Annotated in this window: 56 protein-coding genes, 1 tRNA gene and 2 pseudogenes (1 of these 59 cut by a window edge); 27 read left to right on the top strand and 32 right to left on the bottom strand. The window is 52.2% G+C overall.

From position 1 onward, the window contains the following. Both selA and selB read left to right on the top strand, forming a co-directional pair. Positions 1 to 407: the 3' portion of an L-seryl-tRNA(Sec) selenium transferase gene (gene selA / locus RC73_RS04475; RefSeq protein ID WP_039033576.1), read on the top strand. The gene continues 1015 nt to the left of window position 1, outside the view; only the last 407 of its 1422 coding nucleotides appear in the window; the start codon falls outside the window, past its left edge; the stop codon is at positions 405 to 407. Next, positions 404 to 2215 (top strand): annotated as a pseudogene (selB, locus tag RC73_RS21465) (selenocysteine-specific translation elongation factor); the annotation flags it as partial. The gene selA and the pseudogene selB, both read left to right, overlap by 4 nt. Here the strand turns inward: selB and RC73_RS21085 are convergent. Both RC73_RS21085 and RC73_RS20455 read right to left on the bottom strand, forming a co-directional pair. Next, entirely contained in the window at positions 2135 to 2302 is a 168-nt protein-coding gene (locus RC73_RS21085; RefSeq protein ID WP_235369961.1) for a hypothetical protein, read from the bottom strand. The pseudogene selB and the gene RC73_RS21085 overlap by 81 nt on opposite strands. Before the next feature lie 6 nt (positions 2303 to 2308). Next, positions 2309 to 2403, bottom strand: a tRNA-Sec gene (locus RC73_RS20455). Between the two features lie 141 nt (positions 2404 to 2544). Between RC73_RS20455 and fdhD the strand changes: the two genes are divergently transcribed. The 5 genes from fdhD to RC73_RS04445 all read left to right on the top strand — a co-directional run bounded on the left by fdhD (position 2545) and on the right by RC73_RS04445 (position 7187). Continuing rightward, entirely contained in the window at positions 2545 to 3381 is an 837-nt protein-coding gene (fdhD, locus tag RC73_RS04465; protein ID WP_039033516.1) for a formate dehydrogenase accessory sulfurtransferase FdhD, read from the top strand. Between the two features lie 305 nt (positions 3382 to 3686). Then, entirely contained in the window at positions 3687 to 4901 is a 1215-nt protein-coding gene (yedE, locus tag RC73_RS04460) for a selenium metabolism membrane protein YedE/FdhT (RefSeq protein WP_039033515.1), read from the top strand. After that, positions 4901 to 5134, top strand: coding sequence for a sulfurtransferase-like selenium metabolism protein YedF (gene yedF / locus RC73_RS04455; RefSeq protein ID WP_025010175.1), 234 nt, complete (start codon positions 4901 to 4903; stop codon positions 5132 to 5134). Before yedE ends, yedF begins: the two co-directional genes overlap by 1 nt. A gap of 243 nt (positions 5135 to 5377) precedes the next feature. Beyond that, positions 5378 to 6358, top strand: a complete 981-nt coding sequence (locus RC73_RS04450) for an NAD(P)H-quinone oxidoreductase (RefSeq protein WP_039033514.1) — start codon at positions 5378 to 5380, stop codon at positions 6356 to 6358. A 424-nt stretch (positions 6359 to 6782) separates the two neighbouring features. After that, positions 6783 to 7187, top strand: a complete 405-nt coding sequence (locus RC73_RS04445) for a hypothetical protein (protein WP_039033513.1) — start codon at positions 6783 to 6785, stop codon at positions 7185 to 7187. A gap of 95 nt (positions 7188 to 7282) precedes the next feature. Here the strand turns inward: RC73_RS04445 and RC73_RS04440 are convergent, their stop codons facing one another. From RC73_RS04440 to cutA, 6 genes are all read right to left on the bottom strand, one after another. Then, positions 7283 to 7681, bottom strand: a complete 399-nt coding sequence (locus RC73_RS04440; protein ID WP_039033512.1) for a DUF2391 family protein — start codon at positions 7679 to 7681, stop codon at positions 7283 to 7285. Further along, positions 7678 to 8709 carry an aldose epimerase family protein gene (locus RC73_RS04435; RefSeq protein WP_039033511.1) on the bottom strand — a complete coding sequence of 344 codons (1032 nt, stop codon included), beginning with the start codon at positions 8707 to 8709 and terminating at the stop codon, positions 7678 to 7680. Before RC73_RS04435 ends, RC73_RS04440 begins: the two co-directional genes overlap by 4 nt. Positions 8710 to 8741: 32 nt before the next feature. Then, positions 8742 to 9893, bottom strand: a complete 1152-nt coding sequence (gene galK / locus RC73_RS04430; protein ID WP_039033510.1) for a galactokinase — start codon at positions 9891 to 9893, stop codon at positions 8742 to 8744. Between the two features lie 202 nt (positions 9894 to 10095). Next, on the bottom strand, positions 10096 to 11715 hold the full coding sequence (locus tag RC73_RS04425; protein WP_039033509.1) for a cation:proton antiporter family protein: 1620 nt from the start codon (positions 11713 to 11715) through the stop codon (positions 10096 to 10098). A gap of 127 nt (positions 11716 to 11842) precedes the next feature. Further along, positions 11843 to 13651: a protein-disulfide reductase DsbD gene (locus RC73_RS04420; RefSeq protein WP_039033508.1), complete on the bottom strand. Its 1809-nt coding sequence runs from the start codon at positions 13649 to 13651 to the stop codon at positions 11843 to 11845. After that, positions 13648 to 13980 carry a divalent-cation tolerance protein CutA gene (cutA, locus tag RC73_RS04415; RefSeq protein ID WP_039033507.1) on the bottom strand — a complete coding sequence of 111 codons (333 nt, stop codon included), beginning with the start codon at positions 13978 to 13980 and terminating at the stop codon, positions 13648 to 13650. The genes RC73_RS04420 and cutA overlap by 4 nt, the downstream gene beginning before the upstream one ends. Before the next feature lie 200 nt (positions 13981 to 14180). On the opposite strand from cutA, the gene RC73_RS04410 reads away from it, so the two are divergent. Further along, complete coding sequence (locus tag RC73_RS04410) at positions 14181 to 14858, top strand: FxsA family protein (protein ID WP_082014242.1); 678 nt, start codon at positions 14181 to 14183, stop codon at positions 14856 to 14858. Between the two features lie 215 nt (positions 14859 to 15073). Here the strand turns inward: RC73_RS04410 and RC73_RS04405 are convergent, their stop codons facing one another. Further along, positions 15074 to 16438, bottom strand: coding sequence for an MATE family efflux transporter (locus RC73_RS04405; RefSeq protein ID WP_039033506.1), 1365 nt, complete (start codon positions 16436 to 16438; stop codon positions 15074 to 15076). Between the two features lie 249 nt (positions 16439 to 16687). On the opposite strand from RC73_RS04405, the gene RC73_RS04400 reads away from it, so the two are divergent. Together RC73_RS04400 and groL are read left to right on the top strand one after the other, a co-directional pair. After that, positions 16688 to 16978: a co-chaperone GroES gene (locus tag RC73_RS04400; protein ID WP_025010152.1), complete on the top strand. Its 291-nt coding sequence runs from the start codon at positions 16688 to 16690 to the stop codon at positions 16976 to 16978. Positions 16979 to 17036: 58 nt separating this feature from the next. Next, complete coding sequence (gene groL, locus RC73_RS04395; RefSeq protein WP_039033505.1) at positions 17037 to 18677, top strand: chaperonin GroEL; 1641 nt, start codon at positions 17037 to 17039, stop codon at positions 18675 to 18677. Between the two features lie 477 nt (positions 18678 to 19154). On the opposite strand, the gene RC73_RS04390 is transcribed toward groL, so the two are convergent. The 4 genes from RC73_RS04390 to RC73_RS04370 form a co-directional block, all read right to left on the bottom strand. Next, positions 19155 to 19637 (bottom strand): hypothetical protein, encoded by a 483-nt coding sequence (locus RC73_RS04390; RefSeq protein ID WP_039033504.1) that lies wholly within the window; start codon positions 19635 to 19637, stop codon positions 19155 to 19157. Between the two features lie 596 nt (positions 19638 to 20233). Then, positions 20234 to 22321 (bottom strand): hypothetical protein, encoded by a 2088-nt coding sequence (locus RC73_RS04380; protein ID WP_039033502.1) that lies wholly within the window; start codon positions 22319 to 22321, stop codon positions 20234 to 20236. 676 nt (positions 22322 to 22997) lie between these two features. After that, positions 22998 to 23792, bottom strand: coding sequence for an NYN domain-containing protein (locus RC73_RS04375; protein ID WP_039033501.1), 795 nt, complete (start codon positions 23790 to 23792; stop codon positions 22998 to 23000). A gap of 31 nt (positions 23793 to 23823) precedes the next feature. Further along, the gene (locus RC73_RS04370) at positions 23824 to 24198 is read right to left on the bottom strand and encodes a molecular chaperone DnaJ (protein ID WP_039033500.1); all 375 of its coding nucleotides are present in this window, start codon (positions 24196 to 24198) and stop codon (positions 23824 to 23826) included. Between the two features lie 841 nt (positions 24199 to 25039). Here RC73_RS04370 and RC73_RS04365 point away from each other — a divergent pair. The 3 genes and pseudogenes from RC73_RS04365 to RC73_RS04360 all read left to right on the top strand — a co-directional run bounded on the left by RC73_RS04365 (position 25040) and on the right by RC73_RS04360 (position 26252). Beyond that, entirely contained in the window at positions 25040 to 25726 is a 687-nt protein-coding gene (locus RC73_RS04365) for a cold-shock protein (protein WP_039033499.1), read from the top strand. 65 nt (positions 25727 to 25791) lie between these two features. After that, positions 25792 to 25971: pseudogene (locus RC73_RS20025) on the top strand (helix-turn-helix domain-containing protein); the annotation flags it as partial. Between the two features lie 104 nt (positions 25972 to 26075). Next, entirely contained in the window at positions 26076 to 26252 is a 177-nt protein-coding gene (locus RC73_RS04360; RefSeq protein ID WP_160289557.1) for a hypothetical protein, read from the top strand. A gap of 58 nt (positions 26253 to 26310) precedes the next feature. Here the strand turns inward: RC73_RS04360 and RC73_RS04355 are convergent, their stop codons facing one another. Both RC73_RS04355 and fumC read right to left on the bottom strand, forming a co-directional pair. Then, positions 26311 to 26859, bottom strand: a complete 549-nt coding sequence (locus RC73_RS04355) for a DUF2799 domain-containing protein (RefSeq protein WP_039033497.1) — start codon at positions 26857 to 26859, stop codon at positions 26311 to 26313. 100 nt (positions 26860 to 26959) lie between these two features. Continuing rightward, entirely contained in the window at positions 26960 to 28351 is a 1392-nt protein-coding gene (gene fumC, locus RC73_RS04350) for a class II fumarate hydratase (RefSeq protein WP_039033496.1), read from the bottom strand. A gap of 139 nt (positions 28352 to 28490) precedes the next feature. Between fumC and RC73_RS04345 the strand changes: the two genes are divergently transcribed. Then, positions 28491 to 29471, top strand: a complete 981-nt coding sequence (locus RC73_RS04345) for a catalase family peroxidase (RefSeq protein ID WP_039033495.1) — start codon at positions 28491 to 28493, stop codon at positions 29469 to 29471. Positions 29472 to 29586: 115 nt separating this feature from the next. Here the strand turns inward: RC73_RS04345 and RC73_RS04340 are convergent, their stop codons facing one another. Next, positions 29587 to 29820 carry a transposase gene (locus RC73_RS04340; protein WP_039033494.1) on the bottom strand — a complete coding sequence of 78 codons (234 nt, stop codon included), beginning with the start codon at positions 29818 to 29820 and terminating at the stop codon, positions 29587 to 29589. A 509-nt stretch (positions 29821 to 30329) separates the two neighbouring features. On the opposite strand from RC73_RS04340, the gene RC73_RS04335 reads away from it, so the two are divergent. The 3 genes from RC73_RS04335 (at position 30330) to RC73_RS04325 (ending at position 32513) form a co-directional block, all read left to right on the top strand. Then, positions 30330 to 30992, top strand: coding sequence for an OmpA family protein (locus tag RC73_RS04335; protein WP_039033493.1), 663 nt, complete (start codon positions 30330 to 30332; stop codon positions 30990 to 30992). 189 nt (positions 30993 to 31181) lie between these two features. Further along, positions 31182 to 31973 carry a molybdate ABC transporter substrate-binding protein gene (locus RC73_RS04330; protein ID WP_039033492.1) on the top strand — a complete coding sequence of 264 codons (792 nt, stop codon included), beginning with the start codon at positions 31182 to 31184 and terminating at the stop codon, positions 31971 to 31973. Between the two features lie 156 nt (positions 31974 to 32129). Then, entirely contained in the window at positions 32130 to 32513 is a 384-nt protein-coding gene (locus tag RC73_RS04325; RefSeq protein ID WP_052247989.1) for a hypothetical protein, read from the top strand. Positions 32514 to 32648: 135 nt separating this feature from the next. Here RC73_RS04325 and mgtE read toward each other — a convergent pair whose 3' ends face one another. The 12 genes from mgtE to RC73_RS04265 all read right to left on the bottom strand — a co-directional run bounded on the left by mgtE (position 32649) and on the right by RC73_RS04265 (position 41932). Further along, positions 32649 to 34013 carry a magnesium transporter gene (mgtE, locus tag RC73_RS04320; RefSeq protein ID WP_039033491.1) on the bottom strand — a complete coding sequence of 455 codons (1365 nt, stop codon included), beginning with the start codon at positions 34011 to 34013 and terminating at the stop codon, positions 32649 to 32651. Between the two features lie 158 nt (positions 34014 to 34171). Continuing rightward, positions 34172 to 34447, bottom strand: a complete 276-nt coding sequence (locus RC73_RS04315; RefSeq protein ID WP_039033490.1) for an HPr family phosphocarrier protein — start codon at positions 34445 to 34447, stop codon at positions 34172 to 34174. Then, positions 34434 to 35288: an RNase adapter RapZ gene (rapZ, locus tag RC73_RS04310; protein WP_039033489.1), complete on the bottom strand. Its 855-nt coding sequence runs from the start codon at positions 35286 to 35288 to the stop codon at positions 34434 to 34436. Before rapZ ends, RC73_RS04315 begins: the two co-directional genes overlap by 14 nt. Continuing rightward, on the bottom strand, positions 35285 to 35728 hold the full coding sequence (gene ptsN / locus RC73_RS04305) for a PTS IIA-like nitrogen regulatory protein PtsN (RefSeq protein ID WP_039033488.1): 444 nt from the start codon (positions 35726 to 35728) through the stop codon (positions 35285 to 35287). Before ptsN ends, rapZ begins: the two co-directional genes overlap by 4 nt. Positions 35729 to 35730: 2 nt before the next feature. Then, positions 35731 to 36018, bottom strand: a complete 288-nt coding sequence (hpf, locus tag RC73_RS04300) for a ribosome hibernation promoting factor (RefSeq protein WP_039033487.1) — start codon at positions 36016 to 36018, stop codon at positions 35731 to 35733. A gap of 31 nt (positions 36019 to 36049) precedes the next feature. Continuing rightward, on the bottom strand, positions 36050 to 37513 hold the full coding sequence (locus RC73_RS04295; RefSeq protein ID WP_039033486.1) for an RNA polymerase factor sigma-54: 1464 nt from the start codon (positions 37511 to 37513) through the stop codon (positions 36050 to 36052). Positions 37514 to 37608: 95 nt separating this feature from the next. Beyond that, positions 37609 to 38337, bottom strand: a complete 729-nt coding sequence (gene lptB, locus RC73_RS04290) for an LPS export ABC transporter ATP-binding protein (RefSeq protein ID WP_025011764.1) — start codon at positions 38335 to 38337, stop codon at positions 37609 to 37611. Further along, complete coding sequence (gene lptA, locus RC73_RS04285; protein ID WP_039033485.1) at positions 38334 to 38867, bottom strand: lipopolysaccharide transport periplasmic protein LptA; 534 nt, start codon at positions 38865 to 38867, stop codon at positions 38334 to 38336. The genes lptB and lptA overlap by 4 nt, the downstream gene beginning before the upstream one ends. Continuing rightward, on the bottom strand, positions 38854 to 39414 hold the full coding sequence (gene lptC, locus RC73_RS04280; protein WP_039033484.1) for an LPS export ABC transporter periplasmic protein LptC: 561 nt from the start codon (positions 39412 to 39414) through the stop codon (positions 38854 to 38856). Before lptC ends, lptA begins: the two co-directional genes overlap by 14 nt. Next, a complete protein-coding gene (gene kdsC, locus RC73_RS04275; RefSeq protein WP_039033483.1) occupies positions 39411 to 39962 on the bottom strand; it encodes a 3-deoxy-manno-octulosonate-8-phosphatase KdsC in 552 nt (183 codons plus the stop codon). The genes lptC and kdsC overlap by 4 nt, the downstream gene beginning before the upstream one ends. Next, a complete protein-coding gene (locus RC73_RS04270) occupies positions 39962 to 40939 on the bottom strand; it encodes a KpsF/GutQ family sugar-phosphate isomerase (RefSeq protein WP_039033482.1) in 978 nt (325 codons plus the stop codon). The genes kdsC and RC73_RS04270 overlap by 1 nt, the downstream gene beginning before the upstream one ends. Before the next feature lie 30 nt (positions 40940 to 40969). Continuing rightward, positions 40970 to 41932, bottom strand: a complete 963-nt coding sequence (locus tag RC73_RS04265) for a calcium/sodium antiporter (RefSeq protein ID WP_039033573.1) — start codon at positions 41930 to 41932, stop codon at positions 40970 to 40972. Positions 41933 to 42216: 284 nt separating this feature from the next. On the opposite strand from RC73_RS04265, the gene mlaF reads away from it, so the two are divergent. Genes mlaF through murA form a run of 7 tightly spaced genes read left to right on the top strand, consistent with a single transcriptional unit; the run spans position 42217 to position 46818 of the window. Continuing rightward, positions 42217 to 43044, top strand: coding sequence for a phospholipid ABC transporter ATP-binding protein MlaF (mlaF, locus tag RC73_RS04260; RefSeq protein ID WP_039033481.1), 828 nt, complete (start codon positions 42217 to 42219; stop codon positions 43042 to 43044). Continuing rightward, a complete protein-coding gene (gene mlaE / locus RC73_RS04255) occupies positions 43031 to 43816 on the top strand; it encodes a lipid asymmetry maintenance ABC transporter permease subunit MlaE (protein WP_039033480.1) in 786 nt (261 codons plus the stop codon). The genes mlaF and mlaE overlap by 14 nt, the downstream gene beginning before the upstream one ends. A 43-nt stretch (positions 43817 to 43859) precedes the next feature. Continuing rightward, positions 43860 to 44333 carry an outer membrane lipid asymmetry maintenance protein MlaD gene (mlaD, locus tag RC73_RS04250; RefSeq protein WP_039033572.1) on the top strand — a complete coding sequence of 158 codons (474 nt, stop codon included), beginning with the start codon at positions 43860 to 43862 and terminating at the stop codon, positions 44331 to 44333. 10 nt (positions 44334 to 44343) lie between these two features. Beyond that, positions 44344 to 45000 (top strand): MlaC/ttg2D family ABC transporter substrate-binding protein, encoded by a 657-nt coding sequence (locus tag RC73_RS04245; protein WP_039033479.1) that lies wholly within the window; start codon positions 44344 to 44346, stop codon positions 44998 to 45000. After that, positions 44997 to 45284, top strand: coding sequence for an STAS domain-containing protein (locus RC73_RS04240; RefSeq protein ID WP_039033478.1), 288 nt, complete (start codon positions 44997 to 44999; stop codon positions 45282 to 45284). The genes RC73_RS04245 and RC73_RS04240 overlap by 4 nt, the downstream gene beginning before the upstream one ends. 7 nt (positions 45285 to 45291) lie before the next feature. Then, the gene (locus RC73_RS04235; RefSeq protein WP_039033477.1) at positions 45292 to 45549 is read left to right on the top strand and encodes a BolA family protein; all 258 of its coding nucleotides are present in this window, start codon (positions 45292 to 45294) and stop codon (positions 45547 to 45549) included. A 9-nt stretch (positions 45550 to 45558) separates the two neighbouring features. Next, entirely contained in the window at positions 45559 to 46818 is a 1260-nt protein-coding gene (gene murA / locus RC73_RS04230) for a UDP-N-acetylglucosamine 1-carboxyvinyltransferase (protein WP_039033476.1), read from the top strand. 66 nt (positions 46819 to 46884) lie between these two features. Here murA and RC73_RS04225 read toward each other — a convergent pair whose 3' ends face one another. Together RC73_RS04225 and RC73_RS04220 are read right to left on the bottom strand one after the other, a co-directional pair. Continuing rightward, entirely contained in the window at positions 46885 to 47844 is a 960-nt protein-coding gene (locus tag RC73_RS04225) for a sensor domain-containing diguanylate cyclase (RefSeq protein ID WP_039033475.1), read from the bottom strand. A gap of 15 nt (positions 47845 to 47859) precedes the next feature. Then, positions 47860 to 48855 (bottom strand): response regulator, encoded by a 996-nt coding sequence (locus RC73_RS04220; protein WP_039033474.1) that lies wholly within the window; start codon positions 48853 to 48855, stop codon positions 47860 to 47862. 362 nt (positions 48856 to 49217) lie between these two features. Here RC73_RS04220 and RC73_RS04215 point away from each other — a divergent pair, with 362 nt between their 5' ends. Continuing rightward, positions 49218 to 50021 (top strand): crotonase/enoyl-CoA hydratase family protein, encoded by an 804-nt coding sequence (locus tag RC73_RS04215; protein ID WP_039033571.1) that lies wholly within the window; start codon positions 49218 to 49220, stop codon positions 50019 to 50021. Between the two features lie 90 nt (positions 50022 to 50111). Further along, positions 50112 to 50615 (top strand): YqhA family protein, encoded by a 504-nt coding sequence (locus RC73_RS04210; RefSeq protein WP_039033473.1) that lies wholly within the window; start codon positions 50112 to 50114, stop codon positions 50613 to 50615. A 76-nt stretch (positions 50616 to 50691) separates the two neighbouring features. Here the strand turns inward: RC73_RS04210 and RC73_RS04205 are convergent, their stop codons facing one another. Together RC73_RS04205 and rapA are read right to left on the bottom strand one after the other, a co-directional pair. Then, entirely contained in the window at positions 50692 to 51672 is a 981-nt protein-coding gene (locus RC73_RS04205) for a DUF3530 family protein (RefSeq protein ID WP_052247988.1), read from the bottom strand. A gap of 226 nt (positions 51673 to 51898) precedes the next feature. Then, positions 51899 to 54805, bottom strand: coding sequence for an RNA polymerase-associated protein RapA (gene rapA, locus RC73_RS04200; protein ID WP_039033472.1), 2907 nt, complete (start codon positions 54803 to 54805; stop codon positions 51899 to 51901). A 344-nt stretch (positions 54806 to 55149) separates the two neighbouring features. Between rapA and RC73_RS04195 the strand changes: the two genes are divergently transcribed. Next, positions 55150 to 56544 (top strand): PhoH family protein, encoded by a 1395-nt coding sequence (locus RC73_RS04195; protein WP_039033471.1) that lies wholly within the window; start codon positions 55150 to 55152, stop codon positions 56542 to 56544. Positions 56545 to 56623: the final 79 nt, after the last annotated feature.

Below are 56623 nucleotides of genomic sequence, written 5' to 3'. Positions count from 1 at the left end.
CGGCGCTGGAAGCCACACTGATCCACTATCTCAACCCGGAAACCCTGGATACTGAACTGCCTATGATGGCCAAGTTCGGCCGCAGTCAGCAACAACTCAAGCTGCTTGGCAGTCGTTTACACCAGGCGTTGCAGCCCCTGTTTGCCCCCGGCTATCAGCTGGAGCTGGTGGAGTGCCGCACCCAGGTGGGCAGTGGCTCACAGCCGGATACCTTCCTGCCTTCGGTGGCGCTGGCGTTCAGCGCCAATCCGGGGGCTAGCCTGATTGAGCTTGAGCAACATTTCAAGCAGGCCGAGCGGCCGGTGATCGGCCGGATCAGTAATGAGCAGTTGCTGCTGGATCTGCGCGGGGTAGACGATGAAGCCGAGCTGCTGGCCGAGCTGAGCACCCTGGGAGTATCGCTGTGATCCTGGTAACTGCCGGCCATGTAGACCATGGCAAGACCAGCCTGATTCGGGCCCTGACCGGGCAAAATACCGACAGATTGCCGGAAGAGAAACGCCGCGGCATGACCATAGATCTGGGTTATGCCTTTATGCCGTTTGCCGACGAACAACGGCTGGCCTTTATCGATGTGCCGGGTCATGAAAAGTTTATCAATAACATGCTGGTGGGCGTCAGTCATGCCAGGCACGCGCTCTTGGTGCTGGCCTGTGATGACGGCGTGATGCCGCAGACCCGTGAACACCTGCAAATTTTAGCCATGTTGCCGCTTAAGAGCCTGACACTGGTGCTTACCAAGAGTGACCTGGTGGAGCGGGCCCGCATCGATGAAGTGGTTGCAGAGAGTGAGGCGCTGCTTTGCGAGTTTGCCCTCAAGGCCTCCGGCGTCTTTAGCGTTTCGGCCAGTAATGGCCAGGGGATCGACTCGCTCAGAGAGCATATTCTGGCGCTGGCATCGAGCGAGCTGCAGCTTGAGAAGGCTTGTATTGCAGCAGACGCGCAGCAGGCCTTTCGCATGACCCTGGATCGGGCATTCAGCGTTAAGGGCGCCGGTTGGGTGGTCACTGGCACAGTGATCAGTGGCAGTGCCAAGGTCGGTGATAACCTCTACAGCTCGGGTCAGAAAGACAAGCTGAGGATCCGCGGCATTCACTGCCAGGGACAGGAGTCGCAGACGGCGTTGCCGGGCACCCGCGTTGCCCTCAATCTCAGTGGTGTCGATAACCACAGAGCGCCGCAGCGCGGCGATTGGCTCAGCAGCTTGCCACAGCCGGATGCCTGTGGTCGCCCTGTGGTGCAGATCCGTGCCTTTGAACCTGTGACTCACTGGCAGAGCGTACATTGCCACCACGGCGCCGAGCATACCCTGGGACGCATATCCCAGTTGACAGAGGCTGATGAGCGCGGCTACAGCCTGGCTGAGCTGGTGTTGGATAAGCCGTTGTTATTATGTCAGGACGACCCCATAGTACTGCGTCACGCCAGTGGCAAGCACACCCTGGGTGCCGCCAGAGTGCTGGCGCTGACTGTACCCAATCGCAAGAAACGCACCGAAGAGCGGCTCGCTCTTATTGGCTGTCTCGCCGATGCCGAAACTCCGGCTGCCGCATTGGCCCACCTCGGTCGGCAACAGGCCTTGGCCGTGGCTGATTTGGCCTGGCGTTGGCAACTGACTGAAGCTGGTTTGACCCGACTCATTCAGGAAGCCGGACTCAGCCGCCACGGCGGCTTCCTGTTGGCACCTGAACTGCTTGAGGCCGAGCAGCAGCACTATTTGTCCTTATTGGAGCAATACCATCAGCAGCACCCGGATCAATTGGGGTTGGGGCGTAATCGCCTGCTGCGTATGAGTCACAGTAAGTTCCCCTTGCCACTTGCCAGTTTGATCCTGGAGCGCCTCTGTCGCGATCGCCGCATGGTACTGCGCGGCGCCTTACTGCAGTTGCCACAACACAGAATGACTTTGGATCCCCAAGCCGAAGCTTGTTGGCAGCGTTTATCTCCCTGGCTCGAGCAGCAAGATACCCCTGTGTGGGTAACTGAGATGGCCGAATATCTTGAGCTGGATCCGGGCGAACTGCGGCCGCTGTGCTTCCAGTTGGTGCAACAGGGATTTATCACCGCAGTGGTGAAAGACAGATACCTGCTCAGCAGTAAGTTGTGCCACTACGCGGATCTTATTCGTGGTCATTTAGACCAAAAGGGGCAACTGGAAACCGCCGAGTTCAAGGCGATGATAGGTCTTGGCCGCAAGGTGAGTATCCAACTGTTGGAGTTTTTCGATCGCAGCGGTTTTACCCGCAGGAAATATCGCAGTAACAGTCGGGAGATCCGGGACGCTGAACTTTTCTGGTCCCATGAAGATTGGCGGAAGAACATAGGAGTCGAACCTACCCGGGACTGCTGGCAGCCCCACCCGGATTTGAAGTCCGGACGCCTCACCGGAGACGACGTTCTTCCATCGAAAGACACAAGGATAATAGAAAATGAATTCAGTTGAAGCAACCCTGTTTTTATTTACTTTATGAGTTTGTGATATAGCTCTTATTTTATTTTAAAGTCTGTAAATTTTTATTATTTAGATAGGTTCAGAGGGTACTTATGGATTATTATTCGCATGACGTTGTCACCGAGAAACAAGTCACCCTTATGGAACAAGGGCAGGCTTCTGAATTAACTGACTACTTAGCGAACGAAGTGAGAATCGCCCTGGTCTATAACGGCATTGCCCACACGGTAATGTTAGCCAGTCCGCAGGATCTCGAAGCCTTTGCTATCGGCTTTACCCTGTCGGAGCGCATAGTCAGAAATATAAATGAAATCAAGGGTATTGAGCTTGAGCACACCGAAGAAGGTGTGCTGGTTCAGATTGAGATAACCCAAAGATGTTTTATGGAATTAAAGCAACAAAGACGCAATATGGCCGGTAGGACCGGTTGTGGACTTTGCGGTGTTGCCCAACTTGAAGAAGCGGTTAAACCTGTTATTCGAGTTGATGATGGTGCCGAGTTTAATATCAATAATTTAAAGGTTGCTTTGAGTTTTGTTAAGGATAATCAACAGCACTTTAAATTAACTGGTGCCACCCATGCTGCCATGGGTTTAAATAAAGATGGGCATATTATTGATGCCTATGAAGATATTGGAAGACATATAGCACTGGATAAGTTAATCGGTGCCTTTTCACAGAAAAATGCCGAGCGGCCAATCGCGGTTTTATTGACCAGCAGAGCCAGTTTCGAGATGGTGCAAAAGGCTGCCAGTGCCAATATTCAGATTCTTTTTGCCATGTCCGCCGTGACCTCACTGGCGTTGGAGTTGGCCGAGAAGAGCAACATCACGCTGGTGGGCTTTTGCCGCAACGGTCGTGCGACGCTCTACACCCATGGTCACAGACTGACGGGGTTGAGCCGCGATCGCCTGGCCAAGGCCATTTAAGTAAGTAGAGACAAAGTCCTCACGGGACTTGTTCGCCCTTTCTTTAGCACAGCGTCTACTGTCTGCTCGTCATCGTTGTTAAACACTCTTGTGACCGGTCGGAACTCAGTTTCGGCCGGTCTTTAGTGCTTTGACTATGACAGACAGCCGGTCGTTTGCTGCACTCCAGCGGTTTTATCGCCGTAAAGGCATGAAATAAGGTGCGACAGGTCAGTTGCTGTGGGCTGTTTGTTCGCACCTTACAAAATGGTTGACGGACACGCCCGTGTCCGTTTTGGCAAGGTCTCGTTCATTAGGGTAATGACATGACATGGCAACAATTTAAACAACAATATCTGGTCCGTTTCTGGGCCCCCATGCCGGCGGTTATCGCCGCCGGTATTCTTTCCACTTACTATTTTGGTCTTACCGGTACCTTCTGGGCCGTGACCGGCGAATTCACCCGCTGGGGTGGGCACTTGTTGCAAATGCTTGGTGCTGAGCCGGAAACCTGGGGTTATTTCAAGGTGATAGGTTTGGCCGGCACGCCGCTGGATCGTATCGACGGCATGATGATTATCGGCATGTTCGGTGGTTGTATCGCCGCGGCGCTATGGGCCAATAACGTCAAGCTCAGAATGCCACAGAGTCGGGTGCGTATCATGCAGGCCCTGGTTGGCGGCATCATAGCCGGCTTCGGTGCCCGCTTGGCCATGGGTTGTAACCTGGCGGCCTTCTTTACCGGGATCCCACAGTTCTCGTTGCATGCCTGGTTCTTTGCGTTGGCCACTGCTGCCGGTTCCTACTTTGGCGCCAGGTTTACCTTGTTGCCCATGTTCCGCATTCCGGTGGCGCTGAAGAAGGTCACCAAGGCCAGTTCGGTCAAGCAGGATGAAAACCAGGCCAGACGGCGCTTTCGGATCGGTATGCTGGTGTTTATCGGCATAGTCGGTTGGGGACTCCTGACCCTGTTCAATGCGCCCAAGCTAGGTATCGCCATGCTTTGCGGTGTCGGTTTCGGTCTACTGATTGAAAGGGCACAGATCTGCTTTACCTCGGCATTTCGCGACATGTGGATCACCGGCCGTACCCATATGGCTAAGGCGATCATTATAGGTATGGCGGTCAGTGCCATAGGGATTTACAGCTATGTGCAACTTGGGGTTTCACCCAAGATCATGTGGGCCGGTCCCAACGCGGTTATCGGCGGCTTGCTGTTTGGTTTCGGCATAGTGCTGGCCGGCGGCTGCGAAACCGGTTGGATGTACCGCGCCGTGGAAGGGCAGGTACACTTCTGGTGGGTTGGTCTGGGCAACGTTATCGGCTCCACCATTCTGGCCTACTACTGGGACGACTTGGCCGAACCACTGGCCACCAGTTGGGACAAGGTCAACCTGCTTTCCAGCTTAGGGGACAAGGGCGGCTTGTTGGCCACCTATCTGATGCTGGGCCTGGCATTTGTCGCCATGCTCGCCTGGGAAAAACAATTCTTCGCCCGTAAAGCCAAACGGGATGCTCAACTGACTGCGGAGGCCGCGTAATGAGCCAATATACTCCTGATTATCAATTAGATATGGTTGGTGAACCCTGTCCATATCCCGCTGTTGCCACCCTGGAGGCTATGCCCCAGCTCAAGCCCGGTGAAATTCTGGAAGTGATCAGCGACTGCCCACAGTCGATCAACAATATTCCGCTGGATGCCAAAAACCACGGCTACAAGGTGTTGGAGATAGAACAGAACGGCCCGACGATCCGCTATCTGATTCAGCGCTGAATTAGTATCAATTTCCGCTGTTTCAATTGTTATAAAACGCTGCTTTTGCAGCGTTTTTTTATGCGGGTTTAATGGTGGGCTATTGCGGGAGCCAGGCATCTGGATATGAGCGGCATTCGACTTTCAAGCCAGCTGAAAGTCGTGCGCCGATGGCCGCCATGACTCGATGCCAGATTTGCACTGAACCGAGTTAAAGGCAAATATAAGCTGTGGTTCGGCTCTTCCCTACATCAAGGAGCAGTAATGAAACAGGTTATTTTTGATACTCCCGGACAACCGGAAGTGCTCTATTTGGCTGATGCCGAGATCCCTACTCCCGGCCCGGGGCAGGTGTTGATCAAGGTGGCGGCGGCCGGAGTCAATGGCCCGGATTTGGCACAGCGCAAGGGCAACTATCCGCCTCCGGCAGACGCTTCCCCCGTGTTGGGGTTGGAAGTGGCCGGCGAGATAGTGGCATTGGGGCAGGGCGTAGACCAATGGCAAAATGGGCAAGCGGTCTGTGCCCTGGTGCCTGGCGGTGGTTACAGTGAGTATGTGCTTACCTGGGCGGGGCATTGCTTGCCTGTGCCCAAGGGCTGGAGCCTGGAAGAGGCTGCAGCGATTCCCGAGACTTTCTTTACCGTGTGGGGCAATCTGTTTATGCGAGCCGGGTTGCAGCCAGGTGAGACAGTGCTAATCCACGGCGGCTCGGGCGGTATCGGCAGTAGCGCCATTGCCCTGGCCAAGGCTTTTGGTGCCAGGGTACTGGTGACTTCCGGTAGCCCGGAGAAATGTGCCTGGTGTCGGCAACTGGGGGCTGAGCTTGCGATTGATTACCGCCGACAGGACTTTGTCGAACCTGTAATGGACTGGACCGAGGGCAAGGGGGTCGAAGTGGTGCTGGATATGGCTGGCGGCGACTTTGCCAACAAGAATCTCAAGGTACTCGCCTCTGATGGCCGCATGGTGTCTATTGCCATGCAAAGGGGGGCCAGGGCTGAAGTGGATATCTTTCGCCTGATGGCCAAGCGCATTGTTTGGACCGGCTCGACTCTGAGGCCTCAAAGCGTCGCGGCCAAGGCGGCGATTGCTGCCGAGCTCAAGGCCAAGGTCTGGCCGTTATTGAATGAAGGCGCCCTTAAGCCACATATCTTTGCCAGCTTCCCGCTGCAAGACTGCATTGCGGCACACCACTTGCTGGAATCCGGCAATCACTCGGGCAAGGTGGTACTGACACTGAAGTAAGTAGCTACTGACGCGCCACTCCCTTTGGCTGCTGAATATTCCTTCGGCAGCTTTTTCTTCGTCGTCGCTGGTTGGCTGTAACATGCAGCCTTAAGGCGTTTGCGTGCAAAATTCAACTTGCCCTGATGAAAATTTAGGCTAAAGTCCTTTGTGAGAGCACTCTAGGGTGCTGTCATGAAAAATTAATCGTTATTTAGTTGGAAAAATCACGGTTTGCAGCATTGATTCTCGGAAAGATTCTGTAAGAATACGCACTTGAAAACGCCACCTTCCAAAGGTGGAAACCTATTGTGGCAAAGTGAGCAGTAGTGCGCTTCTTTGGCCGAAAAACTTTAGGGAAGGCGCGAGCAAGTCCAGGCACAAAGTGCAGCGACTTATTGGCAACTTCTCTGGTGTATGTGTTGATTTAAGGGTATTGGCATATATGTATAACACTGCAAAGAAACAAGTTTGGTATGGCGAGCTCAGAACCGCACGTGGCAATGCTATCGTCGTCCATGACAATCAGTTACCCGAGGCATCTCCTGGACGTATCTACCTGTTCAACTCTCAGCGCAATGCGATTATTGAATATGTGGAAGATATAGTTAAACCCAACTTGCATGATCTGGGTGAGGATGAAGCCAAGGCTGCCGAGCGTGAGTTCGGTAGTGCATTCAAAGCGGTCCGCAGCGAGTTTATGCAAAAGCAGCAGGCCAGAGTCAATCTGAACAACGTCAAAGACAGCGCTCCCGCGCGTAAGCCCAAGCCGGAACCTGAGGTCGAGGTTGAAACCGACAACATGGGTGATGATTTCGATGACGATTGGGATGACAGCTTCGACGACTGATATCCCTATACCCGGCCGTCCGTCTTCAGTTTACTGAAGCGGTGGCCCGGGTATACCGGACAGTCGAATACTGACATTATCTATTGGATAGCCGATTATTCTTTATCGAAGCTATCGACTATGATGGCGCCCATAGAGGCCGGCATGGCGATCAACAGGGTGCGTTTCAGCGCCAGTAAGGGATCGCTCAGTAATGGCCATTTATCCAGGGCCAGCAAGACGACACTCACCACCAGCAGGGTCAGGGCATAAGCCAGCAGGATCCGCAGCCAAAACACCCACACCCTGGCCTTGATGTTGGCCTGAAACACACTCTGATAGGCAAACAGGGCGATAAAGCTCAGGCTCAATACCACCACCAGTACCAGATTTACTACCGGTAGATTGGCCGCCAGCATCCAGGCTTCCTCGGAAAAGGAGATGGGCACGGACAAGGCAAAGGCGCCTATGCTGATCTGGCCGAGATCCTCGGCGTTGAAATAGAGTTTGGTCATGCCTGGGTATCGAACTCGTAGCGGCTCAAATGATGATAAATTTGTCCGGGGGCTATCCAGGGATCGCCGTGCAGTTGTGGCTGATTGGCAGCGTCCGGCAGCATTTGTGGCTCGAGACAGACGCCCTGCCAGGCCTTCAACGCTTGGCCCTTACGACCCTTGGTCCCTTCTAGCCCGGCGCCTGTGTATAGCTGCACTCCGGGTTGGTTGGTGTACAGCGTTAGGCCGCGGCCGGATAGCGGTGCGCTCAGACGACCCACACGCCAGAGCTCATCTTTCTGTTGCCGGCTGATAAAGCAGTGATCCAGCCCTTGGCCGGCGGCCAGTTCCGGCTGTCCCAGCAGTGCTTTGAGAGTCTTGCCCTGGCTGAGATCCAACATGCTGCCTTGGGTATCGACTATGCCGCTGGGAATGCCTTCGGAATCGGTTGCCAGGACTCTGCTGCTATCGAGTTGCAAATGGTGCTCAGCGATATCCGCCCGGCCATCGAGATTGAAATAGCTGTGCTGAGTCAGGCTCACCGGGCAGTCCTGGCTGCTTGAGGCCATAAACTCCACAAACAGGTTGTTGCCCGCCAGACGATAGTCCAATTGCACCCGGCATTCACCGGGAAAACCCATGTCACCGTCCGGGCTTATCAGGCTGAGGCGTACCCCATCCGGCAGCGTGCCCAGTTGCCACTGGCGCCGATGAAAGCCTTCGTGGCCGCCGTGCAGGCAGTGGCCGTTGAAGTTTTTGTCCAGAGAAAAAGTCTTGCCCAGGCCGTGAATTTGCCCTTGCTTGATACGATTGGCGTAACGCCCGACAGCCGCGCCCAAACAGGCGTCCTGATCCAGATAATCGGCTGCAGAGTCACAGCCAAGCACGATATTGGCGCGCTCACCATGGCGATCCGGCGCCCACAGTGAGCGAATAATGCCACCGAGACTGAGCACTTCCAGCGCCAGAATGCCATTGTCGATTCTGACCCTTTCTATTTGGCCGCCGCGGGGATCTTCCCAACTGTCGAGTGCGCTGAAACGTATCATCTGCTAGTTCCTTTTGGCTTTAGGTCTACAACTCAGTCCAGGCGGCAGGCTCCGTCGCTGGGGCTGCACAGGTAAACACTGACCTCCAGCTCGGTTTTGGCCGGGTATTGCTGCTCGACGGCGGCAATCACCTTGTCGGTCAACTCATGTTCCACCAGGGCGATGACGCAGCCGCCAAAGCCCTTGCCTGTCATCCGTACTCCGCCGCGTTCGCCGACGACGTCGGTTATCAATTCCACCAGGGTATCTATCGCTGGATGGCTGATTTCAAAGTCATCGCGCATCGAGCGGTGTGATTCGGCCATCAGTTTACTGAGCCTGGCGATATCGCCCTGCTCCAGGGCGCGGCAGGCGCTCTGGGTGCGTTGATTTTCACTGATCACATGGCGGGCACGGCGAAAGGCAACCGGATCCAGTTCATCCTCGGCGCTTTGCAGCGCCCTGAGCGACAAGTGGCGCAGGGTATCCAAACCGAAATGTCCTGCCACCTGCTCGCAATGCAAGCGGCGCTCACCAAACTTTTTGTTGTGAGCGATGGAGGGTAGACCGGAATTGATGATCAGCAGACTGAGATCGTCGGGGAAGGGCACGCTTTCGCAGTCCAGATCCAGGCAGTCTATAAGCAGCGCTGACCCGGCTTCGGCCATGGCACAGGTGATCTGATCCATGATGCCGCAGCTATGGCCGACATAGTGGTTTTCACCCCGCTGCGCCAGTTGCGCTATGGCCAGCGGTGACAGATGCAGTTGACTGGTGTCATTGATGGCGGTGCCAAAGGCGATTTCCAGCGAGGCCGACGAGGCTAATCCGGCGTTGGCCGGTACATTGCCGATCACCGCCAGATCCAGGCCGCGGGCAGGTAGGCCGCTCTGGGCCATGGCCGAGGTAAAGCCCTTGAGGTAGCTGACCCAGCCCTCATCCTCGTTCATGCTGCCTTCATTGCCATAGTGCCATTCAAAAATGCCGGGAAAGGCACCTGATACGGCGCGGAACTTGTCGTCGTCACGGCGCTTGACCGCGATGACTGTGTGAAAGTTGATTGCCGCCGGTAGCACCAGACCTTCGTTATAGTCTGTGTGTTCCCCGATAAGGTTGACCCGACCGGGGGCCTGATATAAAGCATCGGGCTTGGTGCCGAAGGTTTTGACAAAGAGTTTGGTAACGCTGGGGGCAGGATTCGACATGCTCTTATGGATTCCGCAAAAAAACGCTCGAACAGCAACATAAATGACTGCTTTTCTGTTGTTATATCATTTCTGTCTCTGAGGTGTAAGTGAGATTTTTATCCAGGTTGCATTCCAGGATAGATTGAGGGGGTATTCGGGAAGATGAAAGGAAAAGCCTCACCCGCTGCCGGACAGAGTGAGGCTAAATGATACTAAGATATCAGGATGCGGCTTTCTTGGCGTCGGCTTCCTTGACGGTTTCGGCCGCCAGCAGTTCACAGACCACATGCTCGACAAAACCGGCACCTGCGGCCTCATAGAGGTTGTAAACACTGTGGACGCCGGATTCGCGCAGCGCCACACCCTCATCACCATATTGCACAATCGCGCTGATTTTTCCTTGGTAATTCAGTTTCTTAAGTTGCTCAACTGCAAACATATTGCCCGCATGATACGGCATCGCCAGCAGCACAAGTTCAAGCCCGGGAGCCCGGTCGAGTTTTTCCCAGAAGTCGGTATCCGAAGCATCGCCTTGTACTACGTTACGCCCTTGCTCGCGGTGGAAATCCACCAACTCCTGTTTGTGTTCAATCCCCAGGATCTCACCATCGAATCTGGCCTTGAGTTCATCATAGGCACCAGAGCCTATGCGCCCCATCCCCAGAATAAGGAAGCGCGGATTGCCCACGGGGATCTGTCTGTCTTCCGGATGCAGTGGGTGCTTCTCGAGCTTGACCAGTTTCTGTTGGTACTTCTGGTAGATGTTGCCCACCATGGCGTTGAGTGGTGCCGCCAATACAAAACTGAAGCTCAGTGCCACGGCAATGATTACCAGCCACTGAGAGGGTAGCCAGCCTTTGCTGGTAGCCACGGCAGCCACAATCAGACCGAACTCACTGAAGTTACCCAGGTTGAATGAGCCCAGCATAGAGGTGCGCGAGCGCAGTTTGAAGCGGGTGAGGATATAGACAAACAACAGGATTTTCAGCGGGATCAGTGTCACCAGCAGCACAGCCAGCATAATATCTGTCACGCTCGGCAGACCGTTGAGACCTATGGTGAGGAAGAAGGCCACCAGAAACAGTTCTTTAAAGTAGAACAGCGACTTGGCCAGCTCGGACGCCTTCTTGTGTCCTGCCAGCAGGATACCTATGATCAGCGCGCCAAGATCCGGTTTCAGCCCCACAGATTCAAACAGCCAGGCGCCGACCACCAAAGCCATCACCAGGCCGAAGAGTACCAGGAGTTCACCGTGGCCGACCTTATCAAAGGCTCTGTATATCAAGGGTTTGGCTAAAGGTAATAACAGGAGTGCCAGCGCCCATATCGAGGGAAACTCCCCCTTGGAAATGGTCAGGAACAATACCGCAAAGATATCCTGCATGATCAGAATACCTATGGCGACCCGGCCGTAGAGGGATTGCATATCGCCCTTGTCTTCCAATACCTTGACCGCAAATACAGTACTGGAAAAGCTCAGGGCAAAGGCCAGCAGAGTCAGCTGTTCCACCGTGAGATTGGTCAATTGCACCAGGCCAACCAGCCCCAGCAGTTTGAGAATGGGGACAAAGATCACCATGGATAACATCAGGTGCAGGCTGGAGCCGGCCCAGACTTCGGCCTTGAACAGGCTGCGGATATCCAGCTTGAGGCCTATGGCAAACAGCAGCAGGGTAACCCCTAAGTTAGCCAATTCGTTAAGCATTGGCAGGCTGTCATTGTCTACCCCTAAGGTATAGAGTACAAAGCCGGCGGCCAGATAGCCGATAAGCGGTGGTAAATTGATGCGGTTGACCAGCATGCCGCAGGCCAAGGTAATAACAAGAATTGCTGGTTCCATTTTTATTCTTTTAGGAAAAATGATGGCTATTAGAAGGTTATTCTATAAGAAGAGCATTAAATTTAAATAAAAAAGCGAACTTATCTGCTGATAAGTTCGCTTTTCCAGAAATGTCAGTACTAACGCACTAGTTTTTGAGCAAAATGTCCAAGTGGGCGGCAAACTCTTTCGGGCCCATGAAACCTGTCACTCTCAGCTCATTTGTTAGCTGGCCTTGCTCATCGATAAACAGCAGTGTCGGCAGCCCCAGCACATCATAGGCTTCCAGCAGGGCGACATCGGTTTCATCCATGGCGGTCACATCGGCCTGCAGCAGCACCATCTGTTCCATCCGCTGTTTAACCTCGGCATTCTTGAAGGTGATCTGCTCAAACTCCTTACAGGCCACACACCAATCGGCATAGAGATCCAACATTACCGGCTTGCCGGCGGCCTTGGCATCTGCCAGTTCGGTCTTGAAATCCTCAAGTGACTTGATGCGCTTGAAGGTATGATGCTCGGTTTGTGGCTGCCCCATGAAGTGGTAGCCCATGGCGCTCATTACCGCCTGGAAGCCATAGGAGAAACTCGACAGCAACAGCAGGGTCAGGATCACGCTGCGCATTGTCTGTTTCCAGTTGAACTGGCTCAGCTTGTTCTGGTGCATCAGGTAGCCAACAAAGACGATGGCCCACACAGACCACATGAGATCCGACACCAATCCAGGCCAGATACGGCCCAGCATTATGATGGACACGGCCACCAGCAGGAAGCCGAACACATGCTTGATTATGTTCATCCAGGTGCCGGCGCGCGGCAGCAACTTACCGCCCGAGGTGCCTATCAGCAGCAGCGGCAGACCCATGCCCATGCTGAGAATATAGAGGGTCAAAAAGCCCTGTAGCAGATCGCCGGTTTGTGCCACGTACACGAGTACCGCCGATAGCGGCGCCGTGGTACAGGGCGAGGCCACCAGGCCCGAAAGCACACCCATGACGAACACGCCCAGCAGATTGCCACCCTTTTGCTTATTGGAGAGGCTGTTCATCTTCTGTTGCCAACTGGCGGGCAGGCGCAGCTCATAGAGGCCAAACATAGACAGACTGAGTACCACAAACAGTATGGCTATGGTGATAAGCACAGCCGGGTGTTGCAGCGCCGCCTGATACTTGAGACCGGCCGAAGCCACCACCAGCCCCAGCAGCGAATAGGTAATTGCCATCCCCTGCACATAAGCCATCGACAGGGTAAAGGCCTTGCCGGTGGAGACTTTCTGCCCCTGGCCGACAATGATCCCCGACAGAATGGGATACATGGGGAACACACAAGGGGTCAGCGCCAGACCTATCCCCAACACGAAGAAGGTCAGATAGTTGAGGAGGGTGCTGTCGCCGGAGAGCAGCTTGTCCAGCAGGTTATCCTGTTGGGTTACCGCCTGGCCCTTGGGAGCCGGCGCTTTTGCATCGGCACTCTTGTCGGTATCGGGCAGTATGCCATCATTGGCCGCTACAGGTTTAAGCAGGGCGTCTCTGGTGGTCGGCGGGAAGCAGAGTTTGCCCTCGGCGCAGCCCATAAAGGTGACGGATAACTTGGCGGCTTCCCCTGCCTCTTTAATGGCAACTGGAATTTCGATAAAGGAGTAGTACACCTGCTGCTCACCGAAATACTCATCCGTGTGGCCCTTGCCCTGGGGCAGGGCTATCTCGCCCAGTTCACCGCCATCTATGCTGAACTTGAGTTTGTCGCGGTACATGTAATAGCCGTCGGCTATCACCCAACTGAGCTTGACCTTATTGCCTTGCTGACTAAAGTCGAAGGCAAAGGCCTGATCCACAGGCATCAGCTCAGGTTCACTCTTGAGAAAATCGAATTGCTTGTTACCAAAGATCCCATCGGCCTGAACCAGCGGGCTGAGAAGCAACAGGCTGCCTAGCAGCAGGGTAAGTATTTTCTTCATAGCTTAGTGTTGTCTTTTATCCAATCCAGATAGGCGGGCAGCCCATGACTGATGGGCACAGCAATAATTTCAGGTACTTCATAGGGATGCAGTTCGAGTAGTCTCTGCTCCAGCCTGGGGTAGGCGCTGGCCAGACATTTGAGCTGCAGACTGACTTCAGTCTCCTGGCAGAGTTCGTCCTGCCAGACATAAAATGAATCCACAGTCTGACTCACCTGAGCACAGGCCACCAGCGACTCGCGCACCAAGGTTGCCGCCAGGCTCTTGGCACTGTCTGTATCCGGGCAACTGCAAAAAACCAGCAGCGCTTGTTGAGATTTTATGTCCATAATGAGCGGGTTAAATTAAACCTGACTTAAGCCAAGGGGATTAAAATCGAGCGTCTACTTTACGTGTTTTGCCGCAGGCTTGCATTAAGGCTTTGCTGAAACAGTGAGCTTAAGCGCCAAACCCGTTGCAGGCTGCGGACTTGAAATCAGACCGGGTTATCCCCATTTAGTTTTCAACTACTGCAAAAAATGAGGCCTACATGCCATTTCTGATAATGTTGATCATCTTTGTGCTGATCCCTGTCGTCGAACTCTCGGTACTTATCCGGGTCGGCGAAGTCCTGGGCAGCTGGAACACAGTGGCATTGGTGATCCTCACCGCGGTGGTCGGTGTTTCTCTGGTTCGCAGCCAGGGCGTGAGTACCTTGATGTCGGTACAGAAAAAGTTGGCCGTTGGTGAAGCGCCGGGGCAAGAGATAGTCGAGGGCATGATGCTGGCTATGGCCGGTATTCTGCTGCTTATACCGGGGTTTGTTACCGACCTTATCGGCCTTATTCTGCTGACCCCTATCACTAGGGCACCGCTGGCACGTTATTTCTATCAGCGGATGCAGCTCAAGGTGGTTACCGGCGCCCAGTTCAGAGCCGGTGCCAACCCCTTTGAACCACCTCATCAAAGAGGTCAGGGTGGGGATGTATTTGAAGGTGAATTTGAGCGCAAGGCCGACCCTTCCGATAAGCGTCCCGAGAGCCATCAGCTGGAAGAAGAGAGCCATCAGCTGGAAGAAGAGAGCCATCAGCCGGGTGGAGAGAGCCCTCGGCGAAGTGAAAACAGCCATCAGCGAAGTGAAAAAGGCCATCAGCCGCAGGATACGGAAGATAAAACAGACCAAGATGATAGTCGGCCCGGTAGCGCAGGTGATCGGCACAAACACTGATAAAAAAGACCTTCCGCTCGGAAGGTCTTTTTTATTCACTCTTCATAACTTGCAGCGCTGACTGGAAAACATTTATCACTCATTTATCGCTATGCCAGTGGCTATCGCGGCACTTGAATGAGTGCGCCGTAGCAGTGGCCGCGGCGTCAGTTTAAGGATGCTGTCGCGGCAACTACTGCCGTGCATACTCTCAGCTTTCTGGAGTTGCCAAGTGCTTATCCCTCATTGGGGCAGGGGGATTTGATTTTTTGCGGTTCGCTGATATTGCTGGCCAGATAATAGCTGGCAATACCCATGAGTATGTTGGTTACCGGCAGCGCCAGCATTAGGCCTTTTACCCCACCGAGGAAGGCGCCCAGCGCCGCCAGTGGTAGCATCAGCAGGAACAGGCGGCACAGATTCAGTACCAGCGAGGCCATGGGCCTGTGGTAGGCGTTGAGCGAGGTGGCCACTATGATCACCACGCCAAGAGGGCCGTAAGCGGCGGGCAACACCAGAATATAGAAGCTGAGCCATTCCAGCACTTGCGGATCGGTAGTGAACAGGGCGGCAATCTGCGGCGCCAGCAGCGCCAACGGAATATACAGCAGGGTCTGGAACAGGAGCACAAACTTCAGCGCCAGCAGCAATGCCTCGCGGGCGCGCTCCTTCTGACCAGCGCCCAGATTCTGGGCGATAAAGGGCACCAGGCTGGAAGACAGCCCCATCACCACAATCAGCAGCACAGACTCCAGCCGGGTACCGGCACCGAAGGCGGCCACCGCGGCGTGATCTATCCTGGCCAGCATCGCCATCATCACGGCATTGGCCAGGGGGTTGATCATATTCATCAGCGCCGCCGGTTGGGCGATATGGGCCAGCTGTTTCCAGTTATCGACAAAGCGACTTAAACACCAGCCCGCGGCCACCAACATATGGCGTTTGGCCACCAACAGATAACTGGACAGCGACAGTGCCATTAACCAGGAGATCAGGGTCGCCACGGCGGCGCCTTGAATTTCCAGCCTGGGAAAGGGGCCGATACCAAAGATAAGCAGCGGATCGAGGATCAGGTTAATCAGCGCCGCCAGCGACAAAATCGCCGCCGGGGAACGGGTATCGCCGGTGGCCCTCAGGCCCTGATTACCCACCATCAACAGCACCAATAGCGGCGCCCCCAGATACCAGAGGTTCATATAGTCATGCACCAGCGGCAGTATGTCGTCTTTGGCGCCGAGCAGGGAAAACAGCGGCTCGATAAACAAACTGCCCAGCAAGGAAAGCCCGGCAGTCAAAATAAAGGTCAGCAGCAGGGCATCATGCAGAAACACCTTGGCTTTGGGGGCGTGCCCGGCGCCTATCAGGCGGCCAAGATTAGTGGACACACCGGCGCCTATGCCGATGGCAATACTGGATACCACCAGGGTCACAGGGAAGGTGAAGCTGATCGCCGCCAGCGCCTCTGTGCCCAGCTTACTGATGAAGTAGGTGTCTACCAGATTGAAGCCCAGCACGGTGAGGATCCCTAACATGTTGGGAATACTCATATTAAGCAGTACACGACCTATCGGCTGACTGAGCAGCCCGTGTCTGTCTCTCATGGCCCGTATCTGCCTCTTGTGAAATGGATGAAGGAAATCGTGCGGAAGCGCGATTCTAACAGGATTGCCCCGGCTTTAAAAAACGAGGGTCAAAAATTTTCAAAAAATTTTGAGCTGTCCCCTTGGAAGTGCCAAATACGGCCCCCATATAAGCCAACATCAAGCGGCTAAAGCCAATTGGCTTGGTCGCCTTTTACATCAACCATGAACCGCCTCATATTGGGCAAAAATCATTAGGAGAATCCATCGATGAATATTCGTCCATTACATGACCGCGTGATCGTCAAACGCCTGGAAGTTGAAAGCACTTCGGCCGGTGGCATCGTACTGACCGGCAGCGCAGCCGAAAAGTCTACCCGTGGTGAAGTACTGGCTGTTGGCAATGGCCGCATCCTCGAAAACGGTGACATTAAGCCATTGGACGTGAAGGTAGGTGACGTAGTGATCTTCAACGAAGGTTACGGTGTCAAGAAAGAGAAGATTGACGGTGAAGAAGTCCTGATCCTGTCAGAAGCTGACCTGATGGCCGTAGTGGAATAAACCACTCACAACCATTAAAGACCTTCCAAAGTAATCGAAAAATTTAAGGATAATCAACATGGCAGCTAAAGAAGTAAAATTTGGCAATGACGCTCGCGTAAAAATGCTGGCGGGCGTGAATGTTCTGGCTAACGCAGTTAAAGTCACTCTGGGCCCTAAAGGCCGTAACGTCGTTCTGGACAAGAGCTTCGGCGCACCACTGATCACCAAAGACGGTGTTTCAGTTGCCAAAGAGATCGAACTGGAAGACAAGTTTGAAAACATGGGCGCGCAAATGGTTAAGGAAGTTGCTTCCAAGGCCAACGACGCTGCCGGTGACGGTACCACTACCGCCACAGTACTGGCTCAGGCTATCGTGACCGAAGGTCTGAAGGCCGTTGCCGCCGGTATGAACCCAATGGATCTGAAGCGCGGTATCGACAAGGCTGTAATCGCCGCCGTTGCCGAGCTGAAAGCCCTGTCTCAGGACTGCTCCGACTCCAAGTCTATCGCTCAGGTAGGTACCATCTCTGCCAACTCTGATGAGTCTATCGGTGAAATCATCGCCACCGCGATGGAAAAAGTGGGCAAAGAAGGCGTGATCACAGTTGAAGAAGGTCAGGCGCTGGAAAACGAACTGGACGTAGTTGAAGGTATGCAGTTCGACCGCGGTTACCTGTCTCCTTACTTCATCAACAAGGCTGAAACCGGCTCTGTTGAACTGGACAACCCATTCATCCTGCTGGTTGACAAGAAGATCTCCAACATCCGTGAGCTGCTGCCTATCCTCGAAGGCCTGGCCAAGACGGGCAAGCCACTGTTGATCGTTGCCGAAGACGTTGAAGGCGAAGCCCTGGCGACTCTGGTAGTGAACAACATGCGCGGTATCGTTAAAGTGGCTGCCGTTAAGGCGCCTGGTTTCGGTGACCGTCGCAAGGCCATGCTGCAGGATATCGCTATCCTGACCGGTGGTACTGTTATCGCCGAAGAGATTGGCCTGGAGTTGGAAAAAGCCACTCTGGAAGACCTGGGTACCGCCAAGCGCGTGGTTATCACCAAAGACAACACCACCATCATCGATGGCAGCGGTGAAGAGTCGCAAATTCAAGCCCGTGTTGCCCAGATCAAGCAGCAGGTTGAAGAATCGACTTCCGATTACGACAAAGAAAAACTGCAAGAGCGTATGGCCAAGCTGGCCGGCGGTGTTGCGGTAATCAAAGTCGGTGCCGCTACCGAAGTGGAAATGAAAGAGAAGAAAGCCCGCGTTGAAGATGCGCTGCACGCTACCCGCGCCGCCGTTGAAGAAGGTGTGGTTCCTGGGGGCGGTGTTGCCCTGGTTCGCGTTGCCTCCAAGATTGGTGAGCTGGACGTGAGCAACGAAGATCAGAAGCACGGTGTGGTTATCGCCCTGCGCGCCATGGAAGCCCCACTGCGCCAGATCGCTACCAACGCAGGTGAAGAAGCCTCTGTTGTCGCCAACAACGTCAAGAACGGCAGCGGTAACTATGGTTATAACGCCGGTAACGACACTTACGGCGACATGCTGGAAATGGGTATCCTGGATCCAACCAAGGTTACCCGCTCTGCGCTGCAGTTTGCGGCCTCTGTAGCCGGTCTGATGATCACCACCGAAGCCATGGTAGCCGAGCTGCCAAAGGAAGAGGCTGCGCCTGATATGGGCGGTATGGGTGGTATGGGCGGAATGGGCGGCATGATGTGATCCTAGCGGGTTAAAATCGTCTATAGCGGCGTTATCTTGACACTCGTTTAGTTCACTAAACGTCGCGGCAAGATGCCTGGCTCTAAAACGATTTTTCCTGCGCTAGACGTAATGTCGGTCTTAAGCTCAGAAGCTTAGAACTTAAAAATAAAAGCCCCGATACTTAACCGTATCGGGGCTTTTGTTTATTCCGAGAAAGGAAAAGGCCCGCGCATCGAACACGGGCCTTTTCCATTTCAGCGGTTTCTGCCGAGGGCGGGGGAGTGGTTTGGGTTTGGAATGGCTTCCGGCTGATTGTGCCACTCATTGCCTGCCGCAGGCCTTATGCATATGCACCTCAGTGACACGCTGTGAATACGTCCTTGTAAGCTCGGCGCCAACATCCATGTTAGCGACGGTCACTGATGCGCATATGCCGGGTGATTTGGTGCAGTCTGCGGGTGAAGTGTTGTGGCTGTCCTCACTCTTTCATGAAAATCAAATTCTCTTTATGCTGCACTGCTCCAACAATATTTCCGGCTTATATCCTACAGTGTTAAAGTCCGCTTTAACAGAAACCGCTCCGGGTGCTGGGGAAGTTGATATCACAACCCATCTTTTATTTTCTCCAATTAAGATAAGTCCGCATTCAGCAATTATGTCATCTTCTTCATTTATTAGAATATCAAGCGATGAAATATCTATCGGCTCAATAGCCACATATGTAATTAACTCTTTATTACTTTCAACTGGCTTCAAGTCCATTCTTAAATACCCATATTCTTTCCATCCTGTAGAACTCGCAACATCTGATGAAAAACTGAGAGTTTTATCAAAACCTTCAAAATAAAGGTTAAATATCCAAGCACAAGATAAGTTCTGTGATGTTGGGACACCATACCCAATCACTCTATTGTTCAAAAGAATGTGTTTTATAATGTTCAGTGAAACATCACCAGTACTAAACTTTAAGTATTTCATTGTTTATTCTGCTCTTTTGATGGGTAATGCAATGTCTCATGAGGTTTGTCGCCATTAGCAGGAATGTCAATACTTGAGCCACTTCTTCTATTTTCTGGCCTTCCAAAGATTTCATTTTCACCGATCTGACTGCCTGGAGGTGCCGAATCTCCTGGCCCAGCAGGACGAGTCCCACCAGAGGGCTGCAGGCTTGTCGCCCTCTTACTAATAGATAGGTCCCTGTAGACTCCACACAGCAAAAGTGTTGTGGGTGTCCTGACTTTTGCTTGCTTACTCTCCTTCGAGTCTGATTATTTGCTAACCGTGAAACGTGTGTGAAGTAACTTGTAAAAATATCTTAATGGATGATACGAACACAATAACAATAGAAGCACTGTGGGTATCATGACCCTTCTCATTAATGGCAAAAACACCTTCTATTTCAAACAGTAACGATTCAACCCAACCACAGCGAGGGTCATAATTCTTGCTCTAACAAGCATCTTGGCCATACAAAAAGGCTCGCCGTACTAAGCGTGATAATAAGTGTTGTGGGTGTCCTGACTTTTTTGCTAAATGCTTAAACAAAGCATCGTAGGAAGATAACTACGGCACCATTAAGGTTTTTTGTCCATTTTTTTTATCGGAAATAATTTGGTAACAACCCGGCTAATGATTGGATCATACACATACTTTGGCCATATCCATGTCAATGAGATAGTTAAAAGTATGGTGATTGTGTTTATAAATGTAGGCTTTATTTCTAATGAGAAAAAGTCATTTTCAAAGAAACTTTTCTCTGTAATTGAATGTGGGTTAAGGATAATTAGTATGACTGCAATTGTAATTAAAAGCTTAAGGAGGTTGCTTGCTTTATTTTGTTTCGATATTTGAGTTTTGTTATAGTTTTCGATTTCTACCTGTTTGGATTCTTTTATTTCTAATAGTGACTTTTCGACATGACGTATCTTATCTTCTTGCTCTGAAGATTTTTTTTCCAAACATTCATTAATGTTAATCATTTTATTTAATTCAAGCTTTAGATTTTCTATCTCTGATTTTTTAGAATGGATTTCATTTTCTTTTTTTTCTATTTCCTGCTCTTTTTTAAGATATTCCCTTCTATTTTTACTTTCAATTTTATCTATCATATTGCTTGATTTTATTCTTTCTTGCTGTATAGCTTCATCTTCAATTTCGCTAATTGCCCTGTCAAATACTTCATGAATGTTTTGTTCATTTATATTGTCTGGATTTCCAGATGTTACATCCATTAGGCTAAATATTGCTCTATCATTATTTATGATGCTTTCATATATTTGAGCCTGGTTTTCTGGAATGTTTTTCAAAAAAACTTTAACTTTTTCGAATAGATCTCTATGGTCTTCCACCACTTTCCTGCAATTACTTATAAGAGTCTCTCTTGAAAGATCATCTGTTTTACCTCCAGTCATAATCCATAAAAGTTTAGCCATGCTTCGATCGTCAATTATTGGAGAAAAATATGGCAGTGTCACTATTGATTCTTGAACTAGATAGTCATTTGTGGCTCGCAACATTTTTTTATTTTTAGTTAGAAAAACAGACTTGTAATCATATATAGATTTGTAATCTTTTAATCCATTATTACAGAGAATAAAAGAGATAGTTTTAGCATCTCTGGTTCTTGCTGTATCATTTCTGTATTCACCCAATCGGAAGTATATTTTCCCCTCTACAGATTGAGATTTTTGTGACGTCATACTTTCGTGTGCAGATTTGTAAATTCGGTTAAGATTAAAGCCGTAGTTTAAGATTGATTGCTCGGTATTTGTAATTAAAGATGATACGAATGCAATTTTAGTAGGGTTTTTAAATAAGAATTTATCTACATTTGTTTTTCTGGGGCCTTTGTTTCTATAATTGGTATATGAAGCTGAAACAGTTTCCTTTACCTCGTCAATATAGTAATCAGTTGTGCTAACAATACACCCAATTCTATTTAGCTCTTCTATTAGTTTTCTTGAACAATCAACAGAGTACTCATCATTGAACCCTAAGATATCCAATATGATATTTGCATCTATATAAACAATTTTTCCTGAGATTTTATCCTGCTCAAATTTGGGATTTTGTAAATTTAATACTACTTCGGAAAATACAGCTCCTGAATATGCATCCATTAACACTTCAGACAATGAACTGCTTACCTTAGTAATCCGGTAAACAAATCTAGCAAAAGCATAGTCAAGAATAGATTTTATATCCTCACCATCTTGTGCTACTTCTTGAATGCTACCAATGTCATTTATCCTTGCAAGTCTGTGTGAAAACTCCGAGGGGAAGTCAATATTTTTCACATCCTTTTTAATTAGTTTACTTGCAAATAATTCAAAAGCTGAAAATAGTTTTGCTATGTTTTCTTTGAGATCAGTATTTTTTGAGATTTTAATGTTCTTGTAATTGTAATACATTAAACCCTGGGAGTCTTTTATTAAATGTCCGGATTCGAGTAACTTAGAGCCAAACTCTTCCGCTACATAAGGATGAATATCTAGGCCGTAAAATTCTTTAACATATTTTGAGAATGTTGTTGGTTCAAATTGTTGTCCATCTCTTTTCTCTATAATTGGAGAAAAAAGCGGTATTATTCCTTTGAATATGTCACCAGTTTTACAAAATTCTTCGTGAACGAATGCGTAGTGGAATAGACTGTTAGATTTCATTATTACCCCAATTTTATATTATGTTTTTCTTACGCTGCTCTATGTTGATTATCTTTAATTAATAGCTTTAGCGATCTAATACGCTTTTGAATTTTCCATATAAACTGAACATAATAGCCATTCCTGCTCTGAGAGGCTTAGATTGTTGGTGAAAGTTGCATTGAGAACCATGGTTGTTTACGGGCGTCCGGTAGATGCCTATTTTGCGCAGTCAATCAGAGGCGAGAAACAGAGTGAGGACACCCACAACTCTCATTTCGCTTAATGTTTGAAAATAGGTGCTAACTTGTTGGCTATCTTGTGAGCGACTATATATCCGCCAATAACCATCCCGACAGTGTAGAAGCCTTCCTCACTGATACTAATTGGACCAATGTTGTTATAACTACTGTGATCTTTATCCAAAACCATTAGCTTTGAACTTCTTGTAAAAAGCCAAGTAAAAAATGCAAAGTAAATATACCAATACTTTTTAATTAAGTTTGTGATAAAATACATCAGCCGCAAGGTTAATAAAAAGATGATTTTAAATATATAACTGATTAGTTTAGGAATGTTGTTTAATTCAAACTCCCCCGATTGCCTTACCTACATCTTTTACTTTCATTAGTGCTTTACCTGACGTTATTGGGTGAATATGGTACAAAGAGTGAGGCCTCCATCACCTTCGCTTTATCTATCTACCATTTCTCTTTGCGCGTTTTATGTCTCTAACCAAAACCATTGTTTTATTTGGTTTTCGTATTTCGAATAGATCAATTGCTGCAAATAGGTCTACAAGCTTTTTAAAACCGTAGTTTCTTTGGTCGAAAGAACTGTGGTTTGAAATATGTGAGCCGATTGCGCCAAGTCGTGACCAACCATCATCTTCTTCGGTTGCCTCAATTGCTTGTCGTAATAGGTGAATTAGCTTCGTGTCACTTTTGAGGCTGCATTTGGGGGATGAGTTCGCTTTTGTTGTATTCGCAGTTTTAATCTCTTTCTCTGTGGCTTGTTCAGCGACTTTCTCTATAGACACTTCTACTTCGGTTTCGACTTCGGGTTCTGCATCTAGGTAGAGGAAGCGGGAGCAGCTGTTAACGAATGCGTTGGGGGCTTTACGCTCACCAAAGCCGAATACGGTTTTACCATCTGAGAGCACTCTGGTGACCAAAGGGGTGAAGTCGCAGTCAGAGGAGATGAGACAAATGATATCTATGTCCTTGGTATAGAGTATGTCCATTGCATCTATCACCAGTGCAATGTCGGTAGCGTTCTTGCCTTTGGTTAGGTCGAACTGCTGAATCGGTTGAATGGCGTATTCGTGCAGAATATCTTCCCATTGCTTCAGCCCCGGGCTTTTCCAGTTACCATAGGCTTTGCGTATGCTTACCACACCATGTTTGGCCAGTTCTGCCAAAATGACATCGAACTTTCGGGCAGGAGCATTATCGGCATCAATAAATACGGCGATTTTTTCTCTTTCTTTCATGTTGTTAGTACTTGGTTTTATTAAGTGTTGGTTAACTCTGGCTCTTGATTGCTGAGAAATAAAAACCGCATACCGAACCTATAATCGCCCCTGCAAATGCAAGTATTTCAGAGAAGTATTTGTTCTCAAATAGAGCCGATACGCCGATGATACCTAATAGGATTATTACTAGAGAAATCGCCAATAGGGGGGCTATTCGCTTGTTCATTCTTTCCGTTAACGGTTCTGCTTTTCCTATGCCACCGCATGAACCACAAAGCAGTCCATGTTGATTTCGTCTGCGCCAGAATGGTAGTTCATTCTTCTTGGCACAGACTTCACACGAGGTGTTATCTTTTCCACTACTGCAGGTTCCTGTACCAGAGCAGTGCTTGCAGTCGTATAGGTTGACTTTGACGTCTTGCATCTAGATTCATTCCTTTGAAAATACAGCGCTAAGATTGATTTTTTGGTTAGGGTTCAGCTATTCCGAGGTCGGGAGCGAGCCCATTGCGCCGAGATACTACTGAGGTGGGTGGAATAAGCTTGGCAACTGGCGTCCACTGAAATGCGCCGTTATTACCCGTAATTTGACGCTACCGCCCCTGATTTTGGCTATCAGACAGCAGTTTCTGTCATGTTGAATATTCTTTTAAAACAACGTTTAAGCTAACAACTTGTTGCCGGTGAAACCTTAGTCTGGGTCACAAATTGCGCTGCGGTTAAAGTGGCTTGGGTCAGGGAGGAATATGAGGTGAGGTGTTGAAAGCTTATCCTTGCCTTTTGCCTGCTCCGGGTGAGAGCGGCAGCCATCCCTGATTATTGTTCGCACTTTAGCTAGCGCTTAAGTATTGCTTTTCGTTGGTTTTTTGTTAAAAGCTTAGCCAATCCTACAATATTGCCGCGGTGAAAAACAAGCTTTACCGCATGGGGTTTTGTTGTGCGGTTTGGCTGAAGTAACTTGTTTGAGTGACTTGTTTTAGTTGCCTGCTTGAGTTGCCCGTTTAATTTGCTCGCTTGAGTTAGCGGCTTCAGTGAATGGTTTTGCTGGCCTGTTAACGGGCAAAAAGTGGCTGGCGGGGAAGCGGCGATGATTTTTAGGGAAAAGTGAACGGTTTTAACCGGATTTTGAGGATGTTGCAGCAGTTGCTGCCGGGTTGAGATGTTAGTATCGGTGGCTTGAATCTGTTCTGTTGCTGCGGCGGTTTTTTATGGCTGTTGCTGTATAGGGCTTTGGAAATAGTAGAGAAAGTTATCGGGATTGTGTAGTGAAAGGAAAAGTCGTTTCGTATGTCTCATCTAAAAAATTTGGCTTTATCAATGGGGATGATGGTGAAAGCTATTTTCTGCATGTTTCGGCCCTGGTGAACAGGAGTGATGAGGCTAAGCTGGTCAAGAATGTGCTGGTCGAGTTTGACCCTACGCCAACTCCCAAGGGATTGTCTGCCAAGCAGATCCGTATTCCTGAGGTCTATATAAGAGAGCGACTGCTGAATTTCTTCACCTCCAAGGGTAGCAATCCCAAGCATGGTGACGCCGCGTTGCGCTTGCCTATTTCGACCCGTTTTTTCAAAGACCCGGCCAAGGGGCGCCAGTATATAGAAGAACTGGCTAAGCAGTGTGGCTGCAATGCCGTGCTCGGGCTTGAGTTTGAAAAGAAGACCTTCTCCGAAGGCAACTATCGCTTTACCGGCCATGCTTTCAAGGGGGAGTTGGCCCTGGTCACTGAAAAGCAGCCCTGTGACACCAAAGAGATGGCCCTAGCTGCCGAGCGGCAGTTGCAGCAAAGAATACAGGCGGCTGAGCAGGCCTTTGGGCCGATACAAGAGGCTGAGCTTAAGGCAAGGCAGAGCCAGCTTTCCGGTTGCCTCGGCAGCGCCGTTGCTGTGCTTGCTGTGGTGGCAATCCTGCCAGCGGCGATTATCGCCGGTATCGCCGGTCTGTTCCCGCAGTAACAGGCATGGTGATTTCAGCTTGAATGGATGAAAAAGTGTACTTAACTACACTTTGCGTCGTTCTTATGGCCCCATTAACTCCATATGCATCGGGTGCTTGGATTAAGGCCTGCAGAAAGGAAGCGGCATTCACTCAGTAAGTGGTGGCAATGTTTTGTGGTGTCACCAACAAAACCTTGATCCGGGTAGAGATGGCTGAAGATGTCCATATCTCTACTGTCTTCAAGATACTCAATGGTTTGGGGTTCGTTTGCTGGCGCAGCCCAAGCCTGATGTTGATTTGACCGGGTGTTACTGGATATGGGTGGTACTGGATATGGGGGGTATAAGTGGAACCGCAAACCTTGTCTTGGATATGCATCTTGGTGACCGAATCATAGGTGAGTTGTTATTCGATGCCGCCACCGAGAGTTTTGCCGTCAGTTATCGCCGGTATATTTCCTTGCTGAGGCAGGCTGTTGTTTCAGCGCTTATCTGTCTCTTGGCCGAGCGACAGATAAGCGGCCAAACCAAGCTCCTTGCGTAGCCCTTAGCTTTACCTGCCTGGGCGGTCTGTCGGCGGCTTAACTTAAGGTCGGCAAGTGTCAGAATTGCCATCTGAACTGCACATCCGGGACTTGCAGATACCTGAGCTCGTTCACCAGCTTGTCTTTTTCATTCAGCAGCTGTTTTTTCTTCTCCAGGGTGCTGGCCTTGTCTGTCATGGACACCAGCTTCTGATCCAGATCGCGGATTTGATAATCTATCTGACGCAGGCGGCTGCGGATCTCATCGGCACGTTTGTTGAGCTGGTATTGGTGGTAGCCGGCATTGTACTGTTCGACAAAGGCGTTGCTGGAACAGACACCGGCATAGCCTTCACCTGCCAGGCCGACTCGGTAGCCATTTTCCGGCTGACAGTAGTTTTGCAGCCCCTGTAGATAGCCATTGCGCCACTCGCCATGATCAACCCGAATGCCGAACTCGGCACAATCTTCGGCATAATTATTGATCCTGCTGGCATGAGCGCCATTGTTGCCATCCTGAAGTCCGAGGGAAAACCAATCTGAGTTTTGGCATTGGTTGAGGTCGAGTGAACTGCATTGGGTCAGCATGAGCGCGCTCAGTGCCAATAAGATATTTTGGTATTTCATTCTGTAAATGACTGCTTATTAGTTGAATAAGCCTAATCCGTGGCGAGGAGTCGGTATAATACAGCGATTAGCTCCAAACCTGATACGTATTAATACAAATTTACAATTTAGCCTGGAAAGGGCCCAACATGTTCGCCGGATTGACCCAAGTATCAAACTCGGCCTCTGTTACCAGTCCTGACTCCAACGCAGCTTGCCTCAGACTAATGCCTCTTTGGTGGGCGTCCTTGGCGATTTGGGCCGCCTTGGCATAGCCTATGTGAGGATTGAGGCTGGTGACCAGCATCAAGGAGCGCTGCAGCTGCTTGGCTATCATCTCGCGGTTGGGTTCCAGCCCCGAAGCGCAGCGCTCATCAAAGCTCAGACAGGCATCACCCAGCAATTCGGCGCTTTGCAGCAGATTGGCGGCAATGAGCGGCCGAAAGACATTGAGCTGAAACTGGCCGTTGCTGGCACCTATGCTGACGGCGAGATCGTTGCCCATCACCTGAGCCGCTACCATGGTCAGCGCCTCGCACTGAGTCGGGTTAACCTTGCCGGGCATTATGCTGGAGCCGGGTTCGTTGGCAGGCAACTGCAGTTCCCCTATGCCGCAACGGGGGCCGCTGGCGAGCATGCGAACATCATTGCCTATCTTCATCAGGCTGACCGCCAGGCGCTTGAAGGCGCCGCTGAGCTCGACCATGGCATCGCTGGCACTCAGTGCCTCGAACTTGTTGGCCGCGCTGACAAACTGCTCACCACTGAATGACGATATCAGTTCGGCAGCGCGCTCGGCATAACCTGCGGGAGAATTGAGCCCAGTCCCCACGGCTGTGCCGCCAAGAGCCAATTCACGGCAGTTTGCCAACGCCTGCTCTATGGCGCCTATGCCTTTATCCAACTGAGTCACCCAGGCACTGATCTCCTGTCCCAGTGTCAGTGGGGTGGCATCCATAAAGTGGGTGCGACCGGTCTTGGTAATATCGGCGAACTGTTGTGACTTGCGTTTAAGGGTATCGCGCAGTGCACCTATGGCCGGCAGTGTGTGTCTGCAGGTCTTGAGCACTACAGCGATATGCATGGCGCTGGGGAAGGTATCATTGCTGCTCTGGCTGCGATTGACATCATCGTTCGGGCTCAGGCTGATGGCCTTATTTGCCAGAGCCATGCCTCGATTGGCTATCACCTCATTGAGGTTCATATTGGTTTGGGTGCCGCTGCCGGTCTGCCAAATGACCAGTGGAAAGTGCTGCTCCAGTTGGCCCGCCAAGATTTCATCGCAAACTCTGGCGATGAGCGCCGCCTTGTCCTTGGGCAGTTGCCCAAGCTCGGCATTGGTCTGGGCTGCGGCTTTTTTCAACAGGGCGAAGGCGTGGATGATGGCCTTTGGCATACTCGCTTGCGGGCCTATGGGGAAGTTTTCCAGACTGCGCTGGGTCTGGGCGCCCCAGTATTTGTCTGCCTCTACCTTGACCTCGCCCAGGGTGTCGTGCTCAATCCGATATTGCATTGCCGCCTCCTGTCGTCTGTTGCCGTCCTCAGCATAGCATGGCCTTTGGGTCTCTCCTGAAATAATCCGCCGGGTTTCCCGGTCTGGATTGGGCGGCCTGTTTCAGGCCTGGATTATGATTTTTACAAAAGGAGTAAGCATGAGAGTATCGGTTTGGTCTGCGTTATTGCTCTTGGGGACTCAGTTGGGTGCTTTGGGCTCCAGTTCGGTAATGGCGGCTCAGGCAAATGATTTTATTCAAGTATTTGAAGCGCTTTCCGGTAAACATCCGGGAGAACGTAAGGGGCATGCCAAGGGAATCTGTACCATTGGCAGTTTCCGGCCTAGTGCAGGGGAGCCCTGGCTCAAGGAGTTACCTCTGTTTGCCACAGAGCAGGCTCTGCCCGCTCAGGTGCGTTTTTCCATGGCGGGCGGCGATCCTTTTGTGGCCGATACCAGTCGCAGCCCAAGGGGGATAGGCGTGCGCATCGAACTGCCAGACGGGCAGGTGCATCAGTTGGCCGGGTTGACCACGCCTGTGTTTCCGGGGAAAGATCCCGACAGTTTTCTTGGCTTGCTGCGCGCGTCACTGGCGCAGCGTGAGGGGGAAACCGGCGCGGTTGCACGCTATCTGCAGCAACATCCGGATGCCGCCCGTCAGGGGCAGTGGCTAAAGCAGCACAATCCACCGGCGGCCTATACCTCGGTCAACTACTTTGGCATTCACAGCTTTATCTTTGGTAATGAAGACCAGCAAAAGCGCTTTGGTCGCTGGGAGCTTTGGCCTGTGGACGGAGAGCAGTCTCTGACGGATGCCGAGCTGGCACAATTGCCAGATGATTTTCTGGTGGACAGGTTGATGCAGAGGCTGAAAACAGGGCCGGCTCACTTTGAGCTTAAGCTGACCCTGGCCGAGGAGGGAGATCCCTTGCTGGACCCTTCACAGCAGTGGCCGGAGGACCGACCCAGGGTCACTCTCGGGCGCCTGACCATAGACTCGGTTGCGGCTTCGGCCTGTGACAAGCTGAATTTTGATCCCAATGTGCTCAGTAAAGGGATTGCCGCCAGTGATGACCCTGTGCTGCGGCTGAGATCCGCGGCTTATGCCATCTCTTTTGGCAAGCGTCTAAGCGGCCAGTAACGGCAATAAAATGACAGGAACGAACCTTAAAAATGTAGCGCTTTATAGTTGTTATATGTACATTTTTTATCGTTGGGGGCGATAACAGTGTGTCAGGTTCGCTCCTGTCGAAACTTTAACGGATTAGGGTAAACTCCTGGCTCAACTGACGAATGCGCCGCTGCAGTTGCAGCAGTTCTCCCATCAGCCGGGATTGCCTGGGCCTGCTTGTTGTTTCATTCTGTGCCAGCCATTGATAAACCTGTTTGGTGGAGATTCCATGCTGACGGGCAACGTCAAACATAAGCCTGCCGTTTTGGGTCACTTCCTTAATGGCTTGCTGTCGCAGCTTCTGCTCGTTAATTTCCATACTGCCTCCCTGATGGTTCAAGAATGGTTTTTCAGAGCTGTGATTCCAGCTCTGCTATTCCACATCCCATTGGCTGTAGCCCAAGTGCTTGAGGCAATGCCAGAGTGATTGCCAACTGCTGCGCATTTTCATCAGTGTTTTCATAATGACTCCTGAACAGTGGAATACTGCTTTATAGGTATGTAAGAAACATGCCAGTTTTTAATCTTCTTTTAATATGTTGATATAAAAGAAAATTGATTCATTTCATTATCGGATGTATCTGCCTGGCGCCACCCAATAGAGTGCAGTCTGCTCTATTTTGGGACTTCATTTGATGTCAGCGCCGTGACACTTGGCTGACAATCCTGGTTAGGAAATGTCGGATTTGACTGAATCTATGCTGAACGCCGTGCGGATTTGCCGCCTCTATGGCCTCCGGGGGGATTGTCTGCTTGAGGCGCTGCTATATACTTTGGCGCCAGGTAGGTTCCGCTTAGCTTGGAACAAGCAGACGAAGGAAAAATAACATGAAAAAGCGCGCTTTTCTGACAGCCCCTCTGTTGCTGGCAATGCTGGCAACTGGCTGTACCACTGTGAATCCTTATACCAATGAGCAACAGACTGCCAAGGCGACCAACGGAGCATTGATAGGTGCCGTAGCCGGCGCGGCCATAGGTGTGGCCTCCTCCAGCAAGAGCGACAGGGGCAAGGGTGCCCTGATCGGGGCAGCATCCGGCGCTGCCGTAGGCGGTGGTATCGGCTATTACATGGATGTGCAGGAAACCAAACTGCGTCAGCAACTGGCGTCTACCGGTGTCAGTGTGACCCGGGTGGGCGATACCATAGTGCTCAACATGCCCAATGAAGTGACTTTCCAGGTCGATAAGACAGATCTCAGTAGCGGCGCCATGCGGGTATTGGACAGCGTAGTGCTGGTGGCCAAGGAATATGACAAGACTCAACTGAATGTAGTGGGTTATACCGACAGCAGTGGCTCTGAGTCCTACAACCTGAGATTGTCACAGGTTCGCGCCAGTGAGGTTGGTAATTACTTGATCCGTAAAGGTGTATCCGGACAGCGAGTATTGACCCAAGGCCGAGGTGAGGCCAGCCCAATCGCCTCAAATGCCAGCCCTCAGGGGCGGGCACAGAACCGTCGGGTAGAGATTATTCTTAGTCCACTTGGCTAAGATTTTAAGCTTAAGGGTCGCTGCGGCGGCCCTTTTTATTGGGTCAAATTGTCCCTTTCTCCGGTTTTTTCTGTCAGATGGCGTGATCTTGAGGGGAGTTTATGACAAGTTCTGTCGTGGTGCGTTGATTTGTGACGCGCTTTGGTTGAGTTTAGCGGCATCTGTATCTTATACACCGGAGAAAAATAAATGAAAAAGAGCGTCTGCTTACTCGCACTGTTACTGCCCGCCTTCTCGCAGGCGGCGGATTTGGAATTCAGGGCCGCAGGAAGTTTGAAGACAGCCATGACGGATGTTATCGCCAGTTATCAGGCCGATGGCGGCGTTAAGGTTAATGCTCAGTTTGCTCCTTCAGGCCTGCTCAGAGGCCGAATTGAAGAGGGCGAGAAGGTCGACCTGTTTGCGTCGGCCAATATGAAGCATCCACAGAAACTGATGCAGGAAGGCAAGGGTGCGCCTGTGGTGATGTTTGCCCGTAACCGCCTGTGCGCCTTGGCGCAAGATAATGTCCCTCTGACGACAGAAAATATGCTGGATACTTTGCTGGATAGCAAGATCAAGCTGGGCACCTCCACTCCCAAGGCTGACCCTGCCGGAGACTATGCTTTCAAGGTGTTTGACCGCGCCGAAGCTATCAAGCCGGGTAGCCAGGCCAAATTGGCGGCCAAGGCACTGCAATTGACCGGTGGCGCCGATAGTGCCAAACCCCCTAAAGGCAAGAACCCCTATGGCTGGGTGATGGTCAATAAACAGGCGGATGTATTTTTAACCTACTGCACCAACGCTGTTTTGGCCAAGAAAGAAGTGCCTGCTCTAAAGATAGTGGCGTTGCCCGAGTCGCTGGCAGTGGGTGCCAACTATGGCATGCTGGTGCTGGATAAGGCCGACCCTGCCGCTTGGCCGCTGGCCATGTATATTCTGTCTCCCAAGGGGCAATCCATTCTGGCCTCTTATGGTTTTGAAGCGCCGCTTAAACCTTAGTCGCTATAACTGAGATATTTGGAGAGTGTGCTTCAGTTCCCCGGAACTGAAGCACACTCTCTTTATGGGTATATAGCTACTTTTTGAGCAAATCAGCTTGCACAGGCAATTATTATCCTTCTAAAGTAAGGCATTATATCCTTACCAGGGGGGAGCATGCTCGAAACCAAAGGCTTACCGATAGCGACAGATTACCTCGGTGATGAGGTGAGATTTATTCGCCTTTGCTATGAAAGTCAGGGCCTGGATATCGAGGTAAGTGTCGAAGGTAGCAGGGCGCAGGTTCATTTTGACTCTGTGGTTGGCTTTCGAATGTTGGATGAGGGTGACCTGATGGAGTTCTGGACCGAATGCAGCCTTTCCAATGGCTGGTTATTTCAGATTTCCAACGGCGGCTGGTACCGCCAAGAGGCCAAGCGCAGCGGCTTTATGGCCAGCGCCAACCTCAAGTTGCAGGAATTTCTGTTGGTGAGCCGTGGCGAGTGTGTCTCCGTTTTCTGTGAGCAGGGTGAACCCAAGGTGTGTTGGCTTAAAGACTGACTCGCTATCTTTTACAGCCTAAGGGCGAGCTTGGTCGCCCTGTTGTTACTTTATTCATCAAGGTCAGAGCTTGATGCTCTTGGCCCCGTTATTCTGCCCTCAAAAGTAGAGCTTCAGCTCACTAAAATCAGCGCCTCAGCTCATTAAAACGAGAGTCGCCAACCCCAGGAAGGCGAACAGGCCTATCACATCTGTCACTGTGGTTAGCACCATGCCACCGGCCAGTGCAGGATCCACATTGAGCTTTTTCAGTATTAAAGGGATGCTGGCCCCGGCGAGACCGGCTACCGTCATATTGATTAACATGGCACCGCCAATAAGGGCGCCGAGCGCCAGATCGCCTTTCCAGATCCACACGGCAGTGAATACCAACGCCGACCACAGCAGGCCATTGAGAAAGCCGATAGCCAGTTCTTTGCCTATGAGCCAACGGGAGTTGCTTTGACCTATGTGGCCGAGGGCGATACCGCGGATCACCAGCGCCAGAGTCTGGTTACCGGCAACGCCGCCCATGCTGGGCACTATGGTCATCAGAATTGCTATGGTGGCAAATTTTTCCAGTGTGCCTTCAAACATATTACTGACCGAGGCGGCCAACAGAGCGGCAAACAGGTTGAAGGTTAGCCACAAAGAGCGGCGAAAGGCACTCTTGAACACAGGGCCGAAGGTGTCTTCATCATCGTCCATCCCCGCCATCCCCATCATGGAGTGTTCGGCGTCTTCGCGGATAACATCCACCACATCATCAATGGTGATTCGACCAAGCAGATGGCCTTCACTGTCGACCACTGGTGCCGAAACCCAGTCATGGCGTTCAAACAGCTGGGCCACTTCATTGTCCGGCATGGTGACGGGAATACTCTCAAGCTCGGGATCCATTATGCTGCGGATCCCGGCGGTGGGGTTACAGGTCAGCAGGGTGGAGAGCTTAACGCCACCGAGCAAAACATCGCGTCTATCTACCACATAGAGGGTATCTGTGGCTTCGGGCAACTCGCCTCTTTGACGCAGATAACGCAGCACCACATCGACGTTGACGTCCGGTCTCAGGGTCACGGTATCTGTGTTCATCAGACTGCCGGCACTGTCTTCCGGATAGGAGAGCGCCTGTTCGACCCTGGCCCTGTCTTGGGCACTCATGGAGTGCAGTACCTGTTTGTAGAGGGTATCCGGCAGGCTTCGCAGCACATAGGCCAGATCATCGGTATCCATACCCGCGGTCGCTCGTGCCAAGCGCTCAGGACTCATCAGGCTGATCAGCTGGTCTTTCATATCCTCACCCAGCTCTTCGAGGATCTCACCGCTCTGTTCCTGATCCACAAGTTGCCAGAGTACCTGACGGGTACGTGGTGGTGAAGATTCGAGAATAAAGGCGATATCCGAAGCTGTCATTCGCTGCAGCATGTCGCGCACATGCACGAACATACCACTGCCAAGAGCTTGGTTTAGTTGAGTAAGACGTTGTTCTGTCAGCTCTTGGTCGAGCGCTTCTATTGGCATGCAGTTCCCCCTGTGATGCAAAGCGAGGATATGTTACCTCAAGACAGGGGAGTTATAGAAACAAAGAGTGCAGTGCTAAGGAAGGGGCGAGCAAGTCCCACGCGTGCTCTGTGTCGGCTTACCGTACTGCCTGCTGTGTTGTGTCTTTCCCTAAGACTTCAGCTGGCTTCGTCGAAACGGGCGTTTATCAGAGCGCAGATGGCATCCATTGCGGGTTCGGCATCCGGGCCTTCGGCAATAAGGCGTATGGTTTTGCCTTGACCGGTTTCCAGCATCAAGAGCCCAAGCACGCTGGCGGCCGAGGCCTTTTTCTCGCCCTGGATCAGAGTGATATCGGCTTCGAACTCGCTGGCCAGCACCGCCAGCTTAGTGGCGGCGCGGGCATGCAGGCCCAGCTTGTTGACTATGGTGACTTCCCGTTCAACCTTTGCCATTGCCCAGCTCTCTGTGGCGGGCCTGTACCTTGTGTTTGCTGTTGCCAAAACGCTTGGCCAGCTGGTCGGCGACATAGACAGATCTATGCTGGCCGCCGGTGCAGCCTATGGCTATGGTGAGATAGCTGCGGTTGTTGCGTTCAAGGTGCGGTAGCCAGGTTTCCAGCAGATTCTCTATCTGCCAGATAAATTTGTTCACCAGTGGCTGACGGATAAGGAATTCCTGTACCGGCTCATCCAGCCCAGTCAGCGGCCTGAGCGCCGGTTCCCAGTGAGGGTTGGGCAGAAAGCGCACATCAAACATGAAGTCGGCTTCCTGGGGCATGCCGTGCTTGAAGCCGAACGATTCGAAGTTGATCACCAACTCTTTGTCGACGCTGCCCAGCAGAATTTCTCGCACTTTGTCACTGAGTTCATAGATATTCAGTGCCGAGGTATCTATGTAGTGATCCACCAGTTTCGACATAGGCTCCAGCAACTTACCTTCGTGCTTGATGGCATCTTGCAGCGAGACAGTGCTCTTGGATAGGGGGTGTAATCTGCGGGTTTCGCTGTAGCGTTTAAGGAGTACTTTATCGGAAGCGTTGAGGAAGAAGCTGGTCAGTTGGGTGTTTTCCGGCAGTGCCGCCAACTGTTTTTCCAGCACTTTTTCCTGATCCGGCATGTTGCGCACATCTATGCTGATGGCGACCAGATCATTGCTGCCTCGGAGGTTTTCCAGCAGGCTGCCTATCATGGGCAGGGGCAGATTATCCACACAGTAGTAACCCAGGTCTTCGAGTACCCTGAGGGCAACGGATTTTCCGGAACCGGAGCGGCCTGAGACTATAGCGAGTTTCATCCTGTGATCACCTGATAGAGTTCTGTTTCATCGCGGGATTTACGCAACTGCTTGAGTATTGCTTTGTCGCTGAGCTTTTCAGCCATGGCAGACAGGGTACTCAGATGTTGTTGGCATTGATCTGCGGGAACCAGAAGGGCGAACAGTATGTCCACCGGTTGGTTGTCTATGGCATCGAAGGCGATAGGCTCTTCGCATTTGACCAGCACGGCAATCGGCTCTGTGATATCAGGCAGCCGGCCATGCGGAATCGCAATACCATTACCTATACCTGTGCTCCCCATCTTTTCGCGGGCCAAAAGGCTTTCAAAAATCGCTTGAGAGGAAAGGGTGGGGTACTGGGCGCTGGCGAGATCGCTAATTAGCTCCAGTACCTTTTTCTTACTGCCCGGAGTGGCACAGGTAGTGCACTCCGGCCGCAGGATGGTACTCAGTTCCATCGTTAGTGTTTTGTCAGCTTTTCTTTGTGTTTAATGACCTGACGATCCAATTTATCAATCAGAACGTCGATGGCGGCATACATGTCGGCATGTTCAGAAGTTGCATAGACTTCGCCGCCTGTGAGGTTGATCTTGGCTTCGGCAATCTGTTGCAGTTTTTGTACATTGAGCACAACGTGCACATTATTGATCTGTTCGAAATGGCGTTCAAGTTTCGAAAACTTACTTTCCACATAGTCACGCAGTGAGTCGGTGATCTCGATATGATGTCCTGTCAGGTTGATTTGCATAGAAAGATTCCTCCAATTTCCAACTGTGGATTTATAAACTCTTACGCTGGTTCGACGGTGGTATCATCATAGCCTCGCGATACTTGGCTATGGTGCGTCTTGCAACGTTGATTCCCTGTTCTGCCAGAAGTTGTGCCATCTTGCTGTCGCTCAAAGGTTTCTTCTGGTTTTCCGCTGCCACGAGCTTCTTGATAAAAGCCCTGATCGCCGTGGAAGAGCATTCTCCGCCATCTTCGGTACCGACATGGCTGGAGAAGAAGTACTTCAATTCAAATATTCCCCTTGGGGTATGCATATACTTTTGAGTGGTGACCCTGGAGATGGTCGATTCATGCATCTCGACCGCCTCGGCAATATCGTTGAGTACCATGGGTTTCATGGCCTCTTCACCATATTCAAAAAATCCCTGCTGGAACTGCACTATGCAGTTGGCCACCTTGAGCAGGGTGTCGTTGCGGCTCTCCAGGCTCTTGATAAACCATTTGGCTTCCTGAAGATGACCACGAATAAACTGGCTGTCTGATTGGCTGCGGGCGCTACGGGCCATGGCAGCATACTGTTGGTTGATCCCGAGTTTGGGCATACAGTCCGGATTGAGCTCCACCACCCAGCGCCCGTTCTTCTTCCAGACGCTGACATCCGGGATCACATATTCCTCGTCCATCGGCTGCACCAGCAAACCGGGGCGGGGATTGAGGCTCTGAATAAGGTTGATGGCGTCACGCAGTTGATCTTCCTTGAGCTTGGTCTTACGCATTAGGGTGCGAAAGTCGCGGGTAGCGATGAGATCCAGATGTTCGTCAATCAACAAGCGGGCGTCGGCCAGATGCGGGGTGTCGGCGTTAAACTGTTGCAATTGGATCAGCAGGCATTCGCGCAGATCTCTGGAGGCGATGCCGATGGGATCGAAGTGCTGGATCCGCTTGAGTACCGCCTCGACTTCATCGAGCTCAATCTCAGGGTTGCCCATGGCTTCGAGGATCTCCTCAGTGCTCTGGGTTAGATAGCCCTGCTCGTCGATGGCATCTATGATGGCGGTGGCAATGGCGTCGTCGGTATCGGAAAACGGGGTCAGGTTCTTTTGCCATTCTAGGTGTTCATAGAGACCTTCGCTGGTTTCACCCTGGAAGGGCATGTCATCTTCACGGCCCATAGCCGGCCCTGAGGCGCTGGCGGCGGTAAAGACTTCATCCCAGGTGGTATCCATAGGCAATTCATCCGGCATAGACTCATTGTTCAATGCCTCTGAGGTTTCTACCGTGGAACCATCTTCCTGCTTGACGCTCAATTCGCCGGCGTCGTTTTCCTTGTGGTTGTCGTCGATAGCGTCATCCTGGTTGTCCTCGGCCATCTCCAACAGAGGGTTGGCTTCCAAGGCTTCCTGGATTTCCTGCTGCAGCTCAAGGGACGACAGTTGCAGCAGGCGAATTGCCTGCTGCAACTGAGGTGTCATGGTCAACTGTTGACCCAATTTGAGCTGGAGTGACGCTTTCATTATACCGCTAATCCCTACTCGTTATTTTTCAAGGAAAAAATTCAATAATAACAAACTATAATACCCGGAATTGCCGCCGGATGACATGATCCTAACTATAGCCTGAATTGTTCGCCTAAGTACACAGCACGCACTTGCTGGTTGTCCAAGATTTCAGCGGGTGTGCCCTCGGCAATCAACTGCCCATGGCTGACAATGTAGGCTCGCTCACAAACGTCGAGCGTTTCGCGAACATTGTGGTCTGTGATCAGCACCCCCAAACCGCGGGACTTAAGCTGTTCGATGATTTTCTTGATATCGATAACTGAGATGGGATCCACACCGGCGAACGGCTCATCCAGCAGAATGAACTGTGGATTGGCGGCCAATGCCCGGGCGATTTCCACCCGGCGGCGTTCACCGCCGGAGAGGGACATCCCCAGGCTGTCACGTATGTGGGTAATGTGGAATTCTTCCAGCAACTGTTCGAGTTGTTCCTCGCGCTCGTCGCTGTTGAGCTCTTTGCGGGTTTGCAGTACGGCCATGATGTTGTCATGTACCGACAGCTTGCGGAAAATACTGGCTTCCTGTGGCAGATAGCCTATGCCTTTACGGGCACGCAGGTGCATGGGATCCAAGGTCAGCTCGTCGTCGTCAATGAAAATACGGCCCTTGTCACTCTGCACCAGGCCAACCACCATATAGAAGGTAGTCGTCTTGCCCGCCCCGTTGGGGCCCAGCAGCCCCACGATCTGGCCGGTATTGACCGATAGGCTGACATCTTTGACTACGTTGCGCTTCTTGTAACTCTTTGCCAGGTTTTGTGCCGTCAGGGTGCTGGTCATTGCGGCTCCTGCTGCTGTTCTTTCTTATTGAGATCCTGATAGTTTTCCGGCTGGATAACAGTGGTTACCCTATCTTGGCCTTTGCCGCTGCTTTCCGCTTCCAGCTGCTGCTTGTTGATGTCGTAGACTATCTTCTCGGCGGTTACTTCGCTGCCGTCCTGTTCCACTTTGGCTTGACCTATCAAGGTCATGATGCGGCTGTCTATGTTGTAGTGGATCTCTTTGGCCTTGGCACTGGCCTGACGGCCATCTTCCAGCTTCTGGGTATAGGTGGCAGGTGAGCCCTTGGCCACCAGGATCCGCTCGCCACTCTTGTCCTCAGTGTAAGCCGTGAGTTCATCGGCCAGCAGCTTCAAACTGCCCTGGGTGACTGTGACAGGCCCGCCGTATACCACGCGCTTGTTTTTGATATCGGCAAACTGATTGGCGGCGCTGATCTCGACTTTTTGCAGCAGATCTTCTTCAATGGCCACCGCCGACAGGCTTGTGATGCACAAGAGGGCACCGATAAAAAGCTTACTTGGTTTCATAGGTTCCTTTCACCTGACTGGTCAGCTTTACTTGCTGAGCGTTGAGATCGGCATACAGGCCGGATCCCTTGATATTAAAGTCTCTGCCTTCGATCAGGATCTCGCGATCTGAGGTCATGATCATGGTGTCCAGATCCAGCTCCACATAACTGGTTTTCAGGCTCTGGATCGGTTCATTGGGGCTAATGGCGTCGATGATAACATTATTTTCAAGTACCACTCGGTTACTCTTGCGATTGAGCCTGCCCTCGTTGGCAGACAGGCGCCACTGCGCTTCGCCCTTGTCCGGATAGACCAGATAAACCGGTTGGTTGAAGAAGGTCTTCTCATTGGCTTCATAGTGTTCCATGTGTGCCGCCGCGACCCTGCTGGCGACATTGCCCTGCTCGTCAAAGTTGACTGAGCGCAGGTCATCGGCGACAAAGTCCGGCCGCACCACATCCACCGGCGCCTCGCTCTGTTGGGCGTTGCGCTTGTTCTGCACCTGCCAGTAAAGGATTAGTGCAGTGGAGAAAAACAAAATAATGGCCAGAGTGACCCTATTCATATACTCATTCCGTGGGCATTTTCAAATTTGTCCTGACTGAGCAGGATAAGATCCGCCAGCTCCCGCAGCGCACCATGGCCGCCGGTAATCTGGGTGATCATGTGGCAGTGCTGCCTTACCCAAGGATGGCCATCGGCCACGCAAACCGCCAGTCCAACTTGCTTCATCACCGGCAGGTCGACAATGTCGTCACCTATATAGGCCACTTGTTCAGGCTTGAGGTCATAATGTTTAAGCAGCGCCTCATAGGGCTCAAGCTTGTTGTCTATGCCTTGATAAATCTTGTCTACCCCCAGGGCCGTCATGCGGTTTTCGACTATCTGGGACTTGCGGCCGGTGATCACCGCCACCTGAATGCCGCAGGACAGCAGCGAGCGCACTCCATAGCCATCGCGGGTGTGAAAGGCCTTCAGCTCTTCGCCGCTGTTGCTCATATAGATACGGCCATCGGAGAAGACACCGTCGACATCACAAATAAGCAGCTTGATTTTGGCGGCTCTTTGCCAGTTGTCTTCGCTTATGGGTCCGTAAAAACCTTGATGACTCATCAGATAACCCCCGCCTTGACCATATCCAGCATATTGAGTGCTCCAATCGGCTCATTGGCGCCATTGATGACGATAAGGCCGTTAATGTCGTTTTCGTCCATCACCTTGAGCGCCTGCGCCGCGAGGATATTGTCACCACTGGTGATGCAATCCCGGGTCATGACATCGCTTATTTTGGTGGTACGCAGGTTGACTCCGGCGTCGATGACACGTCTCAAATCACCATCGGTGAAAATACCCACCAGCTGCTTCTGCTGATTGACCACTGAGGTCATACCCAGACCCTTCTTGGAGATTTCATACAGGGCGTCTGTGATACAGATATCTTCTGTGACCAACGGCAGTTCTTCGTCTTTATGCATCACATCGCTGACCTTGAGCAGCAGTTTGCGCCCTAAAGCGCCGCCGGGATGCGACAGGGCAAAGTCGTCTTTGGTAAAGCCTTTGGCCTGCAACAGGGCGACCGCCAGGGCGTCTCCCATCACCAGGGTGGCCGTGGTGCTGGAGGTGGGGGCCAAGCCCAGCGGGCAGGCTTCTTCCGGCACCTTGATGCATAGATGCAGCTGCGCCAGCTTAGCCATGGTGGATTCTGGCTTGCCTGTCATGGAGATCATAGGGATCCCCTGGCGCTTGATGACGGGGATCAGGGTTAGAATTTCGCTGGACTCGCCCGAGTTGGAGATAGCCAATACGATATCGTTTTCACTCAACACTCCAAGGTCGCCGTGGCTGGCTTCGCCCGGGTGAACGAAGAATGCCGGGGTGCCCGTGCTGGCGAGGGTGGCAGAAATCTTATTGCCTATATGGCCCGATTTCCCCATCCCCATCACTATCACCTTGCCGCTGCAGTTGAGGATCAGTTCGCAGGCTTGGGCGAACTCGGGGGAATCAACAAACTGGTACAGGTTATCCAGTGCTTGTTTCTCGATATCTATTACTCTGCGGCCCCATTGGCGCAGTTGCTTAGCTTCTGCCATAGTTGTCTCTCGTCTTTTTGCCCTTCATCGCTAGTGGGATTGAAACAGGCTGTATTGATAGCCAATGAAGCTTATCAGTAGTAAGGCACCGTGCCAGCGCTTGAGTTCACGTTGTTTACCTGTGCTCAGCACCAGGAGTGCCAGGGCACAACTGGTGCCCAAAGCCATATAAAAGTCGCGTCCGGCCGCTGCGGCGTCGATTACGCCCGGGGCGATAAGACCGGGTATTGCCAATACCGCCAGAATATTAAACAGGTTGGAGCCGACAATATTGCCTATGGCCAAGTCGTCCTCTTTCTTGAGCACACCGGCTACGCAGGCTGCCAGTTCCGGCAGGCTGGTGCCCACGGCAATGATGGTCAGACCGATAACCAGATCCGATAGCCCAAAAGACTTGGCAATACCCACGGCACCTTCGACCATCCAGTCTGCCGACAGTGGCAAGAGTACCAAGCCTATGATCAACCAGAGTACTGCCTTGGCAGTGGGCACATCTTTGGGGATCTCGGCATCGGCTTCATCGGCGAGTGGATCCTTATTCTTATTGGTCAGTGCATGCCAGATAAGATAGCCCATCAGGCCGAAGAACAGCGCCAGTAAAATAACTCCTTCGCTGCGGCTGAGATACTGATCGTGCAGGAAGTAACCCGCCAGCACTGTGGCGCCCAGCATCATGGGGATCTCCCGCTTCAGGGTCTTGGAGCTGACGGCAATAGCCCCGAGCAGGGCGGTCAACCCCAGGATCAAGCTGACATTGGCGACATTGGAGCCCAGCACATTACCCACGGCCGTATCCGGCATGCCGGCCATGGAGGCGCTGGCGGCAACGAACATCTCAGGGGCCGAACTGCCCATGGCGACTATGGTCAGTCCTATCAACATGGGGGGTAACCCCAGGTTACGGGCAAAAGCCCCGGCGCCATAAACGAATTTATCGGCACTCCAGACCAGGACGGACAAGCCGGCGAGCAGCAAGAAAATATTGAATAACATGCAGTAAATAAAGCTACGGATTCTGGCGTGCATTTTCGCCGTATTTGCTACAAATTGAAAGTATCACGGCGCGATACTATTGATTCAGTTGTGCGCTTATCCTCAATTGCGTACAATTTATCGCTTATCTTTGGCTTGGCCAGACGGGTTACCGGGCGCCATTCAGCGTCAATTCAGTAAGCCTGCGGCAGTATCAAGCCTTATAACGGCGGGCCATATGTGCCGTGGTGCTACAGCCGCGCCGTAACTTGAATTCCACTAGACAAGGTCTCCATTTCATTTTGATGCCGGAATCCAGCAAGCAGCAAAATCCTTCTCCCCTGGTCGAGGTCAATAATCTCGGCTTCAGTCGTGGATCGAGGGTGATTTTTGAGCAGATAAGCCTCACGATTCCCAGAGGTAAAGTCACTGCCATCATGGGACCCAGCGGCATAGGCAAGACTACGCTGCTGAAGCTCATCGGCGGGCAGTTGACTCCGGATCACGGCGAGGTGTTGTTCGATGGTCAGGATCTTCACAAGCTGAGCCGCCACGAGCTGTTTGAAGCTCGTAAGCGAATGAGCATGTTGTTCCAGAGCGGTGCCCTGTTTACCGACATGAATGTGTTCGATAATGTGGCCTTTGCTCTCAGGGAACACTCAGGGCTGCCGGAAGCCATCATTCGTCGCATAGTGTTGATGAAGCTTGAAGCCGTAGGACTTCGCGGCGCGGCGCAGTTGATGCCGAGCGAACTCTCCGGCGGAATGCAGCGCCGGGCTGCCTTGGCCCGTGCCATAGCGCTCGAGCCGGAAATGGTGCTGTATGACGAGCCATTTGCCGGTCAGGACCCCATTTCCATGGGAGTGCTGGTGAAGTTGATTAAAGAGTTGTCCGATGCCTTGAATCTCACCTCTGTGGTGGTTTCCCATGACGTGGGCGAAGTGCTGAGCATTGCCGACTATGTGTATGTGATTGCCGACAAGCGCATCATAGCTCATGGTACTCCGTCCGAGCTCAAGCAGGCCGACAATCCACAGCTGAGGCAGTTTATCGACGGTATGCCGGACGGCCCAGTGCCTTTCCACTATCCGGCGCAGGATTATCAGAAGGAGTTGCTCGGTGAGTTTGACTGATTCGATAGCCAATCTTGGCCGCAATGCACTGGGTCTGATAACAGGGCTCGGCAAGGCCGGGGTGATGCTTTGGGGCGCCCTGGTGCAGCTGCCACGGCCACGCAAAGGCTTGCCATTGCTGATAAAGCAGGTGTACGTCGTCGGTGTGCAGTCCATGGTGATCATTTTGGTTTCCGGACTGTTTATCGGCATGGTACTGGCGCTTCAGGGCTACAACATCTTAGTGGATTTTGGCACTGAAGAGAGCCTGGGCCCCATGGTGGCGCTGAGCTTGCTCCGGGAGCTTGGGCCAGTGGTTACCGCCTTGCTGTTTGCCGGCCGCGCCGGTTCGGCCCTGACCGCTGAACTGGGGTTGATGAAATCCACAGAGCAGCTCTCCAGTTTGGAGATGATGGCGATAGATCCGCTGCGGCAGGTGATTGCGCCGCGCTTCTGGGCCGGGGTGATCAGTATGCCGTTGTTGGCCTTGATGTTTACCACTGTGGGTATCTATGGCGGTTATCTGGTTGGGGTTGAATGGAAAGGCATAGACAATGGCGCCTTCTGGTCGATTCTGCAGGCCGCGGTGGAATGGCGGCAGGACATAGTCAACTGCCTGATTAAAAGTTTTGTTTTTGCCATAGTGGTGACCTGGATAGCCCTTTATCGAGGTTATCAGGTGGTGCCTAATCCGGAAGGGATTAGCCGCGCGACCACTCAGACTGTGGTGCAGTCCAGCCTGGCGGTATTGGCGCTGGACTTCTTATTGACGGCGCTGATGTTTGCCCGCTGATTTTGGCGCCGGCGCATAATGGATGATTAACTCTGGTGACTCTATGTTGACACGAAAAATTGAATTTATGGTGGGACTCTTCCTGTTGGCGGGACTGGTGGCTTTTTTGCTGCTGGTATACAAGGTGGCCAATGTGGAGGTGCAGTCCGCTAGCAATACTTACACTCTAACGGCCAAGTTCAGTAACATCGGCGGCCTTAAAGTACGCTCGCCGGTCAAAGTGGGCGGTGTGGTTGTCGGTCGGGTCAGTCAGATCACCCTGGATCCCCAGCAGATGGTGCCTGTGGTGACCCTGACCATGGACAAGCGTTACGACCAGTTTCCTGAAACCAGCAGCCTGGCTATCTTGACCTCGGGCTTGCTGGGTGAGCAGTTCCTCGGCTTGACTCCAGGGTTTATGGATGACGATATCGCGATTTTGCAAGATGGCGATCGCATCGATGATACCCGTTCGGCGCTGGTGTTGGAGGAGCTGATCGGGCAGTTTTTATATAGCATGGGTTCAAAGGACAACTAGGAGCACTGAGATGTTTAAAGGGATAATCCGTAATCTGTTGGCCGTCGCCTGTCTGGCGTCTGCAACAGTGGCACAGGCGACCGATATCGATACCAGCAACCCTTATGTCATGGTGGAACAGGTTGCCGACAAGACATTTAACCGTTTTCATCAGGATAAGAGCATCATCGACAGCAATCCGGATCACCTCAAGGTGATCGTTAAAGAGGAGCTGATGCCTTATGTGGATTACAAGTACGCCGCTTACAAGGTGATGGGCCAATACTTGCAGCAGACCACCAGAGAGCAGCGTGATGCCTTTGTCGATGCTTTTGAGGGCTATCTGGTTTCCACCTATGCCCAGGCTTTTACCGAGTACACCAATCAGAAAGTGGAATTTGGCCGTGCCATCGACTTCAGCCAGGAAAAGATAGTCGAGGTGAATGTACAGATCATTGAAGCGGGCCGCCCGCCAATCAAATTGTTGTTCAAGGCGCGTCGTTTGAAGGACGACAGCTGGAAGGCCTTTGACCTGGTTGCCGAAGGTGTCAGTCTGCTGGCCTCCAAGCAGTCGGAAGTTACTACACTCATTCGCCAGAAGGGCATAGATGCCGTGATTGAGATGCTAAAAGAGCGCACTCAGGCTCACGTGGATCCCGATGGCCCCAAAGGCAAGGATGCGCTATGAAGCTTGAGCCACAGGGCGATAGCTGCAAATTGAGTGGGCGTTTGACTCAAGAAGAAGTCACCCGTTTGTGGAAGACACGCAAGACACTGCTGCCGGCCGATGTGCGCCGGTTGGATCTCAGCGAGCTGACATACTCAGACAGTGCCGGCATGGCGTTTCTAATGGAGCTTGTCAGTCTCAGAAAGGGGGAGCTGACCCTGGCTTCTCCCTCGCCACAGGTGCGTAAGTTGATCGCCCTGTATGATTTGGATGCCTTCTTTAGCACAGAGGGCCAAACTAGGTAAGTTTCCTATGAATACCACAGAGATAGAACAAATATTAAAGGACTCACTCTCGTTGACGGAAGTTTATGTCAGCGCCGAAGGCAGCCATTTCAAGATAGTGGCCGTGGGTGAATGTTTCGATGGCATGAGCCGTATCAAGCAGCAGCAGGCAATCTATGCCCCCCTGATGGACAAGATCACCAGTGGTGAGATGCATGCGCTCAGTATCAAGACTTTTACGCCTACCCAGTGGCAGCGTGAAAAAATCTTCAACATGCCAGCCTAGAGTATCAATGTGGATAAACTGAAAATTCAGGCAAGCGGTGCGCTTGCCGGTAACGTGGTGATCTCCGGCGCCAAGAACGCCGCTCTGCCTATCCTGATGGCCGGGGTGTTGACCGAATCGGAATTCCTGGTCTCCAACGTGCCTAATCTGAGGGACGTCAATACCAGCTGTAAGTTGTTGCGTTGCCTCGGTGCCGACGTCAGCGAGCAAGGCAAAGGGCAGATACGTATCGATGCCAGCGGCATCAATGAGTTTTGCGCCCCTTATGATCTGGTGAAGACCATGCGCGCCTCGATTCTGATCCTGGGGCCCTTGCTGGCACGTTTTGGTAAGGCGGATGTGTCTCTGCCGGGGGGCTGCGCCATAGGTGCCAGGCCGGTGAACCTGCACCTGCACGGCCTGGAGCTGATGGGCGCCAAGATAGAAGTCGATGAAGGCTATATCAAGGCCCGGGTCGATGGCCGCCTCAAAGGCGCGCATATCTTTATGGATATGGTCAGTGTCGGCGCCACAGAGAACCTGCTGATGGCTGCGGCCTTGGCTGATGGTGAAACCGTGATTGAAAACGCTGCCCGCGAACCCGAGGTGGTGGATCTGGCCAAGTGCCTTATCGCCATGGGAGCCAAGATTGAGGGCGCCGGAACCGCTACCATACGGATTCAAGGGGTGGAAAAGCTCAATGGTTGCCGTTATCGGGTGATGCCGGACAGAATTGAGACAGGCTCGTTCCTGGTGGCTGCAGCGGTGACCCGTGGCCGGATCCGTTGTCTGGATGCCGATCCCGGCTCGCTGGAGGCTGTGCTGGCCAAGCTGGAAGATGCCGGCGCCGAAATCCTTACCGGCAGCGACTGGATAGCCCTGGACATGAAGGGCAAGCGTCCCAAGTCAGTCAATATCAAGACTCTGCCTTACCCCGGTTTCCCGACCGATATGCAGGCGCAGTTCTGTGTGCTTAATGCAGTGGCAGAAGGCACTGCCACTATCACGGAAACCATCTTTGAGAACCGTTTTATGCATGTGCCCGAGTTGAACCGTATGGGCGCCAACATGGAACTGGAAGGCAATACCTGTATCATTCACGGTATTGAGCAGCTCAATGGTGCTCAGGTGATGGCGACCGATCTGCGGGCGTCAGCCAGTTTGGTGATTGCCGGACTGATGGCCGAAGGCACCACAGTGGTGGACCGTATCTATCATCTGGATAGAGGCTATGAGCATATCGAAGATAAGTTCAAGGGTCTTGGTGGCTCGGTAGAGCGCATCTCCTAACCCGGTTGCACAGCCAATAAAAAACCACTCTTAGAGTGGTTTTTTATTGGCCGTATTCCCCGCAAATCAATCGCTGAAAATACTGACGCAGTTGCGGCCGGAAACCTTGGCCTGATATAGGGCCTGATCGGCATTGGCCAGCCATTGATCGCTGTTTTCTACCTCGTCACTCAGATCGCAGATCCCCAAACTGATAGTAAAAGGCACCGGCTGACCATTGAAGCTGAAGCGGCTGCTTTCTATCTGAATGCGTAGCCGCTCGGCAAAGGAGCGGGCATCTTCGGCGCTGGTGTGGGATAAGACTACGGCAAATTCTTCGCCGCCATAGCGCCCGGCGCAGTCGGTTTCCCTGAGGTTTTGGCTGAGAATATGGGATAGATGCTGAATAACCCTGTCTCCGGCGATATGCCCCAGGCTGTCGTTAATCCGTTTAAAGTGATCTATATCGAACATCACCAGGCTGGCTGGCTCGCCATAGCGGGTGTGGCGATCAAACTCCCGCTGCATGCAAAATTGCCAGTGTCTACGATTGTGCAGTTGGGTCAGGCCATCGGTTTGACTCAGGTGTTCCAGGCGCTCGTTGGCGCTTTTGAGCTGCAGCTTATTGATGGCGATATCCGTCACATCATAGATGATGATGCTGATATGGGAGATCTGCCCGGTGAGAGAGGCCAGTGGCAGCAGGGTGACATTCTGGAACATGAATTCGGCGCGGCCTGTGATGGGCCGGTAGTTCTTGAATTTGAATACATAGGGCCTCTGCTCCCAGCTGATGAAGGCGCGGTTTTTCAGCAGAAACACAGATTCCATCTTCTGCTTGAGCCAACTGGCCGGCAGATCCGGAAAACGTTCAAACAGGTTGGTGCCCTTAATATCGTTGGGAGAGACGCCACTGTGGTTTTCCATAAAGCCATTCCACAGCTGAATATTGTAATTTCGGTCCAGTACCACCAGGCCAACCTCTATGGTTTGCACCATGTCGATTAGCCAGTGCAGTTCATTTATTGCATTCAAATCCTTTGCCATGGCAAACCTGTTTTGTCAGTTCATCAGATAGCCGAGCTTGAAATTCAGCGTCGGCAAGGAGTCTTCGGTAAAGAGCAGCAGTAGATCACACTGCACATTGTGATCTTCGATGCGATAATTGATCTCCATCGCCAGCGTGCGCTGCCAGCGATCTGAGTTATCGTGGATCAGATCGTTCACTGTACAATGCCGTCCGAGCACCACAGGGTGCGCCTGGCTGAATTGCATATCCAGCTGCTCCGAGATGCCGCTGAGGAAGGCGCCGATCAGCACATTGGCGGTATCTATCATCACCTCGATTTCCGTGTTGGTGTCTTCGGGATCTGACAGGCCCATTAACTTGGCCATATCCTTGAAGCTGGAGTCGTGAAACAGCAATAGCGCCTCACCGGCAATGCCGGCACCGATAAAACCCTGACACAGCGCCGAAATTTTGGGGCTTTGCTCTGTGGCCTTGAGTGCCATGGTCAACTCACTGACCTCCAGCACATTGACGTTGGGAATGGGCAAGAGCACAAATACATCCAGCAACTTGGCCAGCAGATCGGCGGCGCGCCCCATGGCAATGTTGGCAACTTCCTGGCAGGCATCGCGCATATCCACCTGGATCATAGGTTCTTCGTTGCCGTCGCCGCCTTCGGCCAACTGCAAAATGCCATATTCCTGTAGTATGTTGCGAATGGCATCTGCACTGACGGGCTTTTGAATAAAATCCAGCGCGCCCAAGGCTTTGACTCTTTGATGGGCTTTAATTTGGATATCACCAGAGACGACTATCACCATCGCCGGCAGATCTTGTTGTTGAATGGCTTGCAACACTTCATAGCCGTCCATGACCGGCATGTTGAGGTCCAAAAAGACAATCTCACCCTTGCCGGCGCGGATAGCCTCAAGTCCTTCGGCGCCATTGGCGGCAAAGTTGATGTCGACTTCCCATTCTTTGGGAAGGGTACGGGCCATCTGCTTTCGCGCCAGCGCAGAGTCGTCGCATATGAGTACCGGAATCGCCATAGAGATTTCCTGTTCTACCGCATTACTTGAAGATAACACCTACAGCGGCATTTTTGTGATTATCCTCTGACTATGCCGCTGGATCAGAGAGGACAGGGCCGATAGTAATATACCGGCGGATACGGACTTTATGTCCATTTCTCATATTTGGCAGGATAAAATCTTATTTAGTGCAATGGCTTGCCTTTTGAGGGTCGATATTGTGAACACTTGTCGCCACTAAGTCAAAACCAATGTCAGTTTATTGACGCAAGCCAAAATTTAAACTGTGCTGTGATATTGAAATAGAGCGATTTTTGATCTGGCCTGACCTGTTTGATGGTGATACCGTTAACATAACTTCAACTTTCAAGGACCTGCAGATGCAGTGGCAGACTCTTAGCCTGGAATGGCAGCAACAGTTGGCTATCGTTAGCTTGAACCGGCCGGATAAGCTCAATGCTATTAATTACACTATGTTCAGCGAGCTTAAGGCTATGGCGCGTCACTTGCGCCGTCAACGGCATTTGCGGGCGGTGATCCTCAGAGGTGAGGGTGGCCAATTCAGCTCCGGCTTGGATATCAAGAGTGTGGCTAACTCTCCCTGGCAAGCGCTGAAGCTGTTGTTCAAGTGGTTACCGGGCAATGCCAATCTGGCGCAACAGGTGTCTGTCGCCTGGCGTGAGCTGCCGGTTCCTGTGATTGCCGTCTTGGATGGTCGCTGTTATGGCGGTGGCTTGCAAATTGCGCTCGGCGCCGATTTTCGGATTGCCGCCAATGACGCCGAATTGTCTATTATGGAAGCCAAATGGGGCTTGGTGCCCGACATGGGCGGCTTGGTGAGTTTGCGGGAAATTCTGACCAAAGATCAGGCATTGAAACTCAGTATGACGGCGGAATTAATCCCCGCTTGCAAGGCGTTGGAATTTGGGTTGGTGACCGAGTGCAGCAGTGATCCTCTGGCCCGGGCACAACAACTGGCAGCTGAACTCAATGAACGCTCTCCCGATGCACTGGCGGCGATCAAACTGAGTATCAACCGCAGCTGGAACGGTTCCCGTCGGCGCCTGCTGGCGCGGGAGTCCTGGAGCCAGGTGCGTCTGCTTTTGGGGCGTAACAGAGCCATTGCTGCCGTGCGGCAGGGCAAGGATCCCGAGCGGGCCTTTGAACCGCGGCGAAACTGGTGAGATACCCTTCACGGCTAAATAAATATTAACTTGACCTATATGACAGAAGCGCCTGAAAATCCGTCACTTTATTTTTAGATGGAAATTGGGATGCGGATTTTTTTTGAACGCTTGCTGTGGGGCAGTCGCTTGTCTGTCATGGTTGGAGTCTTCTCCTGTGTGTTGGCGGCCTTGGTCACCTTTGTCATGGGAGTCAAGGACGTGCTACATATGTTTGCCCTGTTGTGGGAGTACCTACTCAGTGGTAGCTATGATGTGCGTAACGATCTTGTGATGGTACTGGTGGAGATACTGGATACCTTCCTGCTCGGGGCTGTGCTGCTGATCTTTGCTTTCGGCCTCTATGAACTCTTTATCCGTAACCTGGAACCGGCCAGTAACTCGGATACCGGTGGGAAGATACTGATCATCTCCAGCATAGATGCACTCAAGAGCAAGTTGGGCAAAGTGATATTGATGATGCTGATCATCAAGGTGTTCTCCTTCTTTGCCGATATCAAGCCCAGCTCGGCACTGGATTTGCTGTTCATGGGAGGCACTGTGGTACTCATCTCCCTGGCGTTGATGTTCTCCAATGGCGGCAAGAAAGAGTAATCGCACTGCCGACATTTGTTCTACGGAAAGCTTGGTCTGCCGGCCGGTTTTGGCAGCAACTTCTGCAATTAGGCGGTCACTGATGGGCTTCAGTGGCTGTTTTTTCGTTTGGCGGCGCTTGTTTCAGCACCTTTCTGGCCATGCCATCTATCATCATCAAGGTGTTTTCAAAGGCAACATCCTGGCGCAGATCCAGCGCCAGTAACCGCTGCCGGTATTGATTTTCCGGCTGGCTCATTGCCAGCGATTTACGACTTTTTACCGTCGCCTGCGAGGCCTGGTGACCGTCGGGGGATTGGATATCGAGTACCGCCAGATCCAGTTCGGCCAGCTGCTTTGGCAGGGCTAAATTGGCATAGGGATCATCGAGGTAGGGATTGATCACCACCAGTAAGTCCGGTTTGGCCAACTCCTGCGCCGCCAATAACTCAATTACCAAGGCGGCGCACTGATCCTGGGCTATCAGTAAGCGCTTGCCTGGAAAGGGGGCTCCCAAGGTGTCCAATTGCGCCAGACTCTGTTGGATAAAGCTCTGTTGCTGTTTCCTGAGTTTCTGCCATTCCTCCGCCTCTCGGCGGCTCGTTGCCTGGTTGCGTTTTCCCGGCATTTTGCCATCGCCGGCCTTGCTTATTTCCTGCGCCTCTGTGGTGAAGTTGGGCTGCTCCGGAAAGGGTGGTGGTGTGATGCTGATACTGGCCCAGCCTGCGGGATTGATGCCGCGGCGCAAGAAGGCGTTGAGTCCGGGAGCATCGGCGTGGGTGCCGGGTGGCGGCAGTAACAGCGCTGCGCCCAATTGTTTCGGGCCACTCCAGGGTCGCACCAGAACGGCTTGTTCCTCGCCATCCACTTGTATCTGTTGCAGTTCTGAGGCGGCGACATGCTCCAACGCCCGGCGATTGTCTCTGGGCTTCATGGAGGCTGTTTCAGGCGTTTGAGTCGCTGGCTCTGGTTGAGCCTGCGCCTGGTTGACCATGTCTTTGTTGACTGGCTCGTCGGCTGCCAGTGCCACCAAAGGCAAAAAGCACAGTATAGCCATAGTTCTGGGTATCAGCGCCAAGGGAACTCCTTAAACTTGCTTTGGTTGGAATAGCATGATTCTGCAGCCTTTATTGGCTCAATGCCAAAATTATAAGCTGCAAATTTGTGCTCTAGTAGCCGTAGTTAAAAAAGTTTGCGCGCCGAACCAAAGCTTAAAGGCGTGGTGCATCAGGGTTGCTGAACTTAAGCATAAAAAGCAAGACCCGCCGGCAGCGGGTCTTGGGGGATGATACTTGAGTGGATTATCAGGCGTGGCTGACCAGCACCAGGCGCACGGCATCGAGCTGCAGCTGGCATTGATCCAGATAACCGCGTAGTTCGACGATCTGATTTTGCAGATACTCAAGCTCAGCATCGCGGATATTGGGGTTCACCGCCTTGAGGGCTTCCAGACGTTGCAGCTCGGCGCCCAATTGACGCTCCATCTGCTGCTGGGCTTCGGCCTGCAGGTTGGACATGGCCTCCATAGCGTGGGTTTCGCCCTTGGCCAGCAAAGGATGCAGTATCGCCTGCGAGGCATTGACCAGCTTGCTGGCGATATGGCGGTTAACCGCACTGAGCTGGCGATCAAAATGCTCGTAACTCACCTTGTTAGACAGATTGTTGCCGTCTTTATCCAACAGAATGCGCAGCGGTGTCGGCGGCAGATAGCGATACAGCTGGCTGGACTTGGGTGCCGAGGCCTGTGCCAGGTAGATAAGTTCCAGGAACACAGTTCCTGCCGGCAACGCCTTGTTCTTGAGGATGGCAACACTTGTGGTGCCAGTCTCTGAACCAGTGATCAGATCCAGACCGGTTTGCACCAGCGGATGCTCCTGGGTTATCAGGGCGATATCGTCGCGGGACAGGGCGGTTTCCCGGTCGAAAGTCACGGTAATACCATCTTCCGGCAGACCGGGGTAAGTGGGAAACATCATGTGCTCACTCGGGCGCAGTACTATGGTGTTTTCGCCTCTGTCGTCCTGATCCAGACCTATGATGTCCCACAGACGGATCACTGAGCCGATAAGCTGGGTGTCGTTATCCATCTGCGCCAGTCTCTCGGCTAGGGCCAATGACCTGTCGCCGCCGTGGGAGTTGAGTTCCAGCAGCTTGTCGCGGCCCTGCTCCATCGCCTGCTTGAGCTCTTTATAACGGCTGCGGGTGTCGCGCAGCAGCTTGCTCATCTCTTCTTCGTTTTCTTCCACCAGCAGTGGCAGCAACTGGGCGCCAAACTCCTTAAACAGAATATGGCCACCGGGGCAGGTGAGTTCGAAGGCATTGAGGCCCTCGTGGTACCAGGCCAACAGACGCTCCTGCGCTGTGTCGGTGAGGAAGGGCAGGTGGATCTCTACATCATGGTTCTGACCTATGCGATCCAGGCGACCTATGCGCTGCTCCAGCAGATCCGGGTTCAGCGGCAGATCGAACAACACCAACTGGCTGGCGAACTGGAAGTTACGCCCTTCGGAACCGATTTCCGAGCAGATCAGCGCCTGGGCACCACCTTCTTCCTGGGCGAAGAAGGCACCGGCCTTGTCACGCTCTATGATGGACATGCCCTCATGGAACACAGTGGCGAGGATCCCTTCACGGGTACGCAGCGCTTCTTCCAGACTCAGCGCGGTGGCGGCCTGGCTGGCGATAATCAGCACTTTCTTGCTGCGGTTTTGCTTGAGGAAATCTATGAGCCAGTCGACCCTGGGGTCGAACTTCCACCAGGCAGCGGAGTTTTCATCAAACTCCTGATACATTTTTTCCGGCGCCAGCGCGTAGGCGGCCTTCATTTCCAAGGTGCGGTGACCATTCATCATGGCACTGACTCGGGCCGCAGTGAGGTACTGCTCCGGCATGGCCTGTGGATAGGCGTTGAAAATGCGTTTCGGGAAACCTTTGACCGAGGCGCGGCTATTACGGTACAGCACTCGACCCGTACCGTGTCTGTCGAGCAGCTCCTGCAGCAGTTCGTCACGGGCGGCTTGCTGCTGCTCGGCATCGACGCCGTCAGCCTGGATCAGGCGAATAGCGGGGGCGATATCCTTTTCCGACAAGAGCTCGGTCAGGCTGTTGATGGCATTGTCGGGCAGCTTGTTGCCACTGGCCAGCGCCTCGGCGGCGAGGGCCACCTCTTTGTAGCCTTGTTCCTCTTTGATAAAGGCTTGATAGTCGTAGAAACGGTCCGGATCCAGCAGTCGCAGTCGGGCAAAGTGGCTCTCATGGCCCAGTTGATCCGGGGTCGCGGTCAGCAGCAGTACGCCGGGCACCACTTCTGCCAGAGCTTCTACCACCTGATAGGCGCGGCTCGGAGCCTCTTCGGTCCACTCCAGGTGATGGGCCTCGTCGACCACCATAAGATCCCAGTCGGCATCCAGCGCCTGATCGAGACGGCGCTTCTTGCGCAGCAATTCCAGCGAGCAGATCACCAACTGTTCTGTGTAGAAGGGGTTGTCGTGGTCGGCAAAAGCCTCGATGCAGCGGTCTTCATCGAATACGGCAAACCGCAGGTTAAAGCGGCGCAGCATCTCCACCAGCCATTGGTGGCGCAGGGTATCGGGAACTATCACAAGTACCCGCTCGGCGCGGCCTGTCATCAATTGCTGGTGAATGATGAGACCAGCTTCTATGGTCTTGCCCAGGCCCACTTCATCGGCCAGCAGTACCCGTGGCGCGTAGCGGCGCCCGACTTCATGGGCAATCCACAGCTGATGCGGAATAAGGCCAACTCTGGGACCCTGCAGCCCCAGCAGATCTGAGGTGGCCAGATTGTGGCGCAGTTGCTGGGCGGCGTAGCGCACCCCGAATCTGTCCAGTCTGTCTATCTGGCCGGCAAAGAGTCTGTCCTGCGGCTTGTTGAAACGAATATTGTGATCCAGCAGAGTTTCCCGGAGCTGCACTTCTTCACCGGTTTCACTGTGAATGCCGCTGTAGATCACCAACCCGTCTTTTTCATCCAAAGAGTTGATGGTCAGTGTCCAGTCTTCATGGCTCTTGACCTGATCACCTGGGTTATAAATCACCCGGGTTAACGGGGCGTCGTTGCGGGAGAACATGCGGTTCTCTCCGGTGGCGGGGAACAGCAGTGAGACCATGCGGCCTTCCAGTTGTACTACTGTACCCAAACCAAGCTCTGATTCGGTATCACTGATCCAGCGTTGACCTAAGGCGAAGGGCATCTTTAACTCTCATCTCCGGGCGGATTCACAAAGGGCGCGTATGTTATACCAATCCGAGTATAATACCAATCCTGCCCTGCGGGCCTTTTCGTCCGCTTGTCATCCAATCGTCATCTTTAGCATCCTACACTCAAAAACGGATACCGCGCAGTGACCATTAAAGAGACTGCAAAGGGTATTTGTCATCCGTTGCTAAAGGTGCCAGTATTAGTTTAAGCCATGTCACAGTGGTGAAACCTGCCCGTAATCAGTTAGAAACAGGAGTGCCATATACCCCAACCCAGGCCTGCGCTGGCCCATGACAACAAAGCTGTGAGTAGCTCATTGACGCAAATGGAGGCGCCATGGAACAAGACGACAGAAAGTTGTTTGTACTTGATACCAATGTGTTATTACATGAACCCTTAGCGATATACTCCTTTAAAGAACATGATGTTGTGGTCCCAATGACGGTACTGGAGGAATTGGACCAGATAAAAGACAGAAAGCGGGATGTCAGCCGCGATGCCAGGGTCGCCATTCGGGCGCTGGAAGATATCCTCGGCGGCAAGACCACTCCGGAACAGATAATCAAAGGGGTTCCCCTTCCAAGCCGCGAAGGGCATACAGATGCCACAGGTACTCTGGCTATCTTCCCCGACCATCAGATTGAATTCACCATAGGCTCGCTGCCCGGCGACAACAACGACAACCGCATTATCAACACAGCCCTGCATCTACAAAATCAATACGAGCCCCGTACCGTGGTGCTGGTCACCAAAGACATTAATATGCGTCTCAAGGCCAAGGGCGCCGGGATACTCCTGGTAGAGGACTACCGCACAGATCAACTGATCGATGACATACGTTTTCTGTCCAAGGGTTTTCATCAATTTGAAGGCAACTTCTGGGAGCATTTGCACAAGGTGGCCACCGAGCGTCATGGTCGTCATACTGTGCATGATGTGCCGCTCAAGGACCTGGGTGACGATCTCTTTTATATCAACCAATATCTACTGGACGATGAGTCCGAGTTTTGTGGCCGGGTGGTCGGCCGCAGTGAAACCAGTCTCAATGTGCTGGATCTCGGTCGCGATCGCCTGATGAATATGGAGGCCTGGGGCGTGAGGCCGAAGAACATCTATCAGGGCATGGCGCTGCAGGCCTTGATGGATCCTGATATCGACCTGGTTATTCTCACTGGCCCCGCAGGGTGCGGTAAGACCTTGCTGGCGATGGCGGCGGCACTGGAGCTGGTGGTGGAGCGTAATCTCTACGACAAGGTGATAGTCACCCGTAATACCCCGGAAATTGCCGAGTCGATAGGCTTCCTGCCGGGCACGGAAGAGGAGAAAATGGCGCCCTGGCTGGCGGCAATTACCGATACTCTGGAGGTGTTACACAAGCATGATGTTAACCCCAGCGGTTCACTTAACTACATAATGGAAAAGGCCAATATCCAATTTAAATCGATCAACTTCATGCGTGGGCGATCGATTCAGAACTCAGTGGTATTGCTGGATGAGTGTCAAAACCTGACCGCCTCACAGCTGAAAACCATGATCACCCGTATGGGAGAAGGTACCAAGCTTATCTGCTGTGGCAACCTGGCGCAGATAGACTCCAACTATCTAACCGCCGTTACCTCGGGTTTAACCTATATGGTTGAACGCTTTAAAAATTTTGAAGGCAGTGCCAACATTTATCTCAACGGTGTTGTGCGCTCACGGTTGGCGGAATTTGCCGAAGAGCAGCTCTGATAAACCCGGCTACTGAAAAAGGCCCCATATCGGTAATGCCGATCAGTTAAGACAGATCGCTTGACGATCTCACTGAAAG

It is taken from the genome of Shewanella sp. ECSMB14102 (assembly GCF_000813075.1).
Classification (GTDB): Bacteria; Pseudomonadota; Gammaproteobacteria; order Enterobacterales; family Shewanellaceae; genus Shewanella; species Shewanella indica.
Note: the sequence above shows the minus strand (reverse complement) of the source record. Positions and strands in the feature narration are given on the sequence as shown.

Excerpts from the sequence above, each read along its gene's own strand:
- RC73_RS21085 (WP_235369961.1), bottom strand. The coding sequence starts at position 2,302 with ATGGGACCAGAAAAGTTCAGCGTCCCGGATCTCCCGACTGTTACTGCG.
- fdhD (WP_039033516.1), top strand. The coding sequence starts at position 2,545 with ATGGATTATTATTCGCATGACGTTGTCACCGAGAAACAAGTCACCCTT.
- yedE (WP_039033515.1), top strand. The coding sequence starts at position 3,687 with ATGACATGGCAACAATTTAAACAACAATATCTGGTCCGTTTCTGGGCC.
- yedF (WP_025010175.1), top strand. The coding sequence starts at position 4,901 with ATGAGCCAATATACTCCTGATTATCAATTAGATATGGTTGGTGAACCC.
- RC73_RS04450 (WP_039033514.1), top strand. The coding sequence starts at position 5,378 with ATGAAACAGGTTATTTTTGATACTCCCGGACAACCGGAAGTGCTCTAT.
- RC73_RS04445 (WP_039033513.1), top strand. The coding sequence starts at position 6,783 with ATGTATAACACTGCAAAGAAACAAGTTTGGTATGGCGAGCTCAGAACC.
- RC73_RS04440 (WP_039033512.1), bottom strand. The coding sequence starts at position 7,681 with ATGACCAAACTCTATTTCAACGCCGAGGATCTCGGCCAGATCAGCATA.
- RC73_RS04435 (WP_039033511.1), bottom strand. The coding sequence starts at position 8,709 with ATGATACGTTTCAGCGCACTCGACAGTTGGGAAGATCCCCGCGGCGGC.
- galK (WP_039033510.1), bottom strand. The coding sequence starts at position 9,893 with ATGTCGAATCCTGCCCCCAGCGTTACCAAACTCTTTGTCAAAACCTTC.
- RC73_RS04425 (WP_039033509.1), bottom strand. The coding sequence starts at position 11,715 with ATGGAACCAGCAATTCTTGTTATTACCTTGGCCTGCGGCATGCTGGTC.
- RC73_RS04420 (WP_039033508.1), bottom strand. The coding sequence starts at position 13,651 with ATGAAGAAAATACTTACCCTGCTGCTAGGCAGCCTGTTGCTTCTCAGC.
- cutA (WP_039033507.1), bottom strand. The coding sequence starts at position 13,980 with ATGGACATAAAATCTCAACAAGCGCTGCTGGTTTTTTGCAGTTGCCCG.
- RC73_RS04410 (WP_082014242.1), top strand. The coding sequence starts at position 14,181 with ATGCCATTTCTGATAATGTTGATCATCTTTGTGCTGATCCCTGTCGTC.
- RC73_RS04405 (WP_039033506.1), bottom strand. The coding sequence starts at position 16,438 with ATGAGAGACAGACACGGGCTGCTCAGTCAGCCGATAGGTCGTGTACTG.
- RC73_RS04400 (WP_025010152.1), top strand. The coding sequence starts at position 16,688 with ATGAATATTCGTCCATTACATGACCGCGTGATCGTCAAACGCCTGGAA.
- groL (WP_039033505.1), top strand. The coding sequence starts at position 17,037 with ATGGCAGCTAAAGAAGTAAAATTTGGCAATGACGCTCGCGTAAAAATG.
- RC73_RS04390 (WP_039033504.1), bottom strand. The coding sequence starts at position 19,637 with ATGAAATACTTAAAGTTTAGTACTGGTGATGTTTCACTGAACATTATA.
- RC73_RS04380 (WP_039033502.1), bottom strand. The coding sequence starts at position 22,321 with ATGAAATCTAACAGTCTATTCCACTACGCATTCGTTCACGAAGAATTT.
- RC73_RS04375 (WP_039033501.1), bottom strand. The coding sequence starts at position 23,792 with ATGAAAGAAAGAGAAAAAATCGCCGTATTTATTGATGCCGATAATGCT.
- RC73_RS04370 (WP_039033500.1), bottom strand. The coding sequence starts at position 24,198 with ATGCAAGACGTCAAAGTCAACCTATACGACTGCAAGCACTGCTCTGGT.
- RC73_RS04355 (WP_039033497.1), bottom strand. The coding sequence starts at position 26,859 with ATGAAATACCAAAATATCTTATTGGCACTGAGCGCGCTCATGCTGACC.
- fumC (WP_039033496.1), bottom strand. The coding sequence starts at position 28,351 with ATGCAATATCGGATTGAGCACGACACCCTGGGCGAGGTCAAGGTAGAG.
- RC73_RS04345 (WP_039033495.1), top strand. The coding sequence starts at position 28,491 with ATGAGAGTATCGGTTTGGTCTGCGTTATTGCTCTTGGGGACTCAGTTG.
- RC73_RS04340 (WP_039033494.1), bottom strand. The coding sequence starts at position 29,820 with ATGGAAATTAACGAGCAGAAGCTGCGACAGCAAGCCATTAAGGAAGTG.
- RC73_RS04335 (WP_039033493.1), top strand. The coding sequence starts at position 30,330 with ATGAAAAAGCGCGCTTTTCTGACAGCCCCTCTGTTGCTGGCAATGCTG.
- RC73_RS04330 (WP_039033492.1), top strand. The coding sequence starts at position 31,182 with ATGAAAAAGAGCGTCTGCTTACTCGCACTGTTACTGCCCGCCTTCTCG.
- RC73_RS04325 (WP_052247989.1), top strand. The coding sequence starts at position 32,130 with ATGCTCGAAACCAAAGGCTTACCGATAGCGACAGATTACCTCGGTGAT.
- mgtE (WP_039033491.1), bottom strand. The coding sequence starts at position 34,013 with ATGCCAATAGAAGCGCTCGACCAAGAGCTGACAGAACAACGTCTTACT.
- RC73_RS04315 (WP_039033490.1), bottom strand. The coding sequence starts at position 34,447 with ATGGCAAAGGTTGAACGGGAAGTCACCATAGTCAACAAGCTGGGCCTG.
- rapZ (WP_039033489.1), bottom strand. The coding sequence starts at position 35,288 with ATGAAACTCGCTATAGTCTCAGGCCGCTCCGGTTCCGGAAAATCCGTT.
- ptsN (WP_039033488.1), bottom strand. The coding sequence starts at position 35,728 with ATGGAACTGAGTACCATCCTGCGGCCGGAGTGCACTACCTGTGCCACT.
- hpf (WP_039033487.1), bottom strand. The coding sequence starts at position 36,018 with ATGCAAATCAACCTGACAGGACATCATATCGAGATCACCGACTCACTG.
- RC73_RS04295 (WP_039033486.1), bottom strand. The coding sequence starts at position 37,513 with ATGAAAGCGTCACTCCAGCTCAAATTGGGTCAACAGTTGACCATGACA.
- lptB (WP_025011764.1), bottom strand. The coding sequence starts at position 38,337 with ATGACCAGCACCCTGACGGCACAAAACCTGGCAAAGAGTTACAAGAAG.
- lptA (WP_039033485.1), bottom strand. The coding sequence starts at position 38,867 with ATGAAACCAAGTAAGCTTTTTATCGGTGCCCTCTTGTGCATCACAAGC.
- lptC (WP_039033484.1), bottom strand. The coding sequence starts at position 39,414 with ATGAATAGGGTCACTCTGGCCATTATTTTGTTTTTCTCCACTGCACTA.
- kdsC (WP_039033483.1), bottom strand. The coding sequence starts at position 39,962 with ATGAGTCATCAAGGTTTTTACGGACCCATAAGCGAAGACAACTGGCAA.
- RC73_RS04270 (WP_039033482.1), bottom strand. The coding sequence starts at position 40,939 with ATGGCAGAAGCTAAGCAACTGCGCCAATGGGGCCGCAGAGTAATAGAT.
- RC73_RS04265 (WP_039033573.1), bottom strand. The coding sequence starts at position 41,932 with ATGTTATTCAATATTTTCTTGCTGCTCGCCGGCTTGTCCGTCCTGGTC.
- mlaF (WP_039033481.1), top strand. The coding sequence starts at position 42,217 with ATGCCGGAATCCAGCAAGCAGCAAAATCCTTCTCCCCTGGTCGAGGTC.
- mlaD (WP_039033572.1), top strand. The coding sequence starts at position 43,860 with ATGTTGACACGAAAAATTGAATTTATGGTGGGACTCTTCCTGTTGGCG.
- RC73_RS04245 (WP_039033479.1), top strand. The coding sequence starts at position 44,344 with ATGTTTAAAGGGATAATCCGTAATCTGTTGGCCGTCGCCTGTCTGGCG.
- RC73_RS04240 (WP_039033478.1), top strand. The coding sequence starts at position 44,997 with ATGAAGCTTGAGCCACAGGGCGATAGCTGCAAATTGAGTGGGCGTTTG.
- RC73_RS04235 (WP_039033477.1), top strand. The coding sequence starts at position 45,292 with ATGAATACCACAGAGATAGAACAAATATTAAAGGACTCACTCTCGTTG.
- RC73_RS04225 (WP_039033475.1), bottom strand. The coding sequence starts at position 47,844 with ATGGCAAAGGATTTGAATGCAATAAATGAACTGCACTGGCTAATCGAC.
- RC73_RS04220 (WP_039033474.1), bottom strand. The coding sequence starts at position 48,855 with ATGGCGATTCCGGTACTCATATGCGACGACTCTGCGCTGGCGCGAAAG.
- RC73_RS04215 (WP_039033571.1), top strand. The coding sequence starts at position 49,218 with ATGCAGTGGCAGACTCTTAGCCTGGAATGGCAGCAACAGTTGGCTATC.
- RC73_RS04210 (WP_039033473.1), top strand. The coding sequence starts at position 50,112 with ATGCGGATTTTTTTTGAACGCTTGCTGTGGGGCAGTCGCTTGTCTGTC.
- rapA (WP_039033472.1), bottom strand. The coding sequence starts at position 54,805 with ATGCCCTTCGCCTTAGGTCAACGCTGGATCAGTGATACCGAATCAGAG.
- RC73_RS04195 (WP_039033471.1), top strand. The coding sequence starts at position 55,150 with ATGGAACAAGACGACAGAAAGTTGTTTGTACTTGATACCAATGTGTTA.